The 56,187-nt window shown below is 36.6% G+C and carries 66 protein-coding genes (1 of these 66 only partly in view); 26 read left to right on the top strand and 40 right to left on the bottom strand.

The genetic code is table 11. The features are described from left to right. Positions 1-492 carry the 5' portion of a response regulator transcription factor gene (locus M899_RS04505; protein WP_021270208.1) on the bottom strand. Its footprint begins 183 nt before the window's first position, so 492 of the gene's 675 nt are visible here — the first part of the coding sequence; its start codon is at positions 490-492; the stop codon falls past the left edge of the window. Between the two features lie 17 nt (positions 493-509). Next, positions 510-1,169, bottom strand: coding sequence for a hypothetical protein (locus M899_RS04500; RefSeq protein WP_021270205.1), 660 nt, complete (start codon positions 1,167-1,169; stop codon positions 510-512). An 83-nt stretch (positions 1,170-1,252) separates the two neighbouring features. Here M899_RS04500 and M899_RS04495 point away from each other — a divergent pair, with 83 nt between their 5' ends. Then, positions 1,253-1,624 carry a YbaN family protein gene (locus M899_RS04495; protein ID WP_021270246.1) on the top strand — a complete coding sequence of 124 codons (372 nt, stop codon included), beginning with the start codon at positions 1,253-1,255 and terminating at the stop codon, positions 1,622-1,624. On the opposite strand, the gene M899_RS04490 is transcribed toward M899_RS04495, so the two are convergent. Together M899_RS04490 and M899_RS04485 are read right to left on the bottom strand one after the other, a co-directional pair. After that, a complete protein-coding gene (locus M899_RS04490) occupies positions 1,614-2,279 on the bottom strand; it encodes a Type 1 glutamine amidotransferase-like domain-containing protein (protein WP_021270198.1) in 666 nt (221 codons plus the stop codon). The two genes, M899_RS04495 and M899_RS04490, sit on opposite strands and share 11 nt — an antisense overlap. Positions 2,280-2,288: 9 nt before the next feature. Continuing rightward, entirely contained in the window at positions 2,289-4,124 is a 1,836-nt protein-coding gene (locus M899_RS04485; protein WP_021270174.1) for a hypothetical protein, read from the bottom strand. Between the two features lie 163 nt (positions 4,125-4,287). Between M899_RS04485 and M899_RS04480 the strand changes: the two genes are divergently transcribed. Beyond that, a complete protein-coding gene (locus M899_RS04480) occupies positions 4,288-5,313 on the top strand; it encodes a serine/threonine protein kinase (RefSeq protein ID WP_021270197.1) in 1,026 nt (341 codons plus the stop codon). Positions 5,314-5,336: 23 nt separating this feature from the next. Here M899_RS04480 and M899_RS04475 read toward each other — a convergent pair whose 3' ends face one another. Together M899_RS04475 and M899_RS04470 are read right to left on the bottom strand one after the other, a co-directional pair. Then, complete coding sequence (locus M899_RS04475) at positions 5,337-5,840, bottom strand: peptidylprolyl isomerase (RefSeq protein ID WP_196801727.1); 504 nt, start codon at positions 5,838-5,840, stop codon at positions 5,337-5,339. Between the two features lie 57 nt (positions 5,841-5,897). Then, positions 5,898-6,554 carry a 2-hydroxychromene-2-carboxylate isomerase gene (locus tag M899_RS04470; protein ID WP_021270215.1) on the bottom strand — a complete coding sequence of 219 codons (657 nt, stop codon included), beginning with the start codon at positions 6,552-6,554 and terminating at the stop codon, positions 5,898-5,900. A gap of 51 nt (positions 6,555-6,605) precedes the next feature. Between M899_RS04470 and M899_RS04465 the strand changes: the two genes are divergently transcribed. From M899_RS04465 to M899_RS04455, 3 genes are read left to right on the top strand one after another with little or no spacing between them, the layout of a single operon-like run. Beyond that, a complete protein-coding gene (locus tag M899_RS04465) occupies positions 6,606-8,558 on the top strand; it encodes a sensor histidine kinase (RefSeq protein WP_034727846.1) in 1,953 nt (650 codons plus the stop codon). Between the two features lie 40 nt (positions 8,559-8,598). Further along, the gene (locus M899_RS04460; protein WP_021270185.1) at positions 8,599-9,540 is read left to right on the top strand and encodes an HD domain-containing phosphohydrolase; all 942 of its coding nucleotides are present in this window, start codon (positions 8,599-8,601) and stop codon (positions 9,538-9,540) included. Beyond that, positions 9,533-9,859, top strand: coding sequence for a hypothetical protein (locus tag M899_RS04455; RefSeq protein ID WP_021270247.1), 327 nt, complete (start codon positions 9,533-9,535; stop codon positions 9,857-9,859). The genes M899_RS04460 and M899_RS04455 overlap by 8 nt, the downstream gene beginning before the upstream one ends. On the opposite strand, the gene rapA is transcribed toward M899_RS04455, so the two are convergent. The 3 genes from rapA to M899_RS04440 form a co-directional block, all read right to left on the bottom strand. Then, positions 9,852-12,578 carry an RNA polymerase-associated protein RapA gene (rapA, locus tag M899_RS04450; RefSeq protein ID WP_021270210.1) on the bottom strand — a complete coding sequence of 909 codons (2,727 nt, stop codon included), beginning with the start codon at positions 12,576-12,578 and terminating at the stop codon, positions 9,852-9,854. The two genes, M899_RS04455 and rapA, sit on opposite strands and share 8 nt — an antisense overlap. A 63-nt stretch (positions 12,579-12,641) precedes the next feature. After that, the gene (locus tag M899_RS04445; RefSeq protein ID WP_021270181.1) at positions 12,642-13,004 is read right to left on the bottom strand and encodes a hypothetical protein; all 363 of its coding nucleotides are present in this window, start codon (positions 13,002-13,004) and stop codon (positions 12,642-12,644) included. Between the two features lie 15 nt (positions 13,005-13,019). Then, entirely contained in the window at positions 13,020-14,129 is a 1,110-nt protein-coding gene (locus tag M899_RS04440) for a ParA family protein (protein ID WP_021270265.1), read from the bottom strand. 90 nt (positions 14,130-14,219) lie between these two features. On the opposite strand from M899_RS04440, the gene M899_RS04435 reads away from it, so the two are divergent. Beyond that, positions 14,220-14,732: a GNAT family N-acetyltransferase gene (locus tag M899_RS04435; protein ID WP_021270243.1), complete on the top strand. Its 513-nt coding sequence runs from the start codon at positions 14,220-14,222 to the stop codon at positions 14,730-14,732. On the opposite strand, the gene M899_RS17500 is transcribed toward M899_RS04435, so the two are convergent. The 3 genes from M899_RS17500 to serS form a co-directional block, all read right to left on the bottom strand. After that, positions 14,719-15,363 (bottom strand): response regulator transcription factor, encoded by a 645-nt coding sequence (locus M899_RS17500; RefSeq protein ID WP_021270169.1) that lies wholly within the window; start codon positions 15,361-15,363, stop codon positions 14,719-14,721. The genes M899_RS04435 and M899_RS17500 overlap by 14 nt on opposite strands. A 9-nt stretch (positions 15,364-15,372) precedes the next feature. Next, positions 15,373-15,717, bottom strand: a complete 345-nt coding sequence (locus M899_RS04425) for an Hpt domain-containing protein (RefSeq protein WP_021270235.1) — start codon at positions 15,715-15,717, stop codon at positions 15,373-15,375. 121 nt (positions 15,718-15,838) lie between these two features. Next, positions 15,839-17,110, bottom strand: a complete 1,272-nt coding sequence (serS, locus tag M899_RS04420; RefSeq protein WP_021270253.1) for a serine--tRNA ligase — start codon at positions 17,108-17,110, stop codon at positions 15,839-15,841. A gap of 119 nt (positions 17,111-17,229) precedes the next feature. Here serS and M899_RS04415 point away from each other — a divergent pair, with 119 nt between their 5' ends. Genes M899_RS04415 through M899_RS04405 form a run of 3 tightly spaced genes read left to right on the top strand, consistent with a single transcriptional unit; the run spans position 17,230 to position 19,421 of the window. Beyond that, positions 17,230-18,051 (top strand): metallophosphoesterase, encoded by an 822-nt coding sequence (locus M899_RS04415; protein ID WP_021270189.1) that lies wholly within the window; start codon positions 17,230-17,232, stop codon positions 18,049-18,051. A gap of 54 nt (positions 18,052-18,105) precedes the next feature. Continuing rightward, positions 18,106-18,309: a hypothetical protein gene (locus M899_RS04410; RefSeq protein WP_021270257.1), complete on the top strand. Its 204-nt coding sequence runs from the start codon at positions 18,106-18,108 to the stop codon at positions 18,307-18,309. Continuing rightward, entirely contained in the window at positions 18,309-19,421 is a 1,113-nt protein-coding gene (locus M899_RS04405; RefSeq protein WP_021270166.1) for a methyltransferase, read from the top strand. The genes M899_RS04410 and M899_RS04405 overlap by 1 nt, the downstream gene beginning before the upstream one ends. On the opposite strand, the gene M899_RS17495 is transcribed toward M899_RS04405, so the two are convergent. Continuing rightward, the gene (locus tag M899_RS17495; protein WP_021270171.1) at positions 19,414-20,418 is read right to left on the bottom strand and encodes an AI-2E family transporter; all 1,005 of its coding nucleotides are present in this window, start codon (positions 20,416-20,418) and stop codon (positions 19,414-19,416) included. The genes M899_RS04405 and M899_RS17495 overlap by 8 nt on opposite strands. A 14-nt stretch (positions 20,419-20,432) precedes the next feature. Continuing rightward, positions 20,433-20,933 (bottom strand): NADPH-dependent FMN reductase, encoded by a 501-nt coding sequence (locus tag M899_RS04395; protein WP_021270209.1) that lies wholly within the window; start codon positions 20,931-20,933, stop codon positions 20,433-20,435. Between the two features lie 107 nt (positions 20,934-21,040). Here M899_RS04395 and M899_RS04390 point away from each other — a divergent pair, with 107 nt between their 5' ends. Together M899_RS04390 and M899_RS04385 are read left to right on the top strand one after the other, a co-directional pair. After that, on the top strand, positions 21,041-21,886 hold the full coding sequence (locus M899_RS04390; RefSeq protein ID WP_021270244.1) for a hypothetical protein: 846 nt from the start codon (positions 21,041-21,043) through the stop codon (positions 21,884-21,886). Between the two features lie 32 nt (positions 21,887-21,918). After that, a complete protein-coding gene (locus M899_RS04385; protein ID WP_021270248.1) occupies positions 21,919-23,763 on the top strand; it encodes a hypothetical protein in 1,845 nt (614 codons plus the stop codon). Here M899_RS04385 and lgt read toward each other — a convergent pair. After that, complete coding sequence (gene lgt, locus M899_RS04380; RefSeq protein ID WP_021270182.1) at positions 23,741-24,529, bottom strand: prolipoprotein diacylglyceryl transferase; 789 nt, start codon at positions 24,527-24,529, stop codon at positions 23,741-23,743. The genes M899_RS04385 and lgt overlap by 23 nt on opposite strands. A gap of 90 nt (positions 24,530-24,619) precedes the next feature. Between lgt and M899_RS18190 the strand changes: the two genes are divergently transcribed. Next, positions 24,620-25,099: a PEGA domain-containing protein gene (locus tag M899_RS18190; protein WP_081653722.1), complete on the top strand. Its 480-nt coding sequence runs from the start codon at positions 24,620-24,622 to the stop codon at positions 25,097-25,099. Here M899_RS18190 and M899_RS17490 read toward each other — a convergent pair. Continuing rightward, positions 25,033-25,512: a DUF2489 domain-containing protein gene (locus M899_RS17490; protein WP_021270306.1), complete on the bottom strand. Its 480-nt coding sequence runs from the start codon at positions 25,510-25,512 to the stop codon at positions 25,033-25,035. The two genes, M899_RS18190 and M899_RS17490, sit on opposite strands and share 67 nt — an antisense overlap. Positions 25,513-25,634: 122 nt before the next feature. On the opposite strand from M899_RS17490, the gene M899_RS04370 reads away from it, so the two are divergent. Beyond that, the gene (locus tag M899_RS04370) at positions 25,635-26,459 is read left to right on the top strand and encodes an RluA family pseudouridine synthase (protein ID WP_021270184.1); all 825 of its coding nucleotides are present in this window, start codon (positions 25,635-25,637) and stop codon (positions 26,457-26,459) included. Between the two features lie 6 nt (positions 26,460-26,465). On the opposite strand, the gene M899_RS18330 is transcribed toward M899_RS04370, so the two are convergent. Then, positions 26,466-26,633, bottom strand: a complete 168-nt coding sequence (locus M899_RS18330; RefSeq protein ID WP_021270263.1) for a hypothetical protein — start codon at positions 26,631-26,633, stop codon at positions 26,466-26,468. Between the two features lie 65 nt (positions 26,634-26,698). Beyond that, positions 26,699-27,175, bottom strand: a complete 477-nt coding sequence (locus M899_RS04365) for a GNAT family N-acetyltransferase (protein WP_021270284.1) — start codon at positions 27,173-27,175, stop codon at positions 26,699-26,701. A gap of 162 nt (positions 27,176-27,337) precedes the next feature. Here M899_RS04365 and M899_RS04360 point away from each other — a divergent pair, with 162 nt between their 5' ends. Further along, positions 27,338-27,733, top strand: coding sequence for a hypothetical protein (locus M899_RS04360; RefSeq protein ID WP_034727841.1), 396 nt, complete (start codon positions 27,338-27,340; stop codon positions 27,731-27,733). 140 nt (positions 27,734-27,873) lie between these two features. On the opposite strand, the gene M899_RS04355 is transcribed toward M899_RS04360, so the two are convergent. The 3 genes from M899_RS04355 to M899_RS17485 form a co-directional block, all read right to left on the bottom strand. Continuing rightward, positions 27,874-28,932: an ABC transporter ATP-binding protein gene (locus M899_RS04355; protein ID WP_021270231.1), complete on the bottom strand. Its 1,059-nt coding sequence runs from the start codon at positions 28,930-28,932 to the stop codon at positions 27,874-27,876. 54 nt (positions 28,933-28,986) lie between these two features. Further along, positions 28,987-29,229 carry a hypothetical protein gene (locus M899_RS04350; RefSeq protein ID WP_021270310.1) on the bottom strand — a complete coding sequence of 81 codons (243 nt, stop codon included), beginning with the start codon at positions 29,227-29,229 and terminating at the stop codon, positions 28,987-28,989. A 178-nt stretch (positions 29,230-29,407) separates the two neighbouring features. Next, positions 29,408-29,875 (bottom strand): YbaK/EbsC family protein, encoded by a 468-nt coding sequence (locus M899_RS17485; protein ID WP_021270199.1) that lies wholly within the window; start codon positions 29,873-29,875, stop codon positions 29,408-29,410. Between the two features lie 41 nt (positions 29,876-29,916). Here M899_RS17485 and M899_RS04340 point away from each other — a divergent pair, with 41 nt between their 5' ends. Then, the gene (locus tag M899_RS04340) at positions 29,917-30,822 is read left to right on the top strand and encodes a 1,4-dihydroxy-2-naphthoyl-CoA synthase (RefSeq protein ID WP_021270266.1); all 906 of its coding nucleotides are present in this window, start codon (positions 29,917-29,919) and stop codon (positions 30,820-30,822) included. Positions 30,823-30,852: 30 nt separating this feature from the next. On the opposite strand, the gene M899_RS04335 is transcribed toward M899_RS04340, so the two are convergent. Then, positions 30,853-32,199: a hypothetical protein gene (locus M899_RS04335; protein ID WP_021270258.1), complete on the bottom strand. Its 1,347-nt coding sequence runs from the start codon at positions 32,197-32,199 to the stop codon at positions 30,853-30,855. Between the two features lie 66 nt (positions 32,200-32,265). Between M899_RS04335 and M899_RS04330 the strand changes: the two genes are divergently transcribed. From M899_RS04330 to M899_RS04320, 3 genes are all read left to right on the top strand, one after another. Next, positions 32,266-32,628, top strand: coding sequence for a hypothetical protein (locus M899_RS04330; RefSeq protein WP_021270183.1), 363 nt, complete (start codon positions 32,266-32,268; stop codon positions 32,626-32,628). 80 nt (positions 32,629-32,708) lie between these two features. Beyond that, a complete protein-coding gene (locus M899_RS04325) occupies positions 32,709-33,839 on the top strand; it encodes a sensor histidine kinase (RefSeq protein ID WP_021270167.1) in 1,131 nt (376 codons plus the stop codon). Between the two features lie 79 nt (positions 33,840-33,918). After that, complete coding sequence (locus tag M899_RS04320) at positions 33,919-34,773, top strand: DMT family transporter (protein ID WP_021270308.1); 855 nt, start codon at positions 33,919-33,921, stop codon at positions 34,771-34,773. A 28-nt stretch (positions 34,774-34,801) separates the two neighbouring features. Here the strand turns inward: M899_RS04320 and slyD are convergent, their stop codons facing one another. The 6 genes from slyD to M899_RS04290 form a co-directional block, all read right to left on the bottom strand. Continuing rightward, positions 34,802-35,284 (bottom strand): peptidylprolyl isomerase, encoded by a 483-nt coding sequence (gene slyD, locus M899_RS04315; RefSeq protein WP_021270297.1) that lies wholly within the window; start codon positions 35,282-35,284, stop codon positions 34,802-34,804. Between the two features lie 132 nt (positions 35,285-35,416). Further along, a complete protein-coding gene (locus tag M899_RS04310) occupies positions 35,417-35,749 on the bottom strand; it encodes an acylphosphatase (protein WP_021270252.1) in 333 nt (110 codons plus the stop codon). 9 nt (positions 35,750-35,758) lie between these two features. Continuing rightward, positions 35,759-36,295 (bottom strand): RNA 2',3'-cyclic phosphodiesterase, encoded by a 537-nt coding sequence (gene thpR / locus M899_RS04305; protein ID WP_021270165.1) that lies wholly within the window; start codon positions 36,293-36,295, stop codon positions 35,759-35,761. A gap of 67 nt (positions 36,296-36,362) precedes the next feature. After that, positions 36,363-36,728: a hypothetical protein gene (locus M899_RS04300; protein WP_021270239.1), complete on the bottom strand. Its 366-nt coding sequence runs from the start codon at positions 36,726-36,728 to the stop codon at positions 36,363-36,365. Between the two features lie 107 nt (positions 36,729-36,835). Further along, complete coding sequence (locus tag M899_RS04295) at positions 36,836-37,072, bottom strand: hypothetical protein (protein ID WP_021270298.1); 237 nt, start codon at positions 37,070-37,072, stop codon at positions 36,836-36,838. 50 nt (positions 37,073-37,122) lie between these two features. After that, on the bottom strand, positions 37,123-37,971 hold the full coding sequence (locus M899_RS04290; protein ID WP_021270232.1) for a zinc metalloprotease HtpX: 849 nt from the start codon (positions 37,969-37,971) through the stop codon (positions 37,123-37,125). Positions 37,972-38,010: 39 nt separating this feature from the next. Between M899_RS04290 and M899_RS04285 the strand changes: the two genes are divergently transcribed. Genes M899_RS04285 through M899_RS04275 form a run of 3 tightly spaced genes read left to right on the top strand, consistent with a single transcriptional unit; the run spans position 38,011 to position 40,629 of the window. Further along, a complete protein-coding gene (locus tag M899_RS04285; RefSeq protein ID WP_021270233.1) occupies positions 38,011-39,024 on the top strand; it encodes an ABC transporter ATP-binding protein in 1,014 nt (337 codons plus the stop codon). Then, the gene (locus tag M899_RS04280; protein WP_021270278.1) at positions 39,024-39,821 is read left to right on the top strand and encodes an ABC transporter permease; all 798 of its coding nucleotides are present in this window, start codon (positions 39,024-39,026) and stop codon (positions 39,819-39,821) included. The genes M899_RS04285 and M899_RS04280 overlap by 1 nt, the downstream gene beginning before the upstream one ends. A gap of 16 nt (positions 39,822-39,837) precedes the next feature. Then, a complete protein-coding gene (locus M899_RS04275; RefSeq protein ID WP_021270188.1) occupies positions 39,838-40,629 on the top strand; it encodes an ABC transporter permease in 792 nt (263 codons plus the stop codon). Here M899_RS04275 and M899_RS04270 read toward each other — a convergent pair. Next, complete coding sequence (locus M899_RS04270; RefSeq protein ID WP_021270267.1) at positions 40,626-41,516, bottom strand: RsmB/NOP family class I SAM-dependent RNA methyltransferase; 891 nt, start codon at positions 41,514-41,516, stop codon at positions 40,626-40,628. The two genes, M899_RS04275 and M899_RS04270, sit on opposite strands and share 4 nt — an antisense overlap. Positions 41,517-41,673: 157 nt before the next feature. Between M899_RS04270 and M899_RS04265 the strand changes: the two genes are divergently transcribed. Both M899_RS04265 and M899_RS04260 read left to right on the top strand, forming a co-directional pair. After that, a complete protein-coding gene (locus tag M899_RS04265) occupies positions 41,674-42,429 on the top strand; it encodes a hypothetical protein (RefSeq protein ID WP_021270200.1) in 756 nt (251 codons plus the stop codon). Positions 42,430-42,440: 11 nt separating this feature from the next. Continuing rightward, positions 42,441-43,913, top strand: coding sequence for a hypothetical protein (locus tag M899_RS04260; RefSeq protein ID WP_021270180.1), 1,473 nt, complete (start codon positions 42,441-42,443; stop codon positions 43,911-43,913). On the opposite strand, the gene M899_RS04255 is transcribed toward M899_RS04260, so the two are convergent. Further along, positions 43,908-44,276, bottom strand: coding sequence for a response regulator (locus tag M899_RS04255; protein WP_021270187.1), 369 nt, complete (start codon positions 44,274-44,276; stop codon positions 43,908-43,910). The genes M899_RS04260 and M899_RS04255 overlap by 6 nt on opposite strands. Positions 44,277-44,446: 170 nt before the next feature. Here M899_RS04255 and M899_RS04250 point away from each other — a divergent pair, with 170 nt between their 5' ends. After that, positions 44,447-44,827: a hypothetical protein gene (locus M899_RS04250; protein ID WP_021270291.1), complete on the top strand. Its 381-nt coding sequence runs from the start codon at positions 44,447-44,449 to the stop codon at positions 44,825-44,827. A 6-nt stretch (positions 44,828-44,833) separates the two neighbouring features. On the opposite strand, the gene M899_RS04245 is transcribed toward M899_RS04250, so the two are convergent. Together M899_RS04245 and M899_RS17480 are read right to left on the bottom strand one after the other, a co-directional pair. Further along, complete coding sequence (locus M899_RS04245; protein WP_021270201.1) at positions 44,834-45,496, bottom strand: SDR family oxidoreductase; 663 nt, start codon at positions 45,494-45,496, stop codon at positions 44,834-44,836. After that, the gene (locus M899_RS17480) at positions 45,493-46,170 is read right to left on the bottom strand and encodes a TetR/AcrR family transcriptional regulator (protein ID WP_021270293.1); all 678 of its coding nucleotides are present in this window, start codon (positions 46,168-46,170) and stop codon (positions 45,493-45,495) included. Before M899_RS17480 ends, M899_RS04245 begins: the two co-directional genes overlap by 4 nt. 146 nt (positions 46,171-46,316) lie before the next feature. Between M899_RS17480 and truA the strand changes: the two genes are divergently transcribed. Both truA and M899_RS04230 read left to right on the top strand, forming a co-directional pair. Then, entirely contained in the window at positions 46,317-47,126 is an 810-nt protein-coding gene (truA, locus tag M899_RS04235) for a tRNA pseudouridine(38-40) synthase TruA (RefSeq protein ID WP_021270300.1), read from the top strand. Positions 47,127-47,216: 90 nt separating this feature from the next. Further along, positions 47,217-47,936 carry an Hpt domain-containing protein gene (locus M899_RS04230; RefSeq protein ID WP_021270193.1) on the top strand — a complete coding sequence of 240 codons (720 nt, stop codon included), beginning with the start codon at positions 47,217-47,219 and terminating at the stop codon, positions 47,934-47,936. On the opposite strand, the gene M899_RS04225 is transcribed toward M899_RS04230, so the two are convergent. The 8 genes from M899_RS04225 to M899_RS17475 are packed head-to-tail and all read right to left on the bottom strand — an operon-like array spanning position 47,933 to position 56,107. Continuing rightward, positions 47,933-48,691: a class I SAM-dependent methyltransferase gene (locus M899_RS04225; RefSeq protein ID WP_021270214.1), complete on the bottom strand. Its 759-nt coding sequence runs from the start codon at positions 48,689-48,691 to the stop codon at positions 47,933-47,935. The two genes, M899_RS04230 and M899_RS04225, sit on opposite strands and share 4 nt — an antisense overlap. Beyond that, positions 48,669-49,808, bottom strand: coding sequence for a 23S rRNA (uracil(1939)-C(5))-methyltransferase RlmD (gene rlmD, locus M899_RS04220; RefSeq protein WP_034727835.1), 1,140 nt, complete (start codon positions 49,806-49,808; stop codon positions 48,669-48,671). The genes M899_RS04225 and rlmD overlap by 23 nt, the downstream gene beginning before the upstream one ends. Before the next feature lies 1 nt (position 49,809). Then, the gene (locus M899_RS04215; RefSeq protein WP_021270213.1) at positions 49,810-51,042 is read right to left on the bottom strand and encodes a CobW family GTP-binding protein; all 1,233 of its coding nucleotides are present in this window, start codon (positions 51,040-51,042) and stop codon (positions 49,810-49,812) included. Then, positions 51,039-51,620, bottom strand: a complete 582-nt coding sequence (msrA, locus tag M899_RS04210) for a peptide-methionine (S)-S-oxide reductase MsrA (protein ID WP_021270192.1) — start codon at positions 51,618-51,620, stop codon at positions 51,039-51,041. Before msrA ends, M899_RS04215 begins: the two co-directional genes overlap by 4 nt. An 18-nt stretch (positions 51,621-51,638) precedes the next feature. Then, a complete protein-coding gene (locus M899_RS04205) occupies positions 51,639-53,159 on the bottom strand; it encodes a hypothetical protein (RefSeq protein WP_021270230.1) in 1,521 nt (506 codons plus the stop codon). Further along, positions 53,156-54,070 (bottom strand): YhjD/YihY/BrkB family envelope integrity protein, encoded by a 915-nt coding sequence (locus tag M899_RS04200; protein WP_081653719.1) that lies wholly within the window; start codon positions 54,068-54,070, stop codon positions 53,156-53,158. The genes M899_RS04205 and M899_RS04200 overlap by 4 nt, the downstream gene beginning before the upstream one ends. A gap of 46 nt (positions 54,071-54,116) precedes the next feature. Then, positions 54,117-55,130 carry a D-alanine--D-alanine ligase family protein gene (locus tag M899_RS04195; protein ID WP_021270236.1) on the bottom strand — a complete coding sequence of 338 codons (1,014 nt, stop codon included), beginning with the start codon at positions 55,128-55,130 and terminating at the stop codon, positions 54,117-54,119. After that, positions 55,127-56,107, bottom strand: coding sequence for a putative zinc-binding metallopeptidase (locus tag M899_RS17475; protein ID WP_021270304.1), 981 nt, complete (start codon positions 56,105-56,107; stop codon positions 55,127-55,129). The genes M899_RS04195 and M899_RS17475 overlap by 4 nt, the downstream gene beginning before the upstream one ends. Positions 56,108-56,187 lie beyond the last annotated feature (80 nt).

The raw sequence follows: 56,187 nt of genomic DNA, 5'->3' as shown, positions 1-56,187 counted from the left end.
CATAAAAAGATGTAATAGCTGTTTTTGCTTACTCGTGAGATTCTTCACTTCTTTTCCATCGAGCATTACCGACTTAGACGCTCCTTCAATTTCAAAGCGCTGTCTTTGGGCACCAGAAAGAACGTTCTCAACTTTAACGACCAATTCATTTTTCTTAAAAGGCTTAGTTAAATAATCTAATGCTCCTTCTTTGAAACAAAATCTAAGAGCATCAATATCATCAATACTTGAAACAATAATAAAGGGAGTATTCAAGACAGAGCTTTCATCTGAGTTCGTAAGGTAATTTAAAAAATTACCATCATCTAACATCAAATCAGCAATAATCATTGAAGGCTTGTTTTCACTACTATCCATAGCATTTGCAAAATCAGCAATACTAGAAAAATATTTGGTTTTATAACGATGATCTAAAGTTTGTTCGTAAACAAACTGGCAATCCTTATCGTCTTCGAGAACCCAAATACTTTTATCCATCAACATTCCATTCATACAGCAATCCCTTTTCTCTAGAAAACAATACTTATCTTAGTATCTGACCCCACGGGGTCAATTGACATTTTTTTGATGAATTGAAGGCCATAGTGACCTCTCATATTTTTTACTTTGTAACTGGGCACTTCATAATATTTCGTAAGATCAGCTGCACCAATAATATTATTCTTTAAAATAAGTTTAATAGTGACTAAACCAGAGTCAAGAACTTTAAGGCCCAGTTGAAATTCCAGTGGATTTTCCTTACTAGACTCAAGACTATCTAAACAGTAACTATATATTGAAAAAAGGATTTCACTAAGCTGCCAGCATGATGGGCACTCACCTAGTGTATCCACAATCTGAACATTAATGTATTCTCTTTTTTTCAAATGGTAAGTTTGCGCTAAACGCATTGCGCGACTTGCGGCCTCTTCGAGAAGGTTGCCACTTTCCATATCGAGCTCAACGGGCAAATAATCGCGATAAAATGCTCCCATCTCACACAACTCACCCATGACTTTTGCAAACTTAGTAAAAAGTGGATCAGATTCTAAATTAGCATTTTGCTCTATGAGCTCATCCACACAAAACTGTAAGACATGGAGCTTACCAGAGACATCATGAGAAAATTTCGAAGCAGCTTCACAGAGCCTATCATTATGCTCTTTGAGTTCTTTTTTTACATTGCCCATACACATACTCGATTTTGTATTGAATACTAATAATACAATAGTTTAAGATACAGTTGTAAAATAATTAAGGGAATTCATTAGAAATGCTCAACTCAAGTCGCAATATTTTATTTTTAATTTTAGGTTGGATTTGTATTGCACTTGCAGTTGTTGGAATTTTCTTACCTCTGCTACCGACAACTCCATTTCTTATTTTAGCGGCCTTTCTCTTCTCCAAAGGTAGTAAGAGACTGCATGAATGGCTTTTGAATCAAAAAACATTTGGTCCCATTATTCGCAATTGGGAAGAAAATGGAGCAATAGCACCACGTGCCAAAGTCATTTCAACCCTGATGATTATCAGTCTTTTTAGCTACACCTTAATTTTTGTTGAAGTTCAATTGTGGATCAAAATACTAGTGTTATTTACAGGAATTTCTGTCCTTACATTTATTCTTACTCGACCTAATTATTAATCATTGTCTTCTTTCCCTGAAAAAAACAATACGTCTTTCCAGAAAAGGTCACATTTTCATGATCGACAATAATCCCACTTCCGTCAGGGCAAGCATAAAGAGGAATGCCCCTTTGCTTTGAGTATTTTAAAAGTTCTTTGTCATAGCGTTTTGAGTTTTTATAATGAGGAAAAAATTCAAAATGGACAAGATTCATTGCTTTAAAACTTCTGACGTTATCGTCGTTCTCATCACAATCAAACTCAGGAAAGCTTGCTGTATCGATACGAGGACTCATTATAATCGCCCCCGCACTAAGTCCAGTTAAGATTCCGCCCTCTTTTACAAAAGATTTTAATCGAGAAAGCATTCCCGTTTTTTTTAAGTGCTTGATAAAGTAAAAAGTATTTCCCCCCCCAAGATGAATAACATCGCTTTTTAGAACTTCATTTAGAAGAATGTCATCGTAAGGAATATCAATTGGGAAGTGTAAAAAGCGCCTTACACCAAAGCGCTGATATTGCTCAATAAATTCTTTGAAATACAACTCAGATTCATATGAACATGAGGGAATAAATGTGATTAAAGGATCTTCCTTTCCCACAAGTTTCAACAATTGCTGATCAAGAAGAGTATTCTCTTCTTCATGACCACCGCTATAGAAGACAAGCTTCACTCTCTCTCCCTATATTCCTTCTCTATATTCACGAACAATCTTTAACATTCCTCTCATTAAAGAAGATTGATTTCTTATATCATGAGGAGTGCGTTTATCATCAGGATTAAAATCCTGATAGTCTGAAAAATCATGAATCAATGTATGTAAGTCCTCGGGAGTCAATCGAGGTTTCTGATTCATCACTTTAGCAACGATTGTCGTTATTGAGTCACCTGTTACTCTGTCATATTTATTGATAATCGAAGATCTCATTGTAATCTTCAATAATAAGTCGGCAAATTGAATACCAAATTGAATACTCACCTTATCAAGAATTTCTGAATAATATTTCTGAAAGTGAGCAACCATTTTTTCACGATAAGGACTTAATGCAACATCTGCATCAGTTGCATAATTTGATCGCCCGATTTGAACAAATTCTTGGGCCGAAACAGCTTCTTTTCTAGAGAGATAAATTTGAGGCAATTCTCTTAATAAATCTCTCATGCAAAAGATTGCTGACCAATTGATACCATCTGCAACTTTTTGTAGGCCTTCAAGAGATTTTGCTCTTTCAAAGTATGAGTAAGGCTTCATAAATTTATCGACAAGTTTACGATTCTTACTCATCATAAATTCTACATGATCTTTTTCTAGTCCAATTTTAACAAGTAGATTCTCTTCTTTTCTTGTTTTGAATATTTGATCAAACTTCTTTTGATTGCGACTTCCTTTAAATACTGAAGAGCTTCTCTTCTTTTTCTTTCTGAGAAAATCAACAATTTGTTCAAAACTTAGAACTATATGCTTTGCTTTTTCTTTTTGTTCTTTGATCGTCGTTGAAAAACGTTGTATATCATCATAACGATACTCATGATGAAAAAGTCCAAACTGACGGATCGAACCATAATCAATGATTCCTCCATCCATTAATATATTATCTCCATCCCAATCAAGCCAACAGAAGATATAATGACTCTCAAAATCGGCAGAAAGTTTTGCAAATATATCAGTTTGTCTTTCAAGAAAATAAGTATAGCGATCACTGTCTTTCTTTGGAACATCTGTCCAAAAACCATTTTCTTCTTGTCGAGAAATAAAATAATCTACGACATTTTTTAATTCGTTATAATTGCCTTGTTTTAAATGATTAAACATATGAGAAGGACGAATTAAATTTTCATGGGCACGAATATTAATAGAGATCCCTCCATTAAATTCAATAATTCCCAAACAACGCTCAGTCCTAAGACCATTCTTATTCATAATCTCGCTAAAAAATAGCGTCGATAGTCCTTCGTCTTTTTCTGAATATCCACACCCATAAGAGATACTTGGATCGCCCGTTTGGAAAAATTTCTTTTTAATATGGGTGGCCGGAGATAAACGAGTTGCACCAGTACCACAACTAGAAATATCCCAAGTTACACCTTTATGTGAAATCTGACCATTCCATATACTTCTGCCATCTCCAGAAGTTTTCCCCTGCTTATTTGGGTGCTGGAGTTGAAGATAACGAGTGGCCATATATTTATGTGGAAGAATATCTTCTTCTTTAAACTGAACATTATTAATTTCGTCGTATTCATTAATGATGACGATACTGAAAGTCTCAAGAATTTGATCTTCTAATTCTTTCGTGACATGTCCATCATGATCTTTTGGAATAAGACCCATCTCTTTTGCGAGATCGAAATTAAAATAGGCAACCTTCCCGCCATGTCTTTTTCTGGCCTTGTACAAAACGCATGAATCAGGACACGCCTTTTGAAAAGGATGCTCTCCATTAATCTTTTTGAAACGAGGATAGCTCGCTTCTTTTTTACTCTTACGAATAGTTGATTGATTTAATGCTTTACCCATACTAACCTCAGTCTCCTATAAGTATATCAATTCCAAACAAATATATTTTTCTCTGACAAAATTTGCCTACAATTGGCCCAAAGCGCTTCCAGACATGACAAGAACTCATTGATTTTTCACTATTTGTAGCGCACTATGAGTCCATAATGACAAAGGGGAAATCATGGCATCAAATATGTGGGGCAATACTGAGACAAAATTTTTCTATGAACTCTCCCCTGATTCGATCTTGGATTGTGTCCAAAAACTTGGGGCCTCACCAAGTGGTCGCTGTCTTCAATTAAACAGTCTTGAAAATCGTGTTTATGAAATTGAACTCGATACAGCTTTTTCACATAACGATATGGAGCTTGAACATCTCGTCGTAAAATTTTATAGACCAGGAAGATGGTCTAAAGAACAAATTGAAGAAGAGCACCAGTTCCTATTTGATCTTGAAGTGAATGATATTCCTGTCATCGCTCCATTGCGCTTTGATGGTACATCTCTACTTTTTGATGAGAAAACAAATCTTTTTTTCTGCGTCTATCCAAGAAAAAGAGGAAGAACTCTTGGCGAACTCTCTAAAGATTCTCTTGCTCAAATAGGAAGAACACTGGCAAGAATTCATCTTATTGGTCAAACAAGAAAGGCGAAGCACCGCCTAAAGCTTGATCTTGCAACTTATGGTCACAGCAATCTTCAAACTCTGCTTTCAACACCACATGTGCCAAAAGAGTTTTTACCATCGCTTGAATCGAGTGCAAATAGTCTGTTAAAAACGATTACTCCTCTTTTTGAGAATGTTCAATTTCAAAGAATTCATGGAGATTGTCACTTAGGAAATCTTATCTGGCGTGAAAACGAAGGTTTTACCTTTGTCGATTTTGATGACATGGTCATGGGTCCATGTGTACAAGATATGTGGCTACTTATCCCTGCTGATGGAGAAGAGGCCAGCGAAAAGCGTTCACATTTCTTAGAAGGCTATGAGATGTTTAAAGAATTCAATTACGGGGAGCTAAGACTCGTTGAGGCCCTCAGATCACTTCGCTATATCCACTACGCTGCATGGATTGCAAAACGTTACGATGATCCGGCCTTCCAATATGCTTTTCCTCATTACAAAGGTCCAGAATATTGGTCTGTGTTTATTCAAGATTTAAGAACTCAGGAATATAAAATTCAAGAAGGGACAATGTACTATTAAGTCATTGCCCCCGTCTTGATTGATTATTTTTTAACGACTTTATTGATGATGATATTTTCTAGTGGAACATTTTGAAATGGTCCATTATTACCAGTTTTTACTTTTTTAATTCTATTAACGACACTCATCCCCTTTGTTACTTTTCCAAAAACGGCATATCCATAGCCTTGTGGTGTTTTTGAAGTAAAGTTTAGATGTGGGTTATTTCTTACGTTAATAAAAAATTGGCTCGTTGCTGAATTAGGATCCATAGTTCTGGCCATGGCAAGTGTTCCTGTTTCATTTAAAAGACCGTTATCAGCTTCGTTGATGATTGGCGCTTCAGTGTCTTTCTTTTTAAGATCAGGAGTCATTCCTCCACCTTGGATCATAAAATTATCAATGACTCTGTGAAAAATAGTTCCATCGTAAAACTTTTTATCAACATACTTTAAAAAATTCTCAACTGTTTTTGGAGCTTTCTGATCAAAGAGCTCTACCTCAATTTCACCAAGATTTGTATCGATGACAACCTTAGTGTTGGCCATAACTTGAACTTGCATTAAAACCATGAGTGCAAAAATAAACTTTTTCATAAACCTTCCTTAGCTATTCATTATGGGATAATTTTTTGCAAAATAATTATACTCATCTTCATTATATTTATCTTTTCCATTTACGAAATCACAAAAGAACTCCTTAGAATCATCTCCCCAAAAAAGTTCTCCTTCAACATAGAAGCTTGGCACACCAAAAACACCGCGAGCAAGTGCTCTTTGATTATTGTCCTTTATGGCCTTTCTCATTTCTTTTGAACCAACTCTTTCAAGTAGGTCTGATGCTGGATGACCTGCTTCATTTAAAATCTCTTCTAATGGATCAGAATCACCTATATCTTTACCAAACTCCCATCCTGCTCTAAAAAAGAGATCAATAAGAGACTCTTTTTGACTTTCATCTGCGGCCATAATCATGCGCAGAACATAGAGAGAATTAAAAGGTAAGTTTCTTGGCAAAACAAAAGGAACTCCCCTTTTCAAACTTTTTCGTAAGCAGTCTTTGAAAAGATAATTACGCTTTGTTTCAATCTCTGCCGGTCCCTTTGTTTCATAGCTTGTAATAACTTGGGCCAATGACACAGGAATAAATTCAATAGCATATCCTTTGTCTTTAAGTTTTTGAATCTCTTCTCTAAACCAAGTCCAACTTAAGTAGGAATAAGGCGATAGAAAATCGAAGTAATATTCAATTTTTTTCTCCATAAAACACCGATATACCTTGTCATTCAACAAATACTAGTTAGAGTATTTATTATGTCTATTTTTCGATTGATCATATTATATTTGCTTTGTGGACTAGTTGTCACTAAAGCAGATGTCATAAATCTCACAAGCACCGAGCGTAATACTCTAAATATTACGTCCCAAGTTTCATTTACAGAAACAGATGCAGATAAAACTCCCTACAACATTTCTCAAGGACATGTAATTTACAAAGCGATTGATTCTGATCAATTTGTAAAAAGCTACTCGACTCAGAAACTCTGGTTTGAATTCACTCTTAAAAACACTGATTCAGGACCACTTCAGCGAGTTCTTGTCTTTGATACTTCTTTATCGGGAGAGCTAAGCTTTTATGAAAAAACAGATGATGGTCAATTTAACTTCATTGAAAGAAGTGGTAGCTCACTACCCGCGATCCAAAAAGAACTTAAAAGCCTAAAAGCGGCCTTTGCTATTAATCTTAAGGCCAAAGAAGAAAAAACTTATGTCATCACAAGAAAGTCTTTGCATCAGCTTGATGTTAAATTTCTAATTAAAACTTACGAAAAATTTCTTGCTGATGATTTTGAGCAAAAGGTTCTCCTCACATTTTATGCAGGTGTTGTTGTTGCTCTATTTGTCTATAATCTCTTTCTCTACTTTCATTCCAAATCGAATGATTATTTACGTTATTGCATCTTCATTAGCTGTATCGCTGCAACTGTTCTCAATATAAACGGTGTACTTGATCTTTTTATTTTTTCTGACACAGAATCTGCCAGTAAATTTCTTATGGCCTTTTCATCAGCTTCAGTTGTCGCAATTTTATTCTTTTCTTATTACTTCTTACGACTCTATGAACTTAATCCTTTATGGAAAAAGTTTTATACATCAATTGGTGTTGTAGCCGTTTTACATGCTATTGTTCGTCTTTTTCCTTTTGATACTAAATTGCAAACTATTACAGGAATCAGTATTGATATCACCATACTTTTTACTATTCTTGCAGTAATTATAAGTGGTATTTTCTCTTTGCGAAAAGGCCATATTTTGGCGAAATACTTCCTTATTTCATGGACATTTTTCTTTGCAGGAGTATTGATTTGGCTTGGAATTTATTATGGCCCAATACCAAAGAATCTCTACACAACGAATGCTATTTTAATTGGCAATATTTTTGAAATGCTTATCATTGCTTTTGCTCTCTCATATAAATTGAACATTTTAGAGAGACAAAAAAGAGACGCAGAAATTCAAGCAAAAGATAAAGAACGATATCAAAGACTCGTAAGAGTTTTATGCCACGATATTGGAAACTCACTCTTTATCATCCAAGGTTTTACCAAGAATGCTCTTAAAAGACCTGAGCTCATTAACCAAAATATAACTTGGCAAAAGATTCATAAGGCCACTCAAAATATGAGTAATATTTTAAAGACAGTGAGAGAACAAGAAAATGCAGTCCTCACACAAGACCAAATAAATCTTGGCCCGGTTTGTTTAAATTCGCTTTTACAAGAAACACTTTTTTATTTTAATGATAAATGCAAGGCCAAGAATCTCATTCTCCAAATGGATTTAAATGAGAAAATCCCATTAATCCGATCAGAAAAAACGAGTTTATTAAATAATGTTTTAAATAATATTATTTCAAATGCTATAAAATTCTCTCATAGTCGATCCATAATATCTGTAAAAACATATCAAAAAGATCAACAAATATATTGTGAAATTATCGATCAAGGCGTCGGAATATCGCGCGAAAAAATTCGTTCCTTAATAGATGGGCACTTTATTCAATCGACCCAAGGCACCCACGGAGAGCATGGAACGGGCTATGGACTGACATTGATCAGGGATTATATGAAAATCTACGGTGGCCATTTTGAGATTCAATCCACAACTGCCCAAGATAAGAATGGCCAAAATGGCACAAAAATTGTCCTCACCTTTTGTGCAGCTAAAGAAAAGTTCCCGATTGAAAAAAAATTAGAAGGACTTTAAAATTACTCTACACTTAATTTGATTATCTTAAGGAATTGTAATGGGATACACACCACTTAGAATTTCTACTGTTAAACCTGGTAGAGAGCTTCCCTTTGATTTATATATCTTTTTTAAAGAAACATATCTTTGCTACACAAATCGTGGTGCGGCGATTGAAGATGAAAAGTATCTAAAACTTAAAAAACAAAAAATTGCAAAATTCTATATTACCGAAAAAGACGAACCTAATTATCAACGTTTTCTTGATCAACTACTCAATGAAACGATGAATTCACCCACGGCCACAACTGATGAAAAAGTAAATCTCGTTGAAGGAGCTTGTGGAACGGCCGTAGAAAGAATGCAAAAAGATCCAGAAAGTGAGAGTTCATATCGTATGACTCAAAATGCTGCGAAAAGTTTACGTCAGGTCATTGCTAATAATCCCGATGCGTTAAAGAAAATTTTTGGAAAGAAGGCATCTGATGCTGATCTAATTATTAAACACTCGCTAAACGTTTCGGCGCTTGCCACTAAGCTTGCAGAGAAGTGTCGATTAGAAGACAAAGAAGTTGATGATATTGCAACTGCGGCACTCATTCATGATGTTGGGATTGCAAAGCTAGAAAAATCTGAGCAAGACCTATTCAAAAAAGATAAAAAGCAATATTCGAATGATGATAAAAGACTTTATAACTTTCACGTTAAAGACGCCATCTCTGTACTAAAAGACAAGCCTTGGGTTACAAAAAGCATTATTGATCTTGTTATCAATCACGAAGAAGTTCTCAGTGGTCATGGCCCTAACAAGAAGTCAAAACTATCTAAGTCTGAAGAGATTCTCTCTCTTGTAAATAACTATGACAAAAGACTCATCACTAGCGATAAAGGTCCCAAGGCCGTTATTAAAGATATGACGATCGATGAAGTAGGTAACTACTCTCTTGAACTTATCAACAAGTTTAAAGAAGTTCTAGAGGCCGAGGGATTACTTGAATAAGCTTTCATATATTATCATTTTAGTATTTGCACACCTACTTTTTTCAAGCTGTATAAAAACAGAAACTATTAGTGATTTTGAATGTGAAGAAATTGCGATGAAAGATTTTAAAGGACTCCCTTCATATGGGAAAGTCTTTAAAGAAAATTGTATGGAAAGAGATCTCGTCTACTCTCGTCAAAAATGTCAACTTGCATTTAATGACTTGATCTACGGAAAAGGTCTTGTGGAAATCAAAAAGACTTATGGTGAAAGAATCATAAATTGCTTTAATGAGAGGGAGCTAGAAAAGTATGCTCCCCCTACTAAACTTAAATAATAATTCTTAGTGAATCGAAAGTAATTTCCGACTTTCCAATCAACTCTAAAGTCTCATGTAAATTCGATTTCAAAAACTCAATTTCAGAGTCTCTAACACTTGGATTGAGTTTTTTCAAATTTTCTAACCTTTGAATCTCGTTTCCAAGCTCTTTCATGGCGCACTCTTTTGCATTTGCTATAGCACTATTTGCTTCACCTTCAGCAATCATTCTTGCTTTCTCTAATACGGTTTCAACCTTATCGCGAGGAAAGCCCATGGCCTTTTTCTTATTATCTGCACTAGCATCTTCAACAAGATCATCTAGCATATCTTTTGACCACTTATCAGTGAACACTTCACCTTGCGGGTTGATTAATACACGAATCGTTTGGGTTGGAAGATATTTTGCAGTATCCAATCCTCTTCTAGTTAATGAACGAAGAGCAAAGAAGCACTCAAGGTAGACCTTACCTGTTGATTTTCCCCCTTTACGTTGGGCCACACACATATTCCCAACACCCTCACTTAAAATAAGTTCAATAACCCCTGACACCATTGGATGGTCCCAGCTCATGAACTCCACATCTTCTCTTGAAAGTGCAATTGATCTTTCAAAAGTCATTCTCTTACCGTCACTATCGAGGGTAGGAAAATGTGGCAGAAGCATATTATCACTTGGATGAATATATGTTGTAAAAGGATCTAGATCTTCAGAATCCACACCGAGGTGATGAAAAACACTTTCTAAATAATCTTGGAGTGAATGATCTTTATCGCAGGCCTTCAATTTTGCGATCATTTTAAAAGCTTCATCGTGATTGTATGAATTGTACTCAATTAGCTGGTCTCTTCCCTCTTCAAGTTTCTTTTCAAGCTCAGAAGAAATTTCACAAGTTCTACCAATCAGTTCATCAAGATTCCCATTACCTTCAAGAGCATTGATCAGATCTTCTCTTACATTTGAAAGAACTTCTAAACCAACTTTACAGTTTTTCTCAAAGGCATTTAAACCTTCATGATACCAGCGATAAAGAACTTCTTCATAGCTTCCCACCCCGTATGGTACGTGGATATTAATATCAAATTTTTGACCAATTCTATCGAGACGACCAATTCTCTGTTCAAGAAGGTCAACAGAAATCGGGAGATCAAATAATACGAGATGGTGACAGAATTCAAAATTTCGCCCTTCACTACCAATTTCAGTACATAGAAGAACTTGTGCACCATCTTTGTCAGCAAAGTAAGCGGCACCTCTATCACGGGCCATTAAGGAAAGATCAGAGTGAAAAACACCTGTTTTAATACTAGAGACGTTTTCTCTTAAGAATTTTTCTAACTCAATAACTTTAGACTTAGACTTACAAATCAATAAAACTTTATCGTTATTTTTTTGCAAGAACTCACAAAGCCACATGGCCTTCTCATAGAAAAGCCCATCAATTAATCCAACTTCTTTGTAAGAGCCTTCTGTCTTTGCATTCATGGCATGACCCTTCAGCATTCTCTTTGGAAAGAAGTCATAATCTCCAGCAAGGTTGGCCCTTGAATTTCTAAAAAGAATTCTTCCTGTTCCGTGACGATCTAATAGATCTGACAGGATTTCTTCTTTATCTTTTGATTGATCAACGCCTAAATCTGTTAACAAGGCACTATGTTCAGGTGACAAAGCTGTATTTGAAAGAATTGCTTTAGTGATCTGTGCAATTTCATGAAAGTGCTCAGACTCTTTTTTAAAGGCCTTGTAATCATAGAATCTATTGCCATCTAAAAGCTTTAGTCGAGCAAAGTGTCCTGTTTGTCCTAATTGCTCAGGAGTGGCCGTTAACAAAAAGACCATAGGCACTCTCTTGGCCACTTCTTCAACGATTGAGAAGGCAAGATCAGGTCCTTCTTTAGTCCACTTTAATTGGTGGGCCTCGTCAACAACAAGAACATCAAAGTCAGAAACATTTAAAAAGTCTCTGGCCTTTTGTGCTCCTCTTAAAAGATCGAGACTGGCAACAACAAGTTCATTGTCAAAAAATGGATTCATTCCCTCTTCGATATGAGTTTCTTGATTCACTGTCGCAAATGAGAGATTAAATTTTCTTCTCATCTCTAAGAACCATTGATAAACAAGTGAATCAGGAACTAAAACAAGAACCCTTGAAGCACGGCCTGTTTTAAGTAAATTTTGAATACAAAGACCTGCTTCGATTGTCTTTCCTAGTCCCACTTCATCAGCAAGTAGAACTCTTGGTAGAGGCTCTTTTAAAATTTTCTTGGCCACATAGAACTGATGAGGAAGAAGTGACATACGACCACCAATAAGACCTTTAACATCACTTCCTTCATAGCTCTCAACATGTTTCAAAGTTTCAATTCTTAATTTGAAATGATCATTTGTTGAAATAAGCCCATTGTATAATTTTTCATGAGGTTTATTGAAACTAATATGATGTGAAATATCAGATTCGTGAATTTCTCCACTTTCTGTCACATAGGTAAAAAGCCCATCGACTTCTTTTACTTCAACGACATTTAGTTTTTCATTTTGTTCGCCGTGATGAATGACTTCGCCTTCTTTAAAAACAACTCTTTTTAAAGGGGCCGTCTTTATTCCATAAGAGCGGTGTGTTTGTGATGAGCGAAATTCAACAACTAACATTTTAGATTGGACATCAGTAATAATACCTAATCCCAATTCAGGTTCGGCCTCGCTAATCCAGCGTTGCCCAGACTTAAATTCTTGCATAAAAAAACCTCACATTATGTGAGGTTCTACACTAAGCTGTTAAATTTTCAAGAATTAATGGCATTAAGGAGTAAAAACATCTCTGATTAATGAAAATAATCCCTTTCCCTTTTGGACTTGAATGGGGGCGACAATAAATTCTGTTGCCTCATCCTCAAAACGCTTCATACGTTCCTCATGGGAAAACTCAATATTTTTAACTACTTCTTCATTTACATGGCCCTCTCGTAAGCGATCGACCATGAGATTATTCTTCTCAACAATTTCTCGGGCCCTTTTAACGGCCTCTTGAGCTTGATTGGTGCGCGTCTGTAAACCCCTTTGGTCGAATGTCTCCCAAGGTCTAAGAACGCGCTCTTTAAGTTCCGTGCGAGTAGCACGGCCCTTTTCACTATGTTTTTGAATATCACCTAAACTTAAGGCCATATCATTTCCTCGGTATTAGTACATCCAAGAATTTCTTTGTGCCTCACCTTTGGGCGGCACGTAATTAAATGCTTGATCATTATCCTGAACGTGTCTATTTTGCAAAAACTCACAATAATTGACAATGCGACCGTGTACTTCTTTTAGAAGTTCTCTCATTTCTTTTGCCACTTCCTGACCTGGAACGTGTTCATTGAGGGAAAGATTTAGGGCCGTCGCTTCTTCACCAGAGATATTTTCACGAACACCGTGCTCTGTACAACCTTCTACATTAGCGCGGTACCACTCAAGAATATCTAATGATAATTTTCTATTTTTTGTATAACGAGTAGGAATAAAAATATTTTCAAAGCCTAGTCTCATCTCATCTTTGAATTCTTTCAAAAAATGTCTAAAGACTTTGAAATTTCTAAAATTGTTAATCTTACACTCAAGCGGTGACACTAAAATATCACAAGCAACAAGAGCATTTGTTGTTAGCTTATTCCAGTTTGGAGAACAGTCCATAACAACAAGATCAAAGTGCTCTTTAAGGGCATCGATTACCTTTTCTTTCAACCAAAACTCACGACGATTGATATTGCTTAAAGAATCATTTAAAGCAACAAGTTCTGGAGTTTCAGGAATAAGAAATAAATTAGAAAGATCTGTCGGTCTAATTGTTTCACTTAAACGAACTTGATTATTGAAAAAGTCCGAAAGACCTTTTGTTCTATTTAACTTCTCAATGACTTCTAGCAGATCTTGTTGATTATCTAGATCATTTTCAAATCCTAGGGCCGTAGTTACGTCACCTTGGATATCAAGGCCAACAACACAAACCTTATGTCCGTGCAAGGCCGCTGTACGGGCTATATTTAGTGCAAGAGTACTTTTTAAAACCCCACCTTTTGTTGTAAAAACAGAAATGGCAAGAGGCCTATCAAACTTTTTAAAATAACCTAGCTTTTCACCAATAAGGGGCATTTCATTAACGTCCCAACCTTTGCGAAAAAGGGCACCTGAGCGAAATCGCTTTGATTCTGGAAGAACGCCTTGTTCTTCAAGTTCCTCAATTCTCTCCTTGAGATGCAGGCCACCAAACATCTCTGCTGTTTTCTTGAGGGTAAAATATTGTTCGGCCACAAAATACTCCTAAAAATAAGATCTTATTAAGAGTGTAGAAAGAAAGGTTTTAAGTGTCAAAATTATAGAAAAGTATGTTACCTTAATTAAATGGACATTACAGAAGTCACTTTGAAAAATGGCCAAAAGGCCACGCTCCAAATGGTTCGCCCAGAGGACAAAAACCTTTTCTTAGAAGGCTTCTCGCACCTGTCTGAAGAAACTAAGAGACAACGTTTCCTTGGCCCAAAGAAGGAATTAAGCCCTAAGGAACTCGATTTCTATTCGAGCCCTGACGATTACAACCATATTGCTTATAGTGTTTGCATTCGTGAACCTAAGGCGCAAGGTCTAGGAGTTGCACGTCTTGTTCGTTTGACAAAAGATGGTCCTACGGCAGAACTTGGTATTTTAATTGTAGATAAATATCAAGGCCAAGGAATTGGTTCCATTCTAATGGAAGCAATCATTAAAAGGGCCAAAGAAGTTGGAATAAAAAACATCACTGGTCTTATGAATAATACAAACACACCAATGATTGGACTCTTAAAAAAATTTAAAATCTTTGAATTTCAATCGGCCGGCGAAGGCCTAATTGAAATAAAGGGCACTATTTCAATTTAATCATCTTCTGCCCAGAAAGATAATCCACTTTAGAAACACCGCCTGAATTTTGAAGCTCACTAATTTTTTTAACGATTCCAGCGATTCTTTCAAGCGCCTCTTCTACTTTATCCAAATAGACGAAATCTTTTTTATTCTTAGCAAGATTAATCATGCCATGAGCAACAGTCAGAGGGTTATTGATTTCATGATTATAAGTAATAATCAACGAGTTCAAAGTTTCAAGTTCAGTTTTTTCCAACGATCTCTTATTCAATTCAACAAGATCAAGCTGGGTATTCATTCTGGCTATCGCCACTTCAATATGAGTAGGCTTAATAATGTAATCATTGGCCCCAAGCTTTAAATAAGTCACAACATCAAATGTATGATCCATGGCCGAAATCATAATAATAGGAAGTTCAAATGGAGAATAGGTTTCACGCAGCTTTGTAAGAACAAGATCTCCAGAAATTTTAGGAAGCTGAATATCGAGAAGAATGAGATCAAATGTGTTTTTTTCAACTTCTTCAAACGCTTCTGTTCCGTCGCGAACAACGACAACGTCAAAACCGCGTTTCTCTAGGCCTAAAGACATATACTTTGAATAAATAATATCGTCTTCAACAATGAGGACCTTTTTATTACTCATAGAGGTCTCCTATTTCATTGAACTAGAATCAAAGTTCTCTAACTCTTTTATTAATTGTTTCATCTGAACTTCAAGAGCGAGAGTTTTTTCTAAAGCGCCTGATGTCACCTTTTCCTTACCCATTGTTTCAAGTTCAAAGGCCAATTCTTTAATGGGTTCGGCACAGAATGTACTCAACACACCTTTAAGTGTGTGGGCCGAAATCTGTAATTCATCTGCATCATTATGCTTGGCCGCATCTTTAATACGGTCGACCATTTCTTGATAGGTTCTAATGAAGTCGGCCTTAATTTCTAGAAAGATATCTTCATCTCCGTGAAACATGGCCACTAAGTTCTTATCGTTAAAGAGCATGATAATCTCCTTATTCTCTCTTTTGGAACTATTGTAGCAGAAATGAAGATTAAGTGTGGGGATTTTAAAAATTCTAAAGGAAAAGCAATAATCTCCCCGCAATTATGCGGGGAGGATATTCTTATTTTTTACCAATAAACTCAAGACCGCCCAAATATGGACGTAGTTTCTCAGGAATGCGAACTGACCCGTCTTCTTGTTGGTGGTTCTCTAAAAATGGAACCAAGATTCTTGGAGTTGCAACCGCTGTATTATTCAATGTATGGCAGAATTGAACTTTACCTTCGTTATCTCTATAACGAGTATTTGTTCTTCTTGATTGCCAGTCATGAAGTGCTGAACAAGAGTGAGTTTCACGGTATTTATTTTCCGAAGGAACCCAACACTCCACATCGTACATGCGAACCTTTCCGGCCCCCATGTCACCTGTACAACACTCAACTATTCTATAAGGTAGTTCGAAATCTTGAACGATTTCCTCAGATGTCTCTAAAAGCATCTTGTGCCATTTCTCAGACTCAGCAGCATCGTTTTTACAAATGATATATTGCTCAGTTTTTTGGAATTGGTGAACACGAATAAGTCCTCTTACATCACGGCCATAACTTCCCGCCTCTCTTCTAAAACATGGAGAAAAACCAGCGTAGAAAATTGGAAGATCTGCTTCTGAAAGAATTTCATCTGTGTGAAAGCTATTGATTTGAACTTCTGCAGTACCTGAAAGATACATATCGTCTTCTGGAAGATAGTAAACTTGATCACGACCTGTTGGGAAGTGTCCTGTTCCATATAGGGCCTCTTCACGAGCAAAGGCCGGAGTCGATGCAATCGTGAATCCCTTTTTCATAAGTTTCTCTAGGCCATATCTATGCATCGCCATCTCTAGGAGAACCATTTCATTTCTTAGTGAATATGAACGGCTCCCACAAACTTTTGCAACTCTTTCGAATTCGGCCCAGCTATGTTTTTCTAGAATCTCAACGTGGTCAAGAGGCTTGAAAGAAAATTCTGGAAGATTACCATGCTTTTTAACTTCAATATTATCTGAATCATCTTTACCAAGCGGCGCTTTTGGTGAAGGAATTTGTGGAACTAACCACAGCATATTTTTTAATTCATCTTCTTTTTCTTGAACAGAAGGCTTAAGAGCATCAACTTTTTGACCAATCTCTCTACCTTCTTCGATTAACTTTGGTCTTTCTTCAGCAGATGCAGAAGGAATTTTTTTCGAGTGAGCATTTCTTAGCGCTTGAAGCTCTTGAAGCTCAGTCTTTAAAGTAACGATCTCTTTATCTAGATCGATCATTTTATCAATATCAAGTTGAATGCCTTTTACTTTACAGGCCTCTTTCACAGCATCCGCATTTTCGCGAATAAATTTAACATCAAGCATGGCGTTATCCTTTTACGAGTAAACAATCTTAAATTTATTATAATTTCATCTTTTTAGAAAGTGTTATACTAGATAAAGTACAATGACATCATGCTATAATAAAGAAAAAAGGTTTTTTTATGGATTTTATTGTTGGCGATATTCACGGATGCTTTGATGAGTTTATGGCACTGAGAGAAAAGTGTCAGGAACACGCTGGCAAAAATAAAATCCGCATGGTCTCTTGTGGTGATCTTATTGATAGGGGTCCAAAATCCTTTGAAGTGGTTGAACACTTTGCCACCCATGGCGAAGATATTGCTCTGCTAGGTAATCATGAACAAGAGTTTCTTGTCATATCGCACCACTTTGCACCATGGAATTTTGACCATGTAAAAAAGTATCCCATCTGGTTTCATTCACTGGCCGAGTCTTATAAGAGTGGTGAATTTTCTGTGGAGTTTCCCACTTTAGAAGATTATGCTCAGTCCCATATTGTGAATTGGACAATGCAAGGCGGTAGTCAAACTTTAAAAAGCTTTGAAGTAGACCCCCTTGATCCTACAACTTGGTACTTCGATAAAACCCTCATTGATTATATGCTTTCACTTCCCCTTTATTTGGAAGAAGACGAATACTTTTTAAGTCATGCCCTTGTTACGCAACATAGCTTCCCCCATTTAAAAAATGGTAAAATTATCGATGTAGAGGATATCGATCATATCTTTGATATTGTCGATGAGCTTCTTTGGAATAGAGATCAAGAAGATCTTTTTATTCATCCAACTAAAATTATGGTTTCTGGTCACACTCCTTTTCAAGAAGGGGCCAATTGGATGCATGAAAAGAAAATTTTACAAGTAGATACAGGCTGTGTTTATGGGGGTCCCCTTACGGCCTGGTCGGCAAGTGATAATACTTTACTCATTCAGCCCAGTTTACAAAAGAGCACTGCCAATTAGGGCCTTTTTATGCGATAATAGTGCACTCAATGTGAAGTTTACTCAGGAGTACCCATGGCCAGATGTCGCTATTGCAACAAAGAAATTACTTGGATGAAAGAAGGAAGAAAAAACGTTCCTGTTGAAGGTGACGGTACTGTTCACAACTGTGAAGAGAAAAAGAATGCTCTTAATACATTCAAAAAAATGGATCGCGGCTCTATCTCTGCTGAAGAAATTGCAAAATACGAAGAGGCCATTAACAAGAAAAAGAAGTAATGCAAAAATTAGTTCTTCCCTCACAAGAAACTCTTTCTCTTTCACGCTACCCAGATAGAAAGAATGAAACATTGATGCCCTTTGATGCGTCCGATGAGCTCGTTCTTTCTCATTTTCACGAAAATGAAAGCAGCGCTCAAAATGTTCTTGTGATTGAAGACAATTTCGGAGCTCTATCCTTAGGTTTAAAAGAAATAACGAAAAGTATTTTCACTGATTCTTTTGTTAGCTCAAAAGGCATTCTAGAAAACTGTCTTTCTAATAAGATCAGTGCACCAAAAATCATTAATGATTTGCAAAATATAGATAAAGAATACGACTTTGTAGTGATCAAGCTGCCAAAAAATATGTCTTATTTTGAAGATCTTCTTATTACTATTTCTAGAGTCTGCCCAATTGGAACAAAGATCATTTGTGCGGCCATGATTAAACACTTGCCCACAAGTGCTTTCACTTTACTTGAAAAATACATTGGTCCCGTGACGACTAGTCTTGCGAAGAAAAAAGCGCGTCTTCTATTTTCGACGATTGAAAAAGTTCCACAAGAGTTGAGCTCTCCTTATCCAATTCAAGTGCAAATGCCAGGCTTTAGTGAAAAATTCTCTAACCACTCCAATGTCTTTAGTCGTGAAAAACTGGACCAAGGTTCAAGATTTCTCCTCGAGCATATTCCTAGTCGTGACTATAAAAATATCCTCGATCTTGGGTGTGGAAACGGAATTATTGGTATTAAGGCCAAAATGAAAAATCCCGATTCACATATTCATTTTGCCGATGAATCTTTCATGGCCATTAAAAGTGCGAAAGAAAATTATCAAAAATACTTTAGTGATGAGGCCTTCTTTCATTGGACAAACTGCTTTGAAAACGGCGAGAAAAACTTCTTCGATCTCGTTTTATGCAATCCACCTTTTCATCAAAACAACACTGTCGGTGATTTCATTGCTTGGCAGATGTTTAATGACGCCGCCAAAGTTTTAAAAAAAGGCGGACAGCTTAGAGTCATCGGTAACCGCCACCTTGGTTATCACATCAAACTCGCCAGACTTTTTTCAAAAGTCGATATGGTCGAAGGCAATAAGAAATTTGTTATTATTGATGCGTTTAAGTAGAAATTCTTCCCGCCATCAACTCACTTAAAAATCTTGTCGCCTCGATTTTTGAAAAAATAATTTTCATGATTGATGTGATCGGAACAGCGAGAAACATACCAGGAATGCCCCAAACAAGGCCCCAGAACATTAGAAACATAAGAACTGTAACAGGGTGTAAGTCCATTGACTCTCCCATCATTTTCGGTTCAACAACATTACCAATAATAAATTGAACAAGAAGTGTTAGCACTAAAACAAACACAAACTTGGCCCCGAAATCAAATTGCAATAAGACAATTGGTAGTGGAATAAGAGTTGCGATGATAGAGCCAATATTTGGTATAAAATTTAACATAAATGTTAAAATCGCAAACATGAAGGCCAATTCAACATTGAAAAACCAAAGAATAAGGCCAACTAAAAAACTTGTTATAAAAGATAAAAGAAATTTTGCGGAAACGTAGTGAGAGATTTGTTTATGGATATGGGTCACCATTTCATGACTTTGTTTTGATACACCCTCTCCAGCAATTAAAAAAGAAGTGATTATCAATACAAGAGTGGAGTTGCCCACTAAGCTCATAATTGAGCCTGTAAATTTTTTTAAATAACTTAGAAGAGGAAGATTTAACAATTCTTCTCGAATAATTTTTTCATCGATTTCAATGCCAAAACTTTCGATTCTAAAAACGACGTCATCAAAAAATTTCACGAGCTTGGCCATATAGACATCTGCGCCCGCGATAAAACCTTTCAAAGAGAAAATAACAAAAATAGTCACAATACTCATGCAAGCCAGAAATAAAATAATGGTTGCAAGAGCACTCAGCATGCGTGGCCACTTTAATTTCTTTTCAAACCACATGATGGCAGGACTACTAATGGCGTAGAGAAAAAATGAAATAACAAAAGGAATGAGTATGGCCTTGGTGTAAACAAGGCCAAATGTTAGAGCGCAGGCCGCGATAATCATCAGACAGATATTATTAATGCGAGCAAGTTGCACTTCTAACATAGAAAACCCTTAGCTTATGAATGCTTTAAAAGTTGAGTAACAATTGCATCCGCTGATTTTGGATTAAGTTCCTTTTTGTAAGTTGTAACAATCGTTCTTGGAAGAACAACTGTTCCAAGGTGTTCGAGCGTTTGTTTCATTGCTGCACAAACTTTATCTCCGCCACCACCAGAGTGAGTGGCCACTACTGCAAATTTTCCATTGAAACCATCTCTCCAGTCTTCAGTTGCACGTGAAACCCATGCGATGGCATTGTTCATTACAGGAGGAATGCTTCCGTTATATTCAGGAGCAACCCAAATCATGCTGTGTGATTCAGCAATTTTTGCAGTTAATTCTTTTGCTTTATCAGGAACGCCATTGGCCTCTGATTTTGGTGAGTAAAGGGGAAGATCAAGCTCCTCTAAATTCACAACTTCACATAAACCACCATGCTTTACGACTTCTTCGCATAGTGCGTTTGCTAATTTGAAGTTATTTCCGCTTGTCGCGCTTAAAATGACAACCTTCGCCACAATTTTCCCCTTTTTTTATCTATAAAATTTATACATTAGGCCAACAGGACCAATTATTAGTATTACACTCCAAAAAACTCAAACAATCAATCGTACAGGGCATCGTCATGGCAAAACTTTTGATTTTCTTAGCTCTTTTTTCTCCACTTGCATCATTTGCATGCCCGTTTTGCATGAATGACGACAAAGAAGACCCGGCCAAGTATATGATCGAAGTTGATAACCCAAATCAATCAAATGTGGGTGAAGCCAACTTTGCTTTAATACCTTCTCAAATTTACAATCTTTACCTGACTGAATTTTCTAAAGCACAAAGATATACTCAACTCAATCTTTACTGGGAAACACCCTACTTCTCTGCTTGGGCCGCGGCACCGATGGGAGAAGATAAGCAACATTTCACTCTGAACTTCTGGGGTGGTATGGCAAGAATTCCTGGAATGACAAAGGAGGGTTGGGCCTTCACTGCTTGTCATGAAGTTGGCCATATCCTTGGTGGTCTTCCTCGCTTATCAATCAAAGATCATGCATGGGCCTCAAGTGAAGGACAGGCCGATTATTTTTCGGCCGCTCAGTGCTTAAAGCGCTATTTTCTTTCTCACGATTTTGTGTCTGAAGAATTCACACCTCTCTCTCCCTTTGTTCTTGAACTATGTGCCAAGGCCCATGGAGAAAATTTGAGAATGAGAAATGTCTGTGAACAAATTGCACGTGCGGCCTCAAGCTTTGCCCGCGTTCTAAGCTTTTTGTCTCCAGAGGCCAATATGATTTCTATTGATACTCCAAGCCACAGTATCGTCGAATTTACCATTATCAACAGCTATCCCGATCCTCAATGCCGTATCGATACCATCCTCTCAGCGGGCCTTTGCGACAAAGACCCTTTTAGTGAAGACTGGATTTGTACAGAAAATCAGGGATTTAGACCATCATGTTGGTTTAGTAATCTCTAAAGCAACACTTAAGGACATCCGACAAGTTTCCTATGAAAATAGTTAAATCACTAACACTTACATCTTTATTTTTATTATCGGCCTGTTCATCAACTGGTATCCATAAAACCAGCGATAGAACTCCTTCATCAGTTAAAAGTGAAAAACCATATATTGGTGGTTGCTTTGATACAGTTGGACGCTTCTTAGAAGATGACTACGCTAATAAATTGGCCAAGGCCCTTGAAGAAAAAAAGCTTGTTCAAAGAAAAACAAAGCGTCTAACGATTAAGGCACCTGGTAAGCATATGTTTGCCCGTATGCTTGATTATGGTTCACATATTTTCAAAAAAATTATCAATGATAATCGCTATCATGCCTTCTATATGTACGATGATGAAGAAACCCTTCCCAATATTTTGATTTATATCAAAGGTCTTGTTGGTGATGAGAAGGCCATGGGTGGTTTTGAAGATTCGTCGAAAATCGTTACAACTTGGTTAAAAGAATTTAAAAATTACGAAGCTGATTTAGATGAGATGCTTAAAATGCGCGTCTCATTGGCCTACAACTTAAATATTTTAAAGACCTATAAAAAATCGAATCCTGATTTTGATCGTATTCAATTCTCTCTTTGGAAAAACGGAAAGTGGGAAGAGACTATTATCACAATCAGACAAGATGATCATAACCTAGAGGCCTTGATTGGAGATTTACAATCAAAACTTAATACATTTGATGGTGGATGGAGATCATCTCCAAACAAAGATTCAGGTGGACTTGCTAGAATTTCAATCGGTCACATTGATGAAGGAATGCTTAGAACAAGGGTTCTTAAACAGGCGTACCTTAGAGACCGTCTGACGATCTTACATAGAGAATTAGAATTTGCTTATAACAACTTAAATAACAGAGATGAATTTGCATCAATCTCTGAAGAAAATAAAAAAGTTATTACAGATCTCTACAAAGAACTTTCATTCACTCTTGCAAAAGAAGAGTATAGACCTTCACATTGGGCCGAAAATAGAATCAGCTACAAGAAGTTTATGTCTGAATTTAAGTATTCTTCAAAAAGCAGTAAGTACTACCAAAAATTTCTTGATAAGAGTGAGAAGATTAAAAACTATCTCTCAACAAAAGATCTTTCACGTGCTCGTTTTACAAGTGAAGGTTATAGAAAATATGCTCGTGCAGGATACTTTACGACAACTGCAGGGCTCTCTGTTGGTGGGGTTGTAACAATTTTCAATCTCGATGATAAATTGGCCGAGATGTGGGAAGAGGCCCTTAAGTGGTGGTATGGCGATAAAATTGAGTGTGTTAAAGCAGATGTAAAAAATGATTCTGCATACTTTGATTGTTTGTGGAAATACTACAAGCAAGAATACCCTGACCTAGTTACGCTTGCGACTAAAAATAGAAATTTCAATCCATTCGATCCTGAAGATCCGATTATGAAGAAAATTCCTGAACCTGTTCGTTCAGCGTATATTGAAGACTATTTAGGCATCAAAAAGTTGAGAGACGCCTATAAGATTATTGCGGCCAGAGAAAAAGAAATTAAAGAGCTTTTCATTCTCTCACAACGAAAAATTGGCGATGCCACTCAAACAGATCTTGATGATCTTCAAGAGTGTGTGATCGTTGCGACAAATAGATTACCATTTTGTATCTTTAACAATGTCCTAAACCCACTTATGAAAGAGGGTCCATACCATACAGAACTTGTGGACAAACAAGATCCTGAGAATTTTGAATTCAACAATTATGAAGGAATTCCTCAACCTATTCGTGAGCAATACCGTCAAAAAGTTGAGCAAATTATGGATGAAAGAGCATTGTTATCTGATCTAAAAGATCTTGATGATAAGTCTATTCGCTTTCTTTTTGACTAAGATAAAAGATACTTGCCCCTGCGAGCATCATGACAATACACAGGAGCTGACCCATGGTTAGCTCCCCTATGATAAATCCCAGCTGCCTATCGGGCTCTCTAAAAAATTCCACTATAAATCGGCTAAGGCCATAGCCAAAAACAAAGACGCCGGTAAGTCTTGCTTTTTTATTGGCAAATTTAAATACAAGCGCAATCGCAATCCACAAAAAGATACCTTCTAAGATCGCTTCATAGAGCTGTGAAGGATGACGAGGTTGATTGTCATAGAGGCGTGGAAAAATCACGGCCCATGAAACATCGGTCACTCTTCCTGCGAGCTCACCATTAATAAAATTCGCCACTCTCCCACAAGCAAGCACAGGTGGAATAAATAGTGAGAGAGCATCTGATATGCTAAAAAATGAAATTTTCTTTTTGTATGAAAAGTAGAGAGTCCATAAACCTGTGGCGATTAAAGCGCCGTGAAAACTCATCCCCCCTTCCCATAAATAAAAAACTCGGACAGGGTCTTTTAAATAGTATGAGAAGTTGTAAATAAAAACGTAACCAAGTCGGCCTCCGACAATGAGAAGCAAGAAGCCAATCAATAAAAAATTATAAAGGTCTATGGCACTTTTGAAGGGAAGTTTTCCTCTTTTAAACAAAAACTCCATACCAAAAAGTAGCCAGAAGTAGCCCCCAAAATAGACAAGCCAGTACCAGGGAAAGACGAGATTTCCTATTCTAAAGGCCATGGGATCGAGTGCGTGGACGTAATAATTCATTGATTTCCCTTAATTTTTGGGAACTTAGCAATTGTTAAGATTTTATTATACCTATTTACAGAAGATAAGCAAAAATCATACAATTTCACAATGGTATTAAAAAAGATCATAAAAACAAAAGTTAAGAAGACCATCACTCTGGCGAGCTTTTGTTCCCTATTCACTGGCTGCGCCACTATGATTGGGGGAAGTAAGGACAAAATCGAACTTACTTCTTACCCGCTAGACGCACAAGTGTATCTAGGTGATACCTACATCGGTCAAACTCCCCTGCAGTACAACTTTGAAAGAAATAGTAATGAAAGTGTTACTGTAAAAAAAGAAGGCTACAAACCTGTAGATTTCAAGCTGGAAAAAGAATTTAATACGCTTGCCACTTTGAATCTGATAAATGTCTTTTTTTGGAGTGCAGATGCGATGATGGGTAACTTAAGGAAGTACTCACAAGAAAAAATCCACGTTACCCTTACGAAAATAAAACAAAATATCCCACTACTTGGTCATCAGACTCTCAAAGACTCGACAAAGCTCAACAAACGTCGACTTGCTTCTAAAAACGAATCTCTATAGCGCTCTTCAATCATGTATCTTTCTTTGTCCTCATTATAAAGCTCTTGCTTAGATAACTCTTTTCTCGCTTCATGAGTTTTGAAATGCTTAATTTCTTCATACATATCAAAGAAGACTTGGTAGTCTTCATGCTTATGATTGATTCGATCTGTTCTATCTATAAGCATACGAATACGAATACAGCCCTCTGACAGATCACATTGACCTTCTACAATAGCTTTTGAAATTATTCGAAGGCTCTCTTCTACAAACTCTTTTCTCTCTTTTTCTTTTTGTGCTCCTTCTAAATCACTTTTCAGCTGTAGGGCCTTTCTGTGTGAAAGCTCACGCCACAAACGACCTGCAATAAAAGACAGAACAACGATAATCACAGTAAGGGCGATAAGAATTGGCCAAAAGTAAGTTTCCAACATATTTTGTTTCCCGAAAAAGACGTTATACTCTGTAGATATGGCATGAGTTTCTTTTAATGTCCATGCCTTGTCATTGCCACGAATCCCAAGTCGTGTTACTTTGCCCGAAATTAAAGGTGTTTATGAAAAACAAAAAAATCTATAGTTACGATGTAACAGAGAAAACTACGCTAATCGAACTTTTGGCCAAAGATACTGGCCTATCAAAGCAAAGCCTTAAGCGCTACCTCAACAATGGGGCCGTATGGGTGCAGAAAAAAGGTAAGAAGAAAATTGAAAGAACTCGTCGCGCAAGCTTCGAGCTTTTACCTGGCTCTCACGTTAAATTTTACTACGATGCTAAACTTGAGAAATTTGAAGAACTAAATCCAGAACTCATTTATGAAAACCGCCATTGGGGTGTTTGGTATAAGCCAGCAAATCTACTTACTCAAGGTACGAAATATGGTGACGCTTGTTCACTTGAGCGCGCACTAGAAAAACTTGGAAAGAAAGTCTTTCTTGTTCACCGCCTTGATAAAGAAACGGCCGGACTTATTCTTGTCGCCTACTCTTCAAAAACTGCAAGTGACTTCCAACAAATTTGGCATACAGACAAAATTAAAAAAATGTATCTTGCTGAAGTTTTGGGAGAGATTGAAGATACAAAAGAAGTCCAAATCATTAAGAAAAAGCTTGATGACAAAGATAGTGAAACTCATTTCACTGTCGTTGAAAATAGAGACAAAACAACGATCATCGAAGCGGCCCTACAAACTGGACGCTTTCACCAAATTCGTCGTCACTTTGATTTAATCGGTCACCCAGTTATGGGAGATCCTGATTACGGAAATAAGAATAAAAATGAAGAGGGATTAAAATTGATTGCTCACAAGCTGACAATCACAGACCCAATCACAGATAAGGCCTTTGCTTTTGAATTAGACGAAAAAAAACGCTCCCTGTAGGAGCGTTTATTTTTTAGATTCTTCTTTTACTTTTTCTTTTTTATCCTCAACATTCTCAACAACCTTACTAACAGCAACAGTCTTTGTTACTCTAGTACGTACGATGCGAGGAAGATTAATAACGTAACCTTCTTTTGCAACAAAGGCCTTTCCAATTCTAGCAGCTTTTGCCATAACGTCCTCCTTCACGATTCTCACACAAGATAAGTTCGTTTCCTCAAAGGTCAAGTGCTACGCAGTCATAAATTGATATTTTTTCTCATGCGCATCTTGTCACCCATCTTAGCACTAAGGCCTCTAAAACCGTATCGGGTGTAGAAAGAAAAAGCTCGACTGTTTTCTGGTTCCACAAGCAGATGAATTTCTTGGAGATTCCATTTTTTATGGCCAAGCGCAATTACTTGATCAACAAGCCGTGTTGACGCTCCTGTGCCTCTATACTCAGGCAATAGATAGACAAAGCATAGATAACATAAATGCGGTGGGGCCTTGTAGCGCTTAAGAGCACTATGACCGATGACTTCATTTTTGTCGTTGAACATCAATAAACATAGAGATTGAGTTTGAGAATTTTCATTCATCCACTCTTGCCATTGCTCTGAACAAAGAGGCCATTTTCCTGAAGGCCATGCCAAACGGAATTCTTTTTCACTTTGAAAAAGTGAAGAGATGGAAGTGAAATCGAAAGGTGTATTTTCAGAAAATCTGTAGTCCAATTGGTCCACCACAATTATTGATAACTTTTATTGGCAAATAATATCAAGAAATCAAAAATTTAGCGACTGGGCCTTTTAGAAAAAAGGACTAATGCACTAAAATTACAACCATGGCATGTTAGGCCCACAATTCATTAAGAGATAGGCCCTATAATTGCCTCTATGACGAACCACAAACTAAATGTCATCGTCTTTACCAACAATGACAGAGAGGCCACAGACATTGGATTTCTTCTCTCCCAAAACAATTGGGAGGTGGCCCTGGCTTGGAATGAACGTCAATTTCGAGAGTATGAAGAGGGATTTAATACAGACGCAATCGTTGTCATCTTGGAAGATAAGGAATTTTTAGAAGACGATCTTTTAAAAAAGCTCATTCCCAACTACCCTGTCATTCTGATCGATAACCTTCCCGCCTCAAAAGAAAATAAAAATTGGATATTCTCTCTCGTAGATAAAGGTGCCTATAAAGTCGATCATCACAAAATTCAAAGTGAACTCAAAAGAACAATTCTGTCGTCTGTGTTATTTTATCGTAGCGGTGAGATGACTGCATAAAAAAGCCTGGATGGAAAAAATAGGGATTAAAACCATCCAGGCCAAAAAAGGATAAATCTAATGTGCAACCAGATGACCTATCCCAAAATCAGAATATCAAAGGTTAATAAACAAGAATATGATAGGAATCAGGCAATTTGCTAAATTGATAACAAAAATAGCTCTTCAACATGTAAATCGAAGTGAATTTTTTGGCCTTCCTTAAGTTTAGAGTGGGCCGGGACGCGAACAATGAATCGTTTTTGATCTAAACAATCAAGCCAAAGATCAAAATAGGCACCGTAGAATTTTTTACGGCGGATGATACCAGAGAATTTCCCCTCATTTTTAACGTCACACATATGGGGCCTTACGACAAGGTAAGCAAACTTTCCTGTAATATGGGGATAATCTTTTTCATTAAATGAAAATTCACCAAATGCATTTTTAGTACTTAATATGCCTGATGATCTTGTGATGGGACCTGCAATTAGATTTACGGCCCCAGTAAAGCGGGCCACATAACTATTTGCAGGTCTTCTATAAATGTTCTGTGGTGGTGCAATTTGTTTTACTACACCATCGGCAAGAACCATAATGCGATCAGATTCACTAAAGGCATCTTCTAAATCATGGGTCACCATGAGCAGAGTAATTTCTCTTTCTTCACAAATTTCAAAAAGCTCTGCTTTCAATTCTTCTCTTAGGCTTTTATCAAGATTTGAAAATGGTTCATCGAGAACTAAAATTTCTGGGTGATTCACAAGAGCACAGGCCATGTGAGCACGCTGTTTTTGCCCCGTAGAAAGTTCACTTGGTTTTTTAAAGTCTTTGTATTGAAGGCCAAAGACTTCGATCATATCGCGAACTTTTACGTGAATACTATCTTCACTTTCATGGGCCACTTTAGTTTTAATATTATCAAAAATTGTTTTGTCCTCATCAAGAGAGAGTTCTTGAGGAACATAGGCCATTTTCTTAGCAAGGCTTTCGTCATAGAAATTCTCATTTAAAAGCAACTTGCCATCGAGAAAAACTTCACCGCTCTTTGGACTAATAAGTCCTGCAATCATTTTCACTAACGTACTTTTTCCCGTACCGGAAGGACCGATAACAGAGAACCTTTCACCTTTATTTAAGTGAAAGGATACTTCATTGACTGTTGTAAGTGATTTTTCATCAAAAGTTTTTGTTAACTTTTTAACTTCTAAAATAGGCATATTAGCGATTTACCACAAAATATGCCCTCTGACGAGAGAAGTTGGCCGCTTTGATTAAGCGGCATTTAAAAAGGCGATATTATCCTCGATATAGTGTGAATTAATCTCATACTCAACTAGCGAGTTAAAAAACTCACGAGAAAGACCGTGGCCTTTCGCAGACGTCCAAATTTCCGTTACTCCGCTATCAAACTCACCAGCATTAAAAAGGCCATAATGACACGAGCGCGAATAGAGCGAATGGATTTCATCGCGGTAATGGTCAACAATAGCATCTTTTAATAATCTCAACTCCATGGAGCCCCCTTCTTCGTTTTCGGATAAATGCCATTATGAACCTGAATCGGTGGCCAGCTGGGAGGAAATTTTAAAAAATATATGTAATTGAGAATTATTAAGAAGTTAGAATCGAGTCCAATTAAAAATATTGTCAAAAAATCTTTCTGAAATCTGGCAATTTTTATTCTCAATTCTCTTATTTCGAGAAGTTACAAACGATCGGTTTAACAAGTCTTAAATAGTCCACTGTTCTCATAATGATAGACTCCGTAAGTATACCGCTATTAAAGGCGATGAGCTCATTGGCCAATATTGATTCATCTAAATAGAGATCATAGGGATAGATCACACCGCCACCAAATGGAACGAGGGCCCCCTTCTCTACACCACAAAGCTCTCCAAGCTCATCGCTTGTGGCAAAGCGCAGCTTCTGACTTTTAAGAAGTGAGCGGACTTTAGCAGAATCGACTTGCTGCGAAGCGCTGATCACAAAGAGCCTAAAATCATTTTTGTCTTTAAATAAAAGAGTCTTGCCCCCAAATTTTTGATCGAGACCCCGGGCCATGGCCGATTGTTCACAAGTGAGCGCGCGATCATGGGTCATAAGCTCATAACCTATATTGTTGTCCTTTAGAAGTTGGTGAAGCTTTTCATTAATATTCATAGATGATACTTTACCACCCGTTCACCAAATGAGGAGTATCTATGACGACAAAAGTTTCAGAAATCTTTAATCCTGATCTTTGGACAGAAATTCCAGGATTTAATTTTGAAGATATCACATATCACAGGGCCAAAGACCAAGGCACTGTACGTATTGCTTTTAATAGACCTGAATGCAGAAATGCTTTTAGACCAAAAACTGTTGATGAACTCTTTACAGCACTTGAACATGCGCGCATCACTTCAGATGTTGGTGTTGTACTTTTAACAGGAAACGGTCCTTCTCCAAAGGATGCTGGTTGGGCATTTTGCGCAGGTGGAGATCAAAGAATTCGTGGAAAAGATGGATACAAATATGAAGGTGCAGATCAAGGCACTCCTGACCTTGCCAAACTAGGTCGCTTACACATTTTAGAAGTTCAAAGACTGATCCGCTTCATGCCAAAAATTGTGATGGCCGTGGTTCCTGGTTGGGCCGTTGGTGGTGGTCACTCACTTCACGTTGTTTGCGATTTAACTCTTGCTTCTAAAGAACACGCTATTTTCAAACAAACAGATCCAGATGTAGCAAGTTTTGACTCTGGTTATGGTTCTGCTTACCTTGCTCGCATGGTAGGACAAAAACGTGCTCGTGAAATTTTCTTCTTAGGATTTAATTACTCTGCTCAAGAAGCATTTGAAATGGGCATGGTCAACAAAGTTGTTGCTCACGCAGAGCTTGAAGAAGAAGCACTTCGTTGGGCCAAAGAAATGAACAGCAAATCTCCTACTGCTATGAGAATGCTTAAGTTTGGTTTCAATCTATGTGACGATGGTTTAGTTGGACAACAACTTTTTGCAGGAGAGGCCACTCGTCTAGCTTATGGGACAACAGAGGCACAAGAAGGTCGCGATGCGTTCCTAGAAAAACGTGATCAAGACTTCTCTAAATTCCCTTGGCATTACTAAAAGATTCAACAGCATGGTCTTTTGACCATGCTAGTTTTTCATTTTTTTCATAACTCGATCGACTAAATTTCCAATCTTTTGATCAAATTTTTCAGCACAACTTGTCGTCATATTCTCAATTGATAGATCAAAGTATTCGCTCATGAGATTCATATAAGCATCATCAACAAGAAGCGATCCTCTTCTAATTTGTGATGCATAAAAATGATCGTAATGTAAAACGAGTGAGCGGTATTCATTGAATGTTAATAGCGAAAAATTCTCAGACACACGAGGAAGGATAACTTCCTTCCACAATTCGTTATATTGTCTTACATACTTCACTTGCTTAGGTGGATTTAAAAGTTTAAATCGAAACTCTGAAAAATCTTTGGCCATAAAACAGTCATCAATCCATTCTTTAATAGGAAAGGCCTTAAATCTAGCTCTGTTTTCAAAAAAGCTATCACTGAATTTTTCTTTAAAACTTATCAAGTCAGTACTATCAAAATCTTTAAGAGCTTTTACGCTAATGAGTAGTGTCTTCATCTGCTCATCAATAAAGTCACTTTCAAATAGAAGTTGGATATCAGGATATTTTTCAAGGAGATCATTGCTAAAAAATTTTGTCAAATTATGAAGACTCACCTCTTTTGTATTTAAACCAATTCGCTGTTTCACTTTACTAAAAAATCCAGATTTTTTGATACGAACTGAATTCTCGCCAAAAGAGCTTGGAGTATATATCCAATCTTGAACCTTATTCACTGCGAGTAACTTCTTTAATTCTCTTTCTTGTAATCGAATTTCTCGATAACTAAATTCTTTACCAATCATTTTACTCATTTTCTCGCGATGAAAAAAAGTCGAGACGGCCTTGTAATAAAGATAAACAGGAATATCACCCACAATATGAAAAACGACAAAGGCCATCAGTGGTTGATCTGCATAAAGAAGCGCACTTGGAATAGTAAATTGTAAAATATTAGTCGATAAAGCATATCCCACATAGAAGATACCTTTTTGACGAATAAAGCTTCTTACGCTTTTTAGGCGTTCAATAAACCACTGAGATAAAGCACGCCACTTAACATTGGCCAGCGCCTTTTTTGCTTTAAGTCTCTCTTCTTTTAATAAAGCACTCTTCTCAATAATAATTTCGGCCTGTTCTAATAACATGGCCTCTACTTTGAGAACATCATTCTCCACCGTTGAATCAAGCTCTAAATTGATTTCATTAAGAAATTTTTGAGTACTTTGATAAAGACTAGAGTTAATTTCCATTGCAAGGGAGACATCTTCAACTTTTCGTAGATGATCATTCCATTCAGGAGAAGCGAGTCCCGAAAAAGAGAATAAAACAAGAGTAAATAAGGCAACTATTTTCAATACATTCATCGAAGATTATCGTCTTAAAAGAGAAAAATTCTTAGGTTTCCTTTTACTTTTTGCGATAAGAAACTCATGAAATTGCTTTATCTAACTCTTTCAATTCTCTTTCTCACAGCTTGTGCTAACCAATCACAAAGAATGCCAGCTAGTATAGACAGAGGAAGCTGCTTTATAAAGATTCAAAGACACTTCGCACTTGGATCATCCCCTTATTCATCCCCTTATAAAGACCAGCTCGCTCAAATGAAATTTCTTTTTGGCCAAAATGAAATCCAAGAAATCATTGAGAACCCGGCCTATAGTGAATTTTTCTTAAGTTCTACTAATGAGAGTGAAAAAGAATACTATGCCACAATTCTTTTATTGCTTAAAAAAGATGAAAATCTTGATGATGTGACTCTTAAGCAAAAGTTCCAATCACTATTTGAATGCTAAATCCTTACTATCTCTAAATTCTTAATTCGAGAGTCTATTTTTAGGCCATTCATAATTTCTAAAACCTCTAGAATAAGGTTATGGCAAAACTTACGCAAAAATCATTAAAAGAAATTCTCTCAAATATCATCCTTAGCGATGAATTTCTTTTTGCATGCTCTTTTGGTTTTTTCTTATTAATTGGTCTGCCTTTTTTTTCAACAAAACATATCAATATCGAAGCTTGGGCCGTTTCCTATGTATTTATTGTTATGACCGTTCCTGTTTTATTTCTTCGTCTGTTTAGTTACCTAAGAGCACAACGAACGAAACAATATCAACAGGAAAAAGATGAATTGGAAAAATCTCTTATGCGCGCAGAGTTTTTACTTCGCTCTAAAAGTATTGAACTCAGAGAAAAAAATATCCGCCAAGTCGATCTCCTAGAACGACTTAAACATGCTCAATACCAACTCGCTCAAAAAGAGCGTCTCGCAGCACTTGGAATCTTCTCTTCAGGGATTTCAGAAGAGTTGAGCTCACCCTTAAACAGTATTCTTAATGGGGCAACGATTATTGAACAAGTCGTTGCTGAACTAAAACAAAATAAGAACGAAAATGCTTTAAAAGATATCGAAAAATATTGTGACAATATTCGCCGTCAATCTGAAAATGCTAGAAAAATAGTCGATGCACTTGAAAAAAGAAATGAGATGGGACTTAATGGTCATGAGACTCTAGATGCTCACCATCTGGTTGAGGGTGTTTTAAATGAACTTCGCCTCTCGCGCTCTGATGAGCGCTTTTCACATACGACAATAAAAAAGATGATTCCTAAAGATTGTCACTTTATTTCAAATTCAACGGCCATTACAACTATTCTCTATAATCTTTTAGACAATTCACTCGATGCAATTGAACAACGAATGCTAAAAGACGAAAAAGATTATAGAGGTCACATTGAAATAAATTTTAGAAAAAGAGAGCGAGAAATTGTCATCAATATCTACGATAATGGTTCAGGGATTAGTAAAGAAGATAAAAAACAAATTTTCTCTCCACTATTTACCACCAAATGCTATGAACAAAACCAAGGCCTTGGTCTGTGTGTTGCGGGAGTTGCACTTGCCCATGAAAAAGGTACGATTTCTGTAGACTCCGAAAAAGATTCTTTTACCCATGTTATCGTTAAAATTCCTAGCACTGAAGAAATGAAAGCTGACGTCGCTTAACTTAAAGAGTACACCACTTCTTTACGGAAACATAATTTCACTTTAAACTATTTTTTAAACATCATCGAGGAGCGATAACTTGCGCTTAGCACTACTTATTACAGCAACATTAATTTGGGGTCTGGGTTTCGTTGGAACTCGCTGGACCTTAGAATCCTACTCTCCTCTATGGTCAAACTCACTACGCTATATTTTTGCAGGTCTACTTTGCATTCCCTATATTGCACTCAAGGGAACGATTAAAGACAAGAAAGGTCCTCTTATTTGTTCGGCCCTTCTTTTTTTGGCCCTCCAGCTTCAAACGATGGGCATAGCACAGACGACACTGGCAAAAAGTGGTTTTCTCACTGTATTCTATTCAATCTTCACACCTATACTCACGCTCTTTCTATACGGACAACGTTTCAGAATTGGTTATTGGATTCTTCTATCTGTGGCGATGTTAGGGATTTTCTTATTATGCGATTTTGAATTTTCAAATTTTAATGCAGGAGATTGGCTAACTCTTCTTTCGGCCCTCTTCTTTTCATTGCATATCTTGGCCGTTGATAAATTTGCTAAAGATCTTCCCGCTGTGGAATTCAATTTATTACAATGTCTTTATATGGGTATATTAGGTTTTATAGTTGGACTTGCCTTTGAAGGACCAATTTCACTCGCGCCATTATCAACGTTTGCTTTTCCTTCTCCTCTGCTTGGATTTTTAGTTCTTTCAGTATTCTCATCAATTATTGCTTTTAGCTTCCAAGTCTATGCTCAGCAAGGAACGCCTCCACATATTGTAAGTCTAGCTTTTTTGATGGAGTCCATTTTTGCGGCCATTTTTGGTTATCTGTTCTTTGCTGAAAAACTTACGACAATGGCAATGATTGGATGTGCACTAGTGCTTGTGAGCGTGGCCCTAATTCCAAAGATGACAAGATTCGAGAAATAAAAAAGGCCAGCAAAGCTGGCCATTTTTTTTAGTGGTGGTGTCCGTGCGGACCATGAACGTGACCGTGAGCAATTTCTTCTTCCGAAGCTTCTCTAATCTCAGCAACTTCTACTGCAAATGTAAGTCTTACACCAGCTAGTTCGTGGTTACCGTTAATTGTAACGTGCTCATCAGTAATTTCATCAACTTTAACAACCATTGGCCCAAAGTTGCTATCGATATGGAATTTCATTCCAAGTTCAAGATTTGGGAATTGTTGGAATTGTTCACGTGGAATATTTTGAACTAGACCTTCGTCGTATTCACCGTAAGCATCTTTTGCTTCGATAGATACAGAAAATTTATCGCCTACGTTTTTTCCTTCCATTTCTTTTTCTAGACCAGGAATAATATTTCCGTGCCCTTGAAGATAATAAAGTGGATCTCTTCCTTCAGAAGAATCTAAAACTTCTCCACCATCATTTGTTAGTTTGTAGTGCATTGCTACAACTTTGTTTTTAGCAATAGTCATAAATATTCCTTCGCAAAAATTATTTGTTACTCCTAAACTATGCCAGTTCATAGAAAAAGCCTAGTAGAACTTGGCCAAATTAGGCAAAAATGATTGATTTCTTCAGAAAATATTGAAGATTACTCGGTGAGTCTATAGATAGAATTCGACTCCTGGTGTCCATTTTTTACTATCAACATTTTCAGTTGTTACTTCGTGTTGAGTATAGGGAAAGTAATCACAAGGGATAATCTCTTCTACCTTTGAGCCCCATGAATTTAACTTCTCTAAACCAAGTAGTGCACCCTTGAGCTCTTCAATGGATTTTGCTTCACCTTCAACGGAACAGGCCACTTCACTGTGATTGTCTCTATTATTTGTAGCTCCCCCTAAAAGTCCTCTTCTGAGAAGGCCACGTACAAATGTTTGACGAAACATTATGGCCTGAACTTTGCCGTGAACTAAAAAGCTTTCTTTAATAATCATAGAAACTCCCTAATAAAGTTCAAAGGTTCTTAGTTTTGTATATGTCGGACCTTCTGAAGATAATTTAGATTCGTAGAGATGAAAGTGAGTGATCTCAAATTGCTCAGTTGAAAATAAAGAGTTTTCCATCGTAAAGTTGACCAAATCTTCATAGTGAGTTTCTTTAAGCCTTGCAATGGTCACATGTGGGACAAATTTTCTTTTTTCGATTGAAAAGCCATTTTTATCTAGAAGAGATTCCACTTCACTTTGCAATTCTTGAAGGGCCAATGATTTTTCGACGTTCACCCAAAGAACTCGAGGAGCCGTGCGAGAGCCAAAATGACCGACATCATAAAGTCTTAAAGAAAAGTAGTCTGTTTGTATTTCTTCCAAAACATCAATGAGTTCGTCAACACGATCATTTTCAACCTCACCAAGAAATTGAAGAGTAAGATGTAAATTTCTCTCATCTACCCATCTTGCACCAGGGATTGGAGTTTTTAAATTAATCAAATTTGAACTGATTGGCCTTGGAATTTCAAGGGCCACAAATAATCTTCTCATAAGAATATGTTAGACCCGTAAATTCATTTTTCAAGGTAAAAGCACAAATAATAAGAAGAAAATGAAATTAGGCCTTTGATGAAGAATCGAGAAGATTTTTTATACGCGCTAGTTCCTCTTTCGAAAGAACAATAGGCAATAGAATTTTTTGTAGGCCTTCAAGTTTAAAATGAATGGCCATTTGAAGGGCCTTTTTACCGATAAGTTTCGGAATTTGAACAAATGAGATGTGAATAATATTTAGTGCCGCCACTAATGGAACAACGGCTTTATCTTGACTATCAAAATTTTTCACTAGGGTTAATGATGAAGGTAGAGATGCTACGGCCTTTTCAATCTGCTCTTTTTGAACAGAAAAATGGTTTGAATTTTCAATTCCAAGAGCAGGAATAATCATAGAAAGGGCAAATAGTACAAATAGGAACTTCTTCATTTTAGGTATCCTCCCAGTAAGAATATTGTAAGAGAAATAGGGGCCCAATAGTGATAAGTGTGAAGAAACTACAGGGGCCGTTGGCCGCTGGAGCATACTAAGAGTGACTATTTTTTAGACACTTTATTAGAAAGAATTGAATTGATGATGTTTTGCTCCAAACTTTCAGTATGTTGGGTTTGCTCTTTTCGTCTAAGGATCATCAACTCATCAAGACGCGACAAAGTATCACGAGAAGATTGGCACTTAGGGCATATAAGCAAGTGAAATGACAGATTCACCCTTTGCCAAATTCCAAGTTTTTCTTCATGCCACAGAAGTTTTACAGCATCACGACACTTCATATTCACCTCTATGGCCTTAGTGTGTGAAGTTTCAATAATGTGACACTATTTTAGTGGGACAAGGCCATTAGACGTTGAATGCGCTGTTTTGGTAGAGGATGAGTATCAAGGAGAGAATTTTTTCGACCAAAATTATAAGGAAACATCAGACCAACAACCCAATGGTTCATAGAGTTAAGCTTTGAGAGGGCCAGCGCCAGACCTTCAGGATCTTCAGTTAAATTAACGGCCATAAGATCGGCTGCGTATTCCCTATTTCGCATAAGCGCCAAAATTACCAATCTTAAAATTGAAGGGACTATGAGAATCGCTAAAAGAAATGACGTTGAAAGATTAAAGCTGCCCATTAAATAGAAAGGTAAAAAGAAAATAATTGAAATATGAACAAGAGTACTTAAAAAGGCCACAAAGGCATAAAGACCTTGCACAATTTTTAAATAGGTCGCGTCTTTATGAATGATGTGTGACAGTTCGTGAGCAATAACTCCTTTTATTTCTCTCTTATCCATTCGTGCAATGAGGCCTGCTGAGATGGCCAAAATGGGACCTTCCTTTGTTTCAGTGGTAAAGGCATTAGGAACTTTAGTGTTCAGAATATAAAGTTCAGGAGAGCTTTCAAGCCCGGCCTTTGCGCTTAAAAAATCGACGACGCCAAATAGCCATGGAACATCTTCATACTTCAAAAGAACACCGTTATGAATTTTAAGTAAGAACTTTGAAGACTGTTTGGCGTGTAGAGAAAAAACTGTAGGAATGATTAATGCAAACAATGCACTAACAAGGTCTTCTAATGCAACATAAGCAAAAGTAAAACTGAGTAAAGCAAGAATCAAAAACAACAAGGTGTCTTTAATATTTAAAATAAGCATGTAATCTTGCCACTTCTTACGATTTAACATAATTTAATTATACCTTAAAACTCTTAGAAGATGTGAATAATGATAGAAGCCATAAACCTTTCAAAATCCTTTACTAGCTACAAGAAACAAGATGGAATCACAGGAACATTAAAATCTTTTTTCCATCGCGTACCCATAAAAAAAAGTGCTGTTAATCAATTTAATCTCTCCATAAAAAAGGGAGAGATCATTGGACTTCTTGGTCCAAATGGTGCCGGAAAAACGACACTTATGAAAATGTTCACAGGTATCATTGTTCCTTCAGAAGGTGAACTTTTAGTGAATGGTCATAGACCATCAGAGAGAAGCAAAGAATTTAGGAAAAAAATTGCTTTGGTTATGGGGCAAAAATCTCAGTTATGGTGGGATATTCCGGCCATGGATTCATTCTCACTTCTGCAAAAATATTATGAGATTCCAGAAAAAGAATTTCGCGAAAAAGTCGAATATATGTCAACTTTGTTGGGCGTTAAAGACCTTCTTCATGTTCATGTGCGCAAACTCTCACTCGGAGAGAGGATGAAACTGGAATTGATGGCCAGTCTTCTCCATTCACCTGAAATTATATTCTTAGATGAACCCACAATTGGTCTCGATTTAGTGGCCCAAGAAAATATCAGAAATTTCATTAAGGAATATCACAGAAAAAATAATATCACGATTATTCTGACATCTCACTATATGGCGGATGTACAGGCCTTGTGTGATCGCCTTGTCCTAATTTTCAAAGGAACAAAAGGTTATGACGGCCCGTTAAATGATTTTGAGAAAATTCTTGGGACGAAAAAAAGTGTTTACTTTACTTTCAAAGATAAAACAATTCACGATGACTCATACTGGAATGAATTAGACTCCACATGGAATGAAGACAGAACTGAAGTTGAAATCAAACTTGATGAACAACAACTAAGAAATGTCTCTAGTGAAATCTTGGCAAAATTTCCTGTGATTGAATTTCACACCGAGAAAATGCCAATTGAAAAAGTGATGAAAACGCTTATGGCAAATCCTGATATTATTTTAGATCATTCGTCACAAGAGGGAGAAAAATAATGGCGAATCTTCTTAAGTGGTGGCAAACCATGCGTATCAGTTGGTCTAGATACACTGCCTATCGTTTAAACTTTTTTTTACAAGTTATTGGCCCGGCCATTGTTTTTTTCTTTATAAAATATAGTCTTTGGTCAGCGATCTTTTCGCAAGAGCCCCACAAGGTTATTCAGGGTTATGATTTCCAAGGGATGATTAATTATCACGTGTGGACTCTTATCGTAGGTCTCGTGGCCCAAGGGCATACGGCAATGAATTTATCAGAAGATATTAGATTGGGAAGAATTTCGACTTATTTAATCTACCCTTTTAACTTTTGGGAATTTCACACGGCAAGTTTTTTTAGTTTTCAAATTCTACAGTTTTGTATAGCCCTCATTTCATTGGGTATATTGTTGGCCATTGGAGTGATATCTTCTCTTACACTCTCTACGCTTTGTATTGGTTTTCTTTTTTGTTTCTATGTCAGTCTATTCTGGTATCTCTTGCAATATCTCACAGGAATTCTAGGTTTTTGGTTAGAAGAAACTTGGATGCTCAGAGTAATCTTACAGATTGTGGCCGGTTTTCTTTCGGGAGCAATTATTCCGCTAGAGCTCTATCCTCAAAAGTTTGTTGCTTTTTTAAATTACACTCCATTTCCCTATCTGACTTACTACCCTGTTAAGGTTTTTAGTGGCGACTATTCTCATTTGATGCAGGCCTTTTTGGTTATAGCTTTTTGGATAGGAATTACATTCGTTTTAAATCACCTTGTTTGGAAAAAAGGGATAAAAAACTATACAGCAGCGGGAATGTAGGACGGGAATATATTAAATGAATACTATTAAACATTATCTTAGCGTCTATCGAAAATTTATAGAGACAAGTTTTGCTGAGGCCGCGAGTTTTAGATTAAATTTTGTGCTCTTAATCCTTATGGACATCGTCTTCTATATCAGTGCACTGGCCACAGTGAGCTTCATCTATGATCACGTGAGTATGATTGGTCCATGGAATAAGGCCCAACTGATGTTCTTCGTGTCATTCATGCTTGCAGTAGATCATCTGCATATGGTTATTCTAAGTGAAAGTTTTTGGATGCTCTCCACTGATATTAGAACAGGAAATCTAGATTACACTTTATTAAAACCCGTTCACTCAATATTCATTGTCTTCTTCAGATATTTCAGGGCCTCAAGTACATTGAATATTTTTGTAACATGGGCGACACTTATTTATTTTGGATTACAGGCGAATTTGACGACACTGTCTTGGATAAGCTTACCCTTTCTTGTAATACTCGCCTTTATCCTACTGGCCATCTTAGAAATTATGATCTCAACGAGTATGTTCTGGCTTACGGAAGGGCTTGGAATTAATTTTCTAAGAATGCAGTTACAGCAAGTTTCTCGCTGGCCGGACTATATTTATCAAAGAACAATCAAAAAGGTATTTACCATCGCTTTTCCAATTTTAGTCATTGGTTCTGCTCCAGTAAGATTTCTTTATGACAATAAACTATATGAAAATATTCTTTTACTTATTGGCGCCATTATTATCTTCTATTTCTTACTCTTAAAACTTTGGGATATAGCTTTAAGAAGATATGATTCGGCCTCAAGTTAATTTTTTTGTATTCGACTCACAAATAATGGGCCAAATCCACATTTATCAGGAAGAAAGAGGACGCCATACTTAGTCCTCTCTCCTTTTTCATACATCTCACCTTCAAGAGGTAGGAATTTAAAATTTTCACCTTTTTTCTTTTCTAGTTTTTCAAGCACACCATCGTTTTCAAAAGGAGAAATACTGCAAGTTGAATAAACCATCTCACCACCAGACTTTAAGGCGAGAAGGGCCGAACATACGAGCCCAAATTGCAAGCCCGCAAGACGCTTAGTTCTTTTTTCTGACCATTTTTCAACTTCACTTGGAGCTTGAATAATATGCTTTTCACCAGAACAAGGCGCATCGACTAAGATAGCATCAAAATGATCTTTCATCTGTAGCCCATACTGAAGGCCATCAATACCTTTAACAGTAATGGCCTCTCTCAATCGATCTGGAATATACTCGCGAATTACGGATTTGAGGCGATCCCTTCTATTTCGTGAAACTTCATTGCAAAAAAGCTCTCCTTTGCCATTCATCGTTTCAAAAAGAATTAGAGTCTTTCCGCCTGGTGCTGCACACATATCAAGTACGACACCTTCATCAGCAATATTCAATGATCTGGCGACAATCACACTTGCGGGATCCATAGGATAAAAATAACGAAGGCCATTTTCATCGAGCTTGCGATCAAAAGAATCGTCATATGAAGAATTCTTTACAAAGCAGTCCTTAAGCCACGACAACTGCTCAAGTCCTTTAGGAGTGGGGAAATCTACCCAAATATTCTTACGTAGAGTTTTCATATCATTAGCGGCCAATGCCGACTTCAAGTCATCCCAGCGAGTTCCATAATACTCTCTAAAGAAATCCTCAAAACCCTCTTGTCCTTTTTTCGCCACGATAGCTCCCTTATATTTTAAAAAGAATTTTATTTACAAAAGTCTATGAAATTCCGTCATCGTAAGAATCCTTTAACATATATTCAAAATTACTGTAGGCCCATTAGGGTAAAATTTCAATAATTTCGACGAATTCACGACCAGAAGGAGTATTATCATGGGTGCGCTATCAATGGATGAACTAGACAGACTAACCCCTTTTTACATCAATACTAAGTACAAAGGAATGAACGGCAGACTCTATGCAACGAAGGAAGACTGCGTCTTCACCGAACATTCAAAAATAATTCATCAGATCCCTTTTAAATTTATCAAAAATATTTCAATGCCTCGTATCCCCAAAGGAAATGAAGAGCATGGAACTATTGAGCTTGCTGATGACAAGACAACTTATAGTTATGCCATAGATGATGACTTAACAAGTGCGGAGGAAGTTTACTTTTATCTCAAAGGAAAACTTCTAGGAAAAAAACAAATCGATAGCTTTTTGAAGGATATTGTTGATTTGAAAGATATTGAATGTAAAAAAATGTTTCCACCTTCAATCATTGCCCGTTTTCTCACATTGCCAAATTTGCTTTACCCTGGAGAAAGAATACAGGCGGCCTTACAAGGGCGCTATTGCCCTAGTTTTTCTAAACACACATATGGAGTTCTCACGGTAACAGACAAAAGAATTTTCTTCTTCGATTATGCAGGAATGGTGACCAGAGACTTAGAGAGAAGTGAATTTAAAAGCTTGCGCATAATAAATAGCTTCAATAATTTTTCAGATGGCCACGGAAGAAAAACCTACAGCGTGGAGTTCAATGACAGTGATTTTATTGTCAGTGTTAGAACTAGTAGACACATTAAAATTGAGATGTTTTACAAAGTCTTAGAGCCTAATAAAAAACTTGATGAATCTTTTTAAAGTTGAGTTCCATGAAAGAAAAATGGACCGCGAATCTTCTATACAGATTCACGCCCCTAATCATATTGTTTTTTGCCATAAGCTTTGGCGTATTCTTTATCATTTCAAATAATGGAAGTGATAATAATGCCGTAATTGGGATCAATGCCACAAGTAGGATTCTCAACGGCTTCTTTGGGGCCCTTTTGACCTCCATGGCGCTCATAATTACTCTAACATCAAACCTCTACACCCCAAGGCTTGCGAAAATTTTTGTAGAACATCCTTTAACAATTCTTGGCATGGGTTTTATTCTTCTCGCGAATCTCACCATTATATTAGGGGGGCTCGTTCCACATCACAATATTTGGTCTAAGGTTTTGTATGTTACCTCATTTATTTTTTGTATTCTGGCAGTGGGTGGAATTATTCCTTATTTGTACTACGTTAGCCAATTTATAAAGCCAACTTTCTTTTTACCCATTTTAAGAAAACAAATTATTTCACGATTATCTATTATAAGAGACAAGAAAGTGGACTACGATTATAAGTCGAGTACCTTTCACAGCTTTGAAGTCCTCTCTAACATGGCCTATACGGCCGCCCAGCGAAATGACAAAGGACTCTTGCTTCTTGTTCTAAGCGAGTCTTACGAGGTCGTCACTCACCTTATTCATAATTACAACAATGAGAAAAGTACATGGCGTCTTTATGAGCCTTTCTTTGTCCCTGGAATGACTCAAGAAGCACGATTCTATCTCGAAAAAGAAAAAGATTGGCCAGAGGCCTATTTTATTGGAAGGCTTACAAAAATTCTCAATGGGCTTTCCAGTAATCAAAATGATGTCATTCCTTTTTATTGTGAAAAAATACTTGAAACACTAGATGAGGCCATCGAACAAAAAAGAGATAATGTTGTCGAGTTGCATCTTATGACCCTCAATGCTCTTTTTAGAAATGCCATCGATCAAGAAAATTATGAAAAAATCCAGACCTTAAGTTACTACTATCGGCTTGCCATTGAGCTTATTCCGACGGACGGCCAGCATATACATTTTGCAACCAGAAGCTTTTTACATTATGCCCAAATCGCTTCTAAAAAACATCAAACTGTCGCCTTAGAGAGCATGCTCTTTGATCTAGGGCGAATTGTTCTGTACTTTTCTTATGAAGGTGAAGATATTGCGACGAGTTTTTTAAAAGATGCAATTCTTCCCAATATGGACACGACGTTTTTTGAATCCAAAGTTGGGCCTATTTATTTCAAAACAATGACTAAGGCCTACTGGGAGGCCCTCTCTCGTAAGAAAGAAGATCTTGCGGCCCTGTTATTTAGTGAGTTTATAAAAAATGAAGATCATCTAAAAGCTTCAACAAGAGAGCTTCTATGTTACAAAAGAGAAATGCATTGGGAACTCAATGATCGCCTTTTAAGCTTTTCTCATATGAGTGAAGGGGCCACGAAACTAGCTTCTAACTATTTTAAAATGAAAAAAGCTTCATGACAAAATCAGCTCTTTGAGTTCATTAAAATCGATAGGCTTGTCTAAAAAACCTGCTGCTCCTAGACCCCTGGCCCTGTCTACAAGAGCTTCGTTTTTAAGTCCTGATATGATATAGACCTTTTGTTTTAAGTCATTAAGTTTTATCTCTCTAAGAAGTTCTAATCCATCCATATCAGGCATGCTGATATCACTAATAACTAATTCAAAATCTTCTGGACTTGCTCCTTTAATGAAATTCAGAGCATCAATACTTGAGGAGAAGAAAATAAACTTCACTTCTCCCTTTTTAATTTCTTTTTTAAACTTGATATTGAATAAGGGAAACATATCTGTTTCATCATCAACAAGCAGAATATTTCTCATAGCAACCTCTTGGACACTTCATCTTATTATCCAATTAATTGATATTAAGTGGGCCTAAATTTGTAATTTATGGAAATTTCAGAGTTCTAAATTTCTCGTTCTCAATTTTTTCTTCATTTTTAGAGCAAAACCATTTAAAGTGCCTGTGAATATGGTCTTTAGGAGGATTTGTGGACGAGTTTATTGAAAAAATTATGAAAACACTTGAAGGGCATGGTTTTCCATCAAAGAAGGTTTCGCTGCCCGTTGAAAAGATGTACGAAGCGGCAGATAACAGAGGACTCAATTTTAATAAGGTTCTCGATCAGATGAAAGAAATTCATCAAATCAATGCCGATATTCAAGTTGAAAAAATCATTTTCTCGAAAGAACTTGCCCAGCAAGAACAAGCAGGCCCATTCGCAAATCCCGATCTTATGAAACAGGCCCAAGAAATGATGGGAAAAATGAGTACTGAAGAACTACAACAGATGCAACAAATGTTTCAAAATATGAGTGAAGACGAAAAGGCCGAACTTATGAGAAAAGGCCGAGAACTCGGCCTTATCTAAATCAATCTACCATGGAAGCTTTTGACCATTACTGTGCCAGAAGCTTCCACTATTTTCTAAATCTAATCCATCAATAACTTTAGTTAAACCACAGGCCGCTTCCTCTGGAGTAATTTCTCCATGAAAATCAGTCATGCGTGTTTTAACGTATCCAGGATGAAGAATACCAACACTGATACCTTTTCCTTTCAAGTCTACAGCAAGAGATCTTGTAAAAGCATTAAGGCCTGCTTTTGACATTCTATAGCCATAATATGACCCTGAAGTATTGTCCTCAAGAGAACCCATTCGTGAAGACATCATCAAAAGTTTTGAACCTGACTTTAACTTAGATAAAAAACTCATTGTAACTTTCAATGGCGCTAATGTGTTTACCTGAAATTGTTTTTCAATTGTTTCAAGATTCATATCGCCTAGAGTTTCATTTAAAAAGACTCCTGCATTATTAATCAAAATATCAATCTTTTCATTTGGGATTTGAGCTACAGCTAATGCAATAGACTTTTCATCTGTTACATCAATACCACTAATAACCTGGGCCCCAATCTCTTTGGCCTCATCTGTTTCTGTGCGACAAATAATATATACTTCATCATTGCGTTCGCGATAAATTTTCGCCAGCTCTAGACCAATCCCTCTATTTCCACCAGTGATTACAACTGTGCTCATGAATTCTCCTGTAAAAAGTTTGTCCACAAGCATTTTAGAATGTAATGGATATCTTCTTCAAGGTTTAAAACAAGAACTGATCTTTCTTCTGCTGAGAGAATTGTTAAGTCTCCTCTAGGGGGATACGAAGTGTAGTGACAGCCTAGGACAACGGCGTAACAGCGCATGATGAGCTTTTCGCATTTAACCATATCGCGACCTGATATCTTTGAAATTTCGCCAGCGACTGATTTTACCCCATCGATGATCATATTTTTATGATCGCGAATCAAGTCTTCAGATAGTCCTCTTTGGAAAACCATTCTTTTCATTGAAGCGAGTTTCAAAAATTGCTCGTTCTCAAGGACCGGTCTTGAAAAGCACACTGCAAAGTCTTTGGCCTCACGAACTCCAGTGTCTCTTAATTCATGACAAATTTCTTCGAACCAATTTTTAAAATAGACATCAAGGGCATAAAGGAAAATCTCCTCCTTAGTCTTGAAGTATAAGTAAATGGTTCCCTTGGCCACTGAACTGGATTTCGCAATTCGGTCAACGGAAGGTAGTTCTCCACCCTGTTCTTCAAAAAGTAGATTTAAGGCGGTTTCTACAATTTTCTTCTTCTTTTCATTTTTTTCGCTGGCCGTACGTGAGCGCCTTCTCACCTTTGAGGCATCAGCATTGAGTGGTTTCATATTGTTCAACCTCCAAAAAAGTTCGAACTTAAACAAATAACATTCTAGTGACCATTAGTCATCAAAAACAAGTAATGAAGTAACTGACCGAAAATTCAAGATGGACACTTGGCCAGATAGTATAAAAAGTGCCATAATTTCCCGTCATGGCACGCGGAAAATACCACTATTTAATAAAGCTTCAATATGACGGCCACAACTATCATGGCTGGCAAAAGCAGAAGTACTTCCCCACCATTCAAGGAGTTCTTGAAGAGACATTATTGCGCTTTATAGAAACAGATATTTTTACTTTTGGGGCCTCTAGAACAGATAGTGGTGTTCATGCCCTTGCCCAATATTTCAAACTAAGTCTTAATGAGAAATGGAATCCAGAAGAGCTAAAACAAAAATGGCAGGAAGAATTGCCAAAAGAAATTGAATTGCTTGAAGTTTGTTTCATTGATCCAAGATTTAAAGTGGCCTTAAGTGTAATAGAAAAAGAATATCGCTATTACTTCACAAGTGGCCGCGACAATAATGCCACACTCATTACTCAACATGCAGTTCACTTCCAAGAAGAGCTCAATTATGAAGAAATGAATCTTGCCATTAAAGAATTTATTGGCGTTCATAGCTTTCACAACTTTCAATACAGAAGTGACACCAAGAGCGGTTACACTCGTGAAATCTTTCATGCCGAAATTCTCCGTAATGTTTCACACCCCTTTCATCCAGAAATTTATGTTGATGCATTTGTCTTTAGAGGCAATGGTTTTTTGAAGCAAATGGTACGTCTGATGGTGGGAACACTGATTAATATTGGGATTGGCACGAATGATAGGCATAATATTTCTGAATCTTTTCAACCTCAATCTAATCTTAAGCTCGGTTTTATCGTTCCATCCTATGGATTATTCTTAGAAAAAATTGTTTATCCTAATTATGTCTATCAAAAAATTAATAAATCCCCATAAAGTTAAAGGAAAAATATTCCGTGATGGTTATCATATAGTTGAATGTTCTAAATCATTGTACAAATAAAATTAGCCTGATAAGGAAACAAAATGGGAAACGATAATTGTTTTGATGAAAAGCTCATAAGCGAATTCATCGTAGATGCAATCGACATACTGGACGAAATGGAACAGCTTTGTCTAAAGATCTCTAGTGGTGAGATCTTATATAAAGATGCCAAACGTCTCCTATTTCAAAAGGCACACTCTTTAAAGGGTGCATCAGGCATGTTTGGCTACAAAGAAGTAGAAGCATGGATGCACAAAATTGAACAAACTCTATCTAATGATGAAGATGAGATCAACGAACTTCAACTGGACAATTTTTTTCAGGTTTTTGATCATTCGAGAGACTCATTTCTACCAAAAGAAAAAAACTCAGTTGAAATCACAGAAGAAATTGAAAAAGAGGTTCAAGTTCTTGAGAAGCTCCTTCTCATCGGCCAAAACCCACTTATAAACGAATTAGAAAATACTTTTGAACAATTTGATATTATTCGCTGCCAATCTATTAGTGAGGCCATCTCATTGTTAGAAAGTGAAAAAATAAAAGCAATTATTACGGCGCCTAAATCAACAAGAGGAACTAATTTCATTCAACTTAGAGAATATTTTCTAACCAGAAAGAAAATTCCAACACTCTTATTGGATAAGAATAAAGACTATTTGAATCTGTTAGAAGAAGACCATTTTAAGGCCGCTTCTACGAGTAAAGATGATGAATTGAAAGCTCTTATTAGCGAATTTATTCGCACTGTTGAACAGGATTAGTTTTTAAAAATAAAACAAAAACGTGATGCTTCTTGATTCTTATGCGCAGACTTAAATTTCTCAATCTCCTTTTCTCTCATTGCATAAACATCAGACAAATAATTAGCTTTAAAGTCAATTTCCATTGCTTTTAAAAGATTATCGTTCTTTGACCAATAATCTCTATCGTCTTCTGTAAAGTCGAAGGTTTGAACATTGAATTTTTTAATTAATTCAAAAAAATCAATCCTCTCCTCTTCATTGGTAAAACTGCAAAAGAGAATAAACTCACCATTCTCATTTAATGCGTTTAGGATGCGCTTTATGAGACGTTCTTTTTTTTGAATATGATAGAACGAATCAACACAGTAGATAAGATCAAACTGTTTTGATTCAAAATTGATTTTGCCTAGATCATTTTTAAAAAAATGAACATTGCGCGGATGCTTTTTAGGAATAAAGCCAGAATAATCAATCCCAATGAGCTTTTCGCAATTATTCAATTGCCCCACTTCACAAGCAAGACCACCTGGACCGTGACCTAATTCTAAAACTATAAGTTTTTCTTTATTAGTGATATTTTGAAAAAAGAAATCTCTTTGAGTAGGACTTAGCATATTGAAGGTACATGATGTTGTTCCATGAAGCTTTAAACAATAATCCAAAAAGACTTTGGAATCTTCAATCTTAGTATAAAGCTTAAAAAAGAGGTCCGGACCATATGAGGACCAAAATATTGGGCCAATTGTTTTATTAAGAAATTTTCTCAAACTCACCAAGGACCTCCAGATGAGAAGAATATGGGAACATGTCGAATGGACGTATCCACTTTAGCCTATACCCTTTTAGCAAATTCCTATCAGATTGAAATGTCTTAGGATTACAACTTGAGTAAAAAATCCTCTCTGGGGAAAGGTCTTGGATTAAGCGTACAACATCCTCACCTAGGCCTCGTCGAGGAGGATTTACAATAATAGTATTATACTGACCTTTTTGATTTCGAAGATAGGTAAAAGCATCTTCTGCTACAAATTGAGTGTTATTTGAATTATTCAATTCACAAGCGTAATTAGCACATTCAATAGCAATTGATGAAAGTTCCACTCCTACGACAGATTGACTTTTACTGGCCACGTGAAAAGAAAATCCACCAACCCCACAGAAAAGATCAAGAACTCGCTCACTGTCTGTAATATGTTGTTGAACTTCGTAATAGAGTTTTTCTGCAATCTGGCTCGTCACTTGAAAGAAGCTTTGAGTAGAAACAGGCAACCAAAGATCGTTCATTTTATTGAGTACAAAATGATTTTCAGTAAGAAAAATCTCTTCATCACCCTCATGACTTGCCATCGGTTTTGGCTGAATGTTGCAAGAAACGACTTTAAGAGATGAATTGAGTACCATCATCTCACCGACGGCCTTTTTAAGCCTGTCCAAGGCCTCTTTACTGCGTAAAACAAAGCGATAATACATTTCACCGGTAGATTCTGATTTATAGGCAATAAAGTATTTTAATTCACCAGTTCTTTTATGAATATCGTAGGGAGTTAGAGAATATTTAATAATCATTTCTTTGATCGTTGGAAGAACTTCATTGATGCCATCTATATGCAAAGGACAGTCTAAAAGTTCATTAGTTTGCCAACGATCTTCAGGCGCAGGTATGCCAAGTATAGGTTGAGATACTGTTCCACTGACAACAAGTCGGGCCTTATTTCGCGATTTAAAGGGATCTTGCAAAAAAATAGCAGGCCTAACTTCAACCTCAGACAAGTCCCCTATTTCCTTTTTTAAATTTTCAACTTTTATGGCAATATAATCGTTCACACGCTCATTTAAGTGAGTGCACGATTGACATTGTTTAAGATTAAAATAATTACAAGTGTTTTTCATCTTAGGCCATACAGTTTAGTAAACCTGCATGGAGAGCATCTCCATTCAAGTCTTTCCCAATGAATACAATCTTATTTGAGAGCTCCGTCTTACCAGAGATTTCTTCGAATGTAAAAGTTGAAAAGACTCCTTGAAAAAGGATAGTACGTCCATCATCAAGGTTAATAAAGCCTTTTGATCGATATAGACGAGGTCCATATTGAAATAAAATATAATTTATGAACATTTGAAATTTTTCTAAACTCATTTTTCCATTTAGTTCAAAACTTCTAGATGTGAGTGCTGCTTGAAAACGTACTGAAGAATTAAAATACTTCCTCTCAATAACTGAGGCCTTCAAACATTCAAATTTTGTAAAATTATGAATTAGACAAAGATGATCGCCATCTTCAAATTCTGGATGAGGAATTTCTCCCGCTTGTCCCATGCTATATAGAATATCCAGATCACATTCATTACCATTTGAATACATGGCCATTTTTGAGGCAAATAAAGAAACGGCCTCTTTAATATTATTGTCCATTTCTTTGGCCGCATACGTATAGCAAAAACGACCTGCACTTAATGCCTTGAAGGCAAATGGTTTTGAAGGATCAAAAACGATCATCTCATTGAAACCATAGCTCCCTTCAAGACGACTGAGTATATCTATTCCTTGGGATAGATATTCTTTTTCTATGTCTATAAGATTTTCATCTAAGACCATTTCTATAAGTGGATTTTGCTCCTTAATAAAATTTAGAGTTTGATCACTACCAACGCTCTTTGTGAGATAGCAATAATTGGCCATCGCAACTTGAGCGGCCATAAGAGAAATACCATCTTGATCGTTATTTTTAAGACATGATAGAAAGGAAGATTCATCAAATACATTGACAACTGATTTTAGGGTAAAGTTTTTATTAAAGTATTCACTTCCAAGAATCGTTTCAATTATAGGTCCAGGCTCAGCAACTCCAGTGGCCTCAATGAATATGTGCTCGACCTCTTGTGCTTTATCAGAAATATCTTTTAGATTTACAATAATATCCCCTCGCATACTACAGCACAAACAACCAGAACTCATATCAAAGACAAGACTTTCATCATTGAGAATTTCTTCGTCAATATTAACTTCGCCAAATTCATTTTCGATAATGGCCACTTTCTTATCTAATCTTGAAACAAGTTTTTTGATTAGTGTTGTCTTTCCTGAGCCAAGAAACCCCACAACAAGGTTAACGTCCACACTCATTTCTTGTCTCCCCAAATTCGTTGAATATACTGATCACGTCCGGAATTAAATCTGTAAAACTTATAGCGAACAGGACTCTTCTTATAGAAGTCTTGATGATATTCTTCTGCCTCGAAAAAATCAGTTGCAGCAACTATTTCCGTGATTATTTTCGCCCCAAAAACATTCTTCTTTTCTAAATCATCTCTTGATTTAATGGCAACTTTCTTTTGCTCATCTGAATAATAAAAAATGGCCGTTCTATATTGACTTCCAATATCTACAAATTGCTTGTCTTTCGTTGTTGGATCAATATTATGCCAAAAAATATCAAGTAATTTTTCATAACTCACTTTTGTCGGGTCGTACTTAACACGAACGACTTCAGCATGACCACTACTGCCATTGGAGACATCTTTGTAAGTTGGATTCTTTTGATGACCACCCATGTAGCCAGAAGTCGTCTCCAAAACTCCTTCTATTTTATCAAATGGCGGTTCCATACACCAAAAACATCCGCCAGCAAAAGTAGCATATTCAAAGGCATAGGATTGAAGACCAAGAAAGAGAAAAACAAATATCGAGTAAATCAATTTCATTATTGCCTCCTAAATATACTATTTAAAGGCCCCATAGTTTAGATAGCTCGAAATCTTAATCTGGTCACTATTTCTGTAAGAAGAAAGGAAAATCTCACGACGAACATAATCATCAGAAATATTATTTTTACAACATAAGTCTATAAACGCATCATCCTCTAATACCTCAACATGACCATCAAAGATCACCATATCAAGAATAAAGCTCAATCCTCTTTTAACATCATCAACATTCATTGTACTACTTAGCTTTAACAGATCATTTTTAATTTTTTGTTGCCAAGGTACTGGTGCTTCTTTTTTTGTCATATAAAGACAAAATGACAGAAGTAATTCATCGTCAATTTCTTCATCCCAAGCAAATTTTTTGCTGAGTTGATGTTCTTGATATTTCTTTAAAATATCAAATCGATCTTCAGTTTCAGTCAAACTCATCACATATAGAGCGCGTTGAAATGTATGTACGCCCTCTTTAATTATAAAGTCATTAATTTTTGTTAGCAGAGCTTTATTAGTTCCAAGAATTTGATGCTTTAGCACTACAAAACGACACAATAATAAGACACTCAATTCTTTTTGAGTTGTCTCAAGGCCTTCCAAAAGTTCAAAAAGTCTGCATGCAATTGTGTACTCTTTTTCGTGAATAACCCCATCTGCACATGCCATAGTGAGGGCAAAGTACAGACAAAAACTAATAACACTTGGATCTTCATTTTTTAATATATCGTGAATACCCATGCCCGAATACTGACGAACAACTTGCATCGAATGAACTGAGATGGATAACTCTTTCATGACAAATTCAAAAAACGCTGTCTCTTTCTTTGATATCTCACCATCGCAAGTGACTACTGTTGAACAAATGGCCATAATCTTCTCTTTTTGGCCCTCGGTAAAGTCTAATTCTTTATTTGCATAATCGAGATAGAGCATGAGATCTTTAGAAACTCTTCTTTGCAGTGAAGTCGTCTCCAATGTGGCAAAAAAAGCTCTTTCATCTTTATCAATACTGCCACCAGACAAGATGGCAAACATTGTCATAAGAAAATAGTCAGTTTGTCTGATATTTGCTCTTTTTGGATATTTATAAAGAAGTACTTCTTCTTTAATCTGTTTGATTCTTTTTTCAGATAGGCCTAGACCACGAGAATACTCATTTAAGAGCTTTATTCGCCATGAATTATATGATTCATCTACGAGCAGGATCTCGCAAACATCAGTGAATATTTTTTCTTTTTTTTCAGAAGTGACTTCTTTATTGATATAGAAAAGAACTGTTTCAAAATGAATATAACTATCAAGTGAATTTCTATTTGCGACAAAGAAGTGATCATTCGCATATTTGATCAAGGCCAATGAATCGGCCTCCACACATGTTCTAAATTTAGGATACTCACTCACACCATTTTTAAAAAGTGTACCATTACTTAAAAGAATATCTTCTTTATAGCTCTTCTCTCTTAAATACTTTTCACGGGCCTCTAAAGGGATTTTCAACGCATGGAAGGCCATATCCCAAACAAGATGATCAATATTCATTTCTTCTTCCTTGATTTTGCGCCTTTTTTCTTACCTACATAGGCAACACTCGCACCATAAAATAGTGAACACATTAGGTAATAAACCCAAAGTAAAATAACGATAAAATTATAAAAATGACCATGTTCGGCAACGAGGTCATCTTTAAAATATGTTAAATAGATCCAATAAAATGATTTGCCGATAAGAAAACACAACATGAATGTTGCTGCTCCAAAAAAAGCATCGGTGTATTTCACTTCTATTGATGCACTAAGCTTATAAAAGAATGTGAAAAAAACTAATGTTACAAATGAAGCAAAAATATTGGATTCAATAATTGTGGTAAACGGCCCATTACCAAAACCCGCCTCAACAATATACTCCACAAGAATTTGTCTTTGCGAAAGAATCAAAAGTAAGACGAGAAAGATAGCGACACAAAAGCCGACTAATGCTGATTTAACATCATCTCTAAACAGGCCTCCATCTGGGTCTACTTTGCTAATGGTATTGATTCCGAAAACAAAAGTTGTACTGACACCCATACAAGTCACTGCCAAAAATAGCACTTGGACAAAATTGCTCCCCTTGGGACCAAGCTGGGCCTCGACGAGTCCTTCAATATTTCTCAAAATCCAAGGATCTACTTTGGGAAAGGAAAGATGAATACCATTCATCACAAAATCTCTGGCCATTGAGTTGTCGTGAAACAAATATCCTAGCAATGAGATAAGCAGTAATACGAGCGGGCCAAAACTTAATATTGTAAAGAAGGTTGAAGCACCGGCCACAACCTCACCTTTCCTTTTTTTGAAAAGAACAAGTCCATTAAATAAGCGCAACGTTGTTGTGCGCATGAACTCTACACTTTGATTTTCAATTTGTTCGCCAAATTGGTTGAGTTTAGCAACTGATTTCATAAGCAACATATCGGAATTATAAGAGGTTGCCTTAGTTGAAAAACATTTTACTCAATTACTTAAGTCTTTGAAATCCTGCACGTAATAATTTGCTGATCAAACCACTATAGTTAATTTCTTGGTGATTGGCCGATAAGGCATACTCATCATGGATTCCAATATTAGGATTGGTGTTTACTTCTAAAATTGAGCAAACCCCTTTTTCATCCATTCGTAAATCAATTCTGGCATGACCATCAAGACCTAAAACGGTATAGGCCTTCAAGCACATCTTTTGTATCGCCTTAACTTCGCTAGCGGATAATTTTGCAACATCTGTGCGAATACCTAACTTTTTACGATGCTTTTCATTAAACTTCGCCCTGTTGGTATAAAATTCTTTCTCAGGATTTTCACTATTATCAAAGAATAACTCCCAAACAGGTAGAGTCACGGCCTTTTTCCCTGGAATAATACCCACAAAGAATTCTCGTCCTGCAATGAATTCCTCTATGATCGCATCATCTCCAATACTCTCATGAATAAACTGAACTCTTTGGCGCAGCTTCTCTTCACTGACTACAACTGAGCTTTGTCCAATTCCTTTTGATGCTTCTTCATGTAAACACTTAACGATACAAGGATAGGTTAAGCGTTGGCCAATTTGATAATCTTTATCCTTTTTTTGAATAACTTGAAACTGAGGTGTTCTCAACTTGTGATGAGCTAATATTTTTTTAGTAAGTGATTTATCTCTACCGATCATTAAGCTCTTTGAAGAACATCCCGTGTAAGCAATATTCATCATCTCTAATAAAGCGACAACGTGAGCGTCTTTATTCACGTCACCTGCGTATTCTTCTAATAAATTGAAAACAATATCTGGCCCAAAAGATTTAAGTGTCTCAATTAGCTCTTCTAAATTTTTATAAAGTCCAAAAACAAGGACATCGTGGCCAAGATTTTCCAAGGTAGAGATAACGTCAAACTCTGTTGACCAATCTTCGAATTCTTTATTTTTTATAGTAGGAGCATTTTCGGGCGGGATTAGAAGAGGGTGTACGAGAACTAGGATTTTATTTTTTTTCACATGGGTACCTTATGCCATCCATAATCGATTAAGGTCTTTGCCTTCATGGCCAAACCTGCAACAAGAATTTCCTTAGTCTTCTCTTGTGACTTAGAAAGGACGAGCTCATTAACAAAAGAAGTTTCCTCCATTCTGCGCATGAGGGCCACAAGCTCCGAATTTCGTAGTGCCGTTTGGGCTGCTACTTTTTTTACAATTTCTTGGCGTTCGGCCTTTAAAAATTCACTTGCCTTTATATTATCGGCGCGAAATGAATTCTTTGCAAATGTACTTAGAAGAACCTTGCCAAAATTGCCTCTTAGGTGATTTTTTCTCTCAGTATTCTTACTGTTAATATACTGAGAAAGTGTTCTCGTATCTTTTTCAATAGCATCCACTCGTAAAAACTTCTTTTTCACAGGGCGCTGATGGCGCAGACCACTCATTGCCTGATCCATATATCTAAGCTTTTGCAGGGCCTTTCCACGATAGTTACTTCTCCATCGCCTATCAGTTAGCCAAACTGCAAAAGTTTCAGCAAAATCTTCATCAGGATGAGATTGAGCGTAGCCACCACCTAAATAGTTTACAAATTCATGAGAAGTAGTTTGAGCAAAATATGAAGTTGGATAGCTCAATGTCGACTGTCCAAAGAGTTTCTGTCTCACTGAGCACTTTCTTAAATCGAATGCATTATCTAAGGCATGACCCATTTCATGGCGTAAAATTTTAAGGGCCTCTGATGAGTTCTTCCCTTCAACAATGCCTGTTTTCTGAAAAATATATTGAGTTAAATCAGCACTGACGAGATAGAAAGGGATGGCAATACCAATTGTGCCATCCAAACAATACCAATCATCACTAACCCAAAGCTTGGGTTCGAAGTCTACTCCTCTGGCCCACAACTCTCCTAAGACAATTGCCAAGCAAGCACTTATCCAGTGCTGACTAGGATCAAATGAAAATTGATTGAGTGGAGTGCTTCCCTTGAAATTCATGTTCTTCCCTTAGCACATATTGATTTTTTTTCACTAGAATCTGTAAATCCTACAATGAAAAACCAATATCTAAAGCATAG

It is taken from the genome of Bacteriovorax sp. BSW11_IV, assembly GCF_000447755.1.
Taxonomy (GTDB): domain Bacteria; phylum Bdellovibrionota; class Bacteriovoracia; order Bacteriovoracales; family Bacteriovoracaceae; genus BSW11-IV.
Note: the sequence above shows the minus strand (reverse complement) of the source record. Positions and strands in the feature narration are given on the sequence as shown.

Excerpts from the sequence above, each read along its gene's own strand:
- M899_RS04500 (WP_021270205.1), bottom strand. The coding sequence starts at position 1,169 with ATGGGCAATGTAAAAAAAGAACTCAAAGAGCATAATGATAGGCTCTGT.
- M899_RS04495 (WP_021270246.1), top strand. The coding sequence starts at position 1,253 with ATGCTCAACTCAAGTCGCAATATTTTATTTTTAATTTTAGGTTGGATT.
- M899_RS04485 (WP_021270174.1), bottom strand. The coding sequence starts at position 4,124 with ATGGGTAAAGCATTAAATCAATCAACTATTCGTAAGAGTAAAAAAGAA.
- M899_RS04480 (WP_021270197.1), top strand. The coding sequence starts at position 4,288 with ATGGCATCAAATATGTGGGGCAATACTGAGACAAAATTTTTCTATGAA.
- M899_RS04475 (WP_196801727.1), bottom strand. The coding sequence starts at position 5,840 with ATGGCCAACACTAAGGTTGTCATCGATACAAATCTTGGTGAAATTGAG.
- M899_RS04470 (WP_021270215.1), bottom strand. The coding sequence starts at position 6,554 with ATGGAGAAAAAAATTGAATATTACTTCGATTTTCTATCGCCTTATTCC.
- M899_RS04465 (WP_034727846.1), top strand. The coding sequence starts at position 6,606 with ATGTCTATTTTTCGATTGATCATATTATATTTGCTTTGTGGACTAGTT.
- M899_RS04460 (WP_021270185.1), top strand. The coding sequence starts at position 8,599 with ATGGGATACACACCACTTAGAATTTCTACTGTTAAACCTGGTAGAGAG.
- rapA (WP_021270210.1), bottom strand. The coding sequence starts at position 12,578 with ATGCAAGAATTTAAGTCTGGGCAACGCTGGATTAGCGAGGCCGAACCT.
- M899_RS04445 (WP_021270181.1), bottom strand. The coding sequence starts at position 13,004 with ATGGCCTTAAGTTTAGGTGATATTCAAAAACATAGTGAAAAGGGCCGT.
- M899_RS04435 (WP_021270243.1), top strand. The coding sequence starts at position 14,220 with ATGGACATTACAGAAGTCACTTTGAAAAATGGCCAAAAGGCCACGCTC.
- M899_RS17500 (WP_021270169.1), bottom strand. The coding sequence starts at position 15,363 with ATGAGTAATAAAAAGGTCCTCATTGTTGAAGACGATATTATTTATTCA.
- M899_RS04425 (WP_021270235.1), bottom strand. The coding sequence starts at position 15,717 with ATGCTCTTTAACGATAAGAACTTAGTGGCCATGTTTCACGGAGATGAA.
- serS (WP_021270253.1), bottom strand. The coding sequence starts at position 17,110 with ATGCTTGATGTTAAATTTATTCGCGAAAATGCGGATGCTGTGAAAGAG.
- M899_RS04415 (WP_021270189.1), top strand. The coding sequence starts at position 17,230 with ATGGATTTTATTGTTGGCGATATTCACGGATGCTTTGATGAGTTTATG.
- M899_RS04410 (WP_021270257.1), top strand. The coding sequence starts at position 18,106 with ATGGCCAGATGTCGCTATTGCAACAAAGAAATTACTTGGATGAAAGAA.
- M899_RS04405 (WP_021270166.1), top strand. The coding sequence starts at position 18,309 with ATGCAAAAATTAGTTCTTCCCTCACAAGAAACTCTTTCTCTTTCACGC.
- M899_RS17495 (WP_021270171.1), bottom strand. The coding sequence starts at position 20,418 with ATGTTAGAAGTGCAACTTGCTCGCATTAATAATATCTGTCTGATGATT.
- M899_RS04390 (WP_021270244.1), top strand. The coding sequence starts at position 21,041 with ATGGCAAAACTTTTGATTTTCTTAGCTCTTTTTTCTCCACTTGCATCA.
- M899_RS04385 (WP_021270248.1), top strand. The coding sequence starts at position 21,919 with ATGAAAATAGTTAAATCACTAACACTTACATCTTTATTTTTATTATCG.
- lgt (WP_021270182.1), bottom strand. The coding sequence starts at position 24,529 with ATGAATTATTACGTCCACGCACTCGATCCCATGGCCTTTAGAATAGGA.
- M899_RS18190 (WP_081653722.1), top strand. The coding sequence starts at position 24,620 with ATGGTATTAAAAAAGATCATAAAAACAAAAGTTAAGAAGACCATCACT.
- M899_RS17490 (WP_021270306.1), bottom strand. The coding sequence starts at position 25,512 with ATGTTGGAAACTTACTTTTGGCCAATTCTTATCGCCCTTACTGTGATT.
- M899_RS04370 (WP_021270184.1), top strand. The coding sequence starts at position 25,635 with ATGAAAAACAAAAAAATCTATAGTTACGATGTAACAGAGAAAACTACG.
- M899_RS18330 (WP_021270263.1), bottom strand. The coding sequence starts at position 26,633 with ATGGCAAAAGCTGCTAGAATTGGAAAGGCCTTTGTTGCAAAAGAAGGT.
- M899_RS04360 (WP_034727841.1), top strand. The coding sequence starts at position 27,338 with ATGACGAACCACAAACTAAATGTCATCGTCTTTACCAACAATGACAGA.
- M899_RS04355 (WP_021270231.1), bottom strand. The coding sequence starts at position 28,932 with ATGCCTATTTTAGAAGTTAAAAAGTTAACAAAAACTTTTGATGAAAAA.
- M899_RS04350 (WP_021270310.1), bottom strand. The coding sequence starts at position 29,229 with ATGGAGTTGAGATTATTAAAAGATGCTATTGTTGACCATTACCGCGAT.
- M899_RS17485 (WP_021270199.1), bottom strand. The coding sequence starts at position 29,875 with ATGAATATTAATGAAAAGCTTCACCAACTTCTAAAGGACAACAATATA.
- M899_RS04340 (WP_021270266.1), top strand. The coding sequence starts at position 29,917 with ATGACGACAAAAGTTTCAGAAATCTTTAATCCTGATCTTTGGACAGAA.
- M899_RS04335 (WP_021270258.1), bottom strand. The coding sequence starts at position 32,199 with ATGAATGTATTGAAAATAGTTGCCTTATTTACTCTTGTTTTATTCTCT.
- M899_RS04330 (WP_021270183.1), top strand. The coding sequence starts at position 32,266 with ATGAAATTGCTTTATCTAACTCTTTCAATTCTCTTTCTCACAGCTTGT.
- M899_RS04325 (WP_021270167.1), top strand. The coding sequence starts at position 32,709 with ATGGCAAAACTTACGCAAAAATCATTAAAAGAAATTCTCTCAAATATC.
- slyD (WP_021270297.1), bottom strand. The coding sequence starts at position 35,284 with ATGACTATTGCTAAAAACAAAGTTGTAGCAATGCACTACAAACTAACA.
- M899_RS04310 (WP_021270252.1), bottom strand. The coding sequence starts at position 35,749 with ATGATTATTAAAGAAAGCTTTTTAGTTCACGGCAAAGTTCAGGCCATA.
- thpR (WP_021270165.1), bottom strand. The coding sequence starts at position 36,295 with ATGAGAAGATTATTTGTGGCCCTTGAAATTCCAAGGCCAATCAGTTCA.
- M899_RS04300 (WP_021270239.1), bottom strand. The coding sequence starts at position 36,728 with ATGAAGAAGTTCCTATTTGTACTATTTGCCCTTTCTATGATTATTCCT.
- M899_RS04295 (WP_021270298.1), bottom strand. The coding sequence starts at position 37,072 with ATGAAGTGTCGTGATGCTGTAAAACTTCTGTGGCATGAAGAAAAACTT.
- M899_RS04290 (WP_021270232.1), bottom strand. The coding sequence starts at position 37,971 with ATGTTAAATCGTAAGAAGTGGCAAGATTACATGCTTATTTTAAATATT.
- M899_RS04285 (WP_021270233.1), top strand. The coding sequence starts at position 38,011 with ATGATAGAAGCCATAAACCTTTCAAAATCCTTTACTAGCTACAAGAAA.
- M899_RS04280 (WP_021270278.1), top strand. The coding sequence starts at position 39,024 with ATGGCGAATCTTCTTAAGTGGTGGCAAACCATGCGTATCAGTTGGTCT.
- M899_RS04275 (WP_021270188.1), top strand. The coding sequence starts at position 39,838 with ATGAATACTATTAAACATTATCTTAGCGTCTATCGAAAATTTATAGAG.
- M899_RS04265 (WP_021270200.1), top strand. The coding sequence starts at position 41,674 with ATGGGTGCGCTATCAATGGATGAACTAGACAGACTAACCCCTTTTTAC.
- M899_RS04260 (WP_021270180.1), top strand. The coding sequence starts at position 42,441 with ATGAAAGAAAAATGGACCGCGAATCTTCTATACAGATTCACGCCCCTA.
- M899_RS04255 (WP_021270187.1), bottom strand. The coding sequence starts at position 44,276 with ATGAGAAATATTCTGCTTGTTGATGATGAAACAGATATGTTTCCCTTA.
- M899_RS04245 (WP_021270201.1), bottom strand. The coding sequence starts at position 45,496 with ATGAGCACAGTTGTAATCACTGGTGGAAATAGAGGGATTGGTCTAGAG.
- M899_RS17480 (WP_021270293.1), bottom strand. The coding sequence starts at position 46,170 with ATGAAACCACTCAATGCTGATGCCTCAAAGGTGAGAAGGCGCTCACGT.
- truA (WP_021270300.1), top strand. The coding sequence starts at position 46,317 with ATGGCACGCGGAAAATACCACTATTTAATAAAGCTTCAATATGACGGC.
- M899_RS04230 (WP_021270193.1), top strand. The coding sequence starts at position 47,217 with ATGGGAAACGATAATTGTTTTGATGAAAAGCTCATAAGCGAATTCATC.
- rlmD (WP_034727835.1), bottom strand. The coding sequence starts at position 49,808 with ATGAAAAACACTTGTAATTATTTTAATCTTAAACAATGTCAATCGTGC.
- M899_RS04215 (WP_021270213.1), bottom strand. The coding sequence starts at position 51,042 with ATGAGTGTGGACGTTAACCTTGTTGTGGGGTTTCTTGGCTCAGGAAAG.
- msrA (WP_021270192.1), bottom strand. The coding sequence starts at position 51,620 with ATGAAATTGATTTACTCGATATTTGTTTTTCTCTTTCTTGGTCTTCAA.
- M899_RS04205 (WP_021270230.1), bottom strand. The coding sequence starts at position 53,159 with ATGAATATTGATCATCTTGTTTGGGATATGGCCTTCCATGCGTTGAAA.
- M899_RS04200 (WP_081653719.1), bottom strand. The coding sequence starts at position 54,070 with ATGTTGCTTATGAAATCAGTTGCTAAACTCAACCAATTTGGCGAACAA.
- M899_RS17475 (WP_021270304.1), bottom strand. The coding sequence starts at position 56,107 with ATGAATTTCAAGGGAAGCACTCCACTCAATCAATTTTCATTTGATCCT.